Origin of the sequence: Pseudomonas sp. GD04058 (assembly GCF_029836855.1) — a bacterium.
Classification (GTDB): domain Bacteria; phylum Pseudomonadota; class Gammaproteobacteria; order Pseudomonadales; family Pseudomonadaceae; genus Aquipseudomonas; species Aquipseudomonas bharatica.
Genome location: NZ_JAOECN010000025.1, coordinates 1 through 57671 on the forward strand (window position 1 = coordinate 1; position 57671 = coordinate 57671).

Genomic DNA, 57671 nt, shown 5'->3' on the forward strand with positions numbered 1-57671 from the left:
TGCTGATCTTTCCCGCTTCTCGACATCACAGCAGTTTTGTTCATGGCTCGGCCTTGCTCCGCCCACACGAATATCGGGCGGGAGAGCCTTATCAGGCTCTGGGCCGAAGATTCACAACCACGCAGGTCAGGCCTTGAAGCAAGCCGCCTCAAATGCACGAAACGACAAAGGATTTATCGGTGCTTCGCACCGAGCGAGACTGACCCGTATGGACACGAGCTGTGCGATCAAGGCAACGGCACATCAGCTTGCGCGCTTGATCTACTCGATGCTTACCAAGAAGCAGGCTTATGTAGAGCAAGGGCTGGCTGAATTCGAGGCCAGAAGCCAGGATCGCCAGCTCCGAGCCCTGCAACGCAAAGCTCGGAAGCTGGGATTACAGCTGGTCGCGGCCTGATTTTTATGATTAAAAATCAATGGGTTGGGATTTGTTTGATGAGAGCTGGCTTGCCAGCGATGAGGTCCTGAAGAGCAACACAGAAATGAAAAGCCCCGCATTCGCGGGGCTTTTTGATGTTGCCAGGCAATCAGGCTTCGGAAGCCTTGGCCTTCGCGGCTGCGTCCTTGATCAGGGTCTGCAGCTCACCCTTCTGGAACATCTCGGTCATGATGTCACTGCCGCCGACCAGTTCACCCGCCACCCACAGTTGCGGGAAGGTCGGCCAGTTGGCGTACTTCGGCAGGTTGGCGCGGATTTCCGGGTTCTGCAGGATGTCGACATAGGCGAACTTCTCGCCGCAACCCATCACGGCTTGCGCCGCTTTTGCCGAGAAACCGCACTGCGGCGCATTCGGCGAGCCTTTCATGTACAGCAGAATGGTGTTGTTAGCGATCTGCTCTTTGATTGTTTCGATGATATCCATGAAGCACCTCGGCTGGACTTTCCGACCTGGTTTGTCGGCACGGTGGCGCATTGTATCGGAAAGCCGTGCACGACGCTCGGCATTGCCGACGATCAAGCGGCAACCACTTCCACCGGCACGCCGTTGAGCACCGCGTTGCCCGAAAGCGCATCGATCAATCGATCATCCGTCAGGTCGTTGGCACTGGCACCGAGCTGGGTGCTGGCGATGTCGAGCAGCACTCCCGGACGGGCATGACCGAAACCATGGGGAAGACTGACCACCCCGGGCATCATGTCGCTGCTGGCCATTACCTCCACCTCGATGCTGCCGACCCGCGAGGTTACCCGTACACGCTGACCATCCTGCAACTGACGTCCGGCGAGGTCCTGAGGGTGCATCAGCAATTGATGACGCGGCTTGCCTTTGACCAGACGATGGAAGTTGTGCATCCAGGAGTTGTTGCTGCGCACATGCCGACGTCCGATGAGCAGCAGTTGTGCAGCACTTGGCGGCTGTTGTGCGGCGAAGCGCTGAAGGTCGGCCAGCAGCGCAGCAGGCGCCGCTTCGATGGTCTTGCTCTCGGTCTTGAGCCGCGCCGCCAGGTTTGGCTGCAACGGCCCGAGATCGATGCCGTGGGGATGCTGGTCAAGGGTTTTCAACGACAGGTCGTATGGCGAGCCTTCACCATAACGCCCGCCACGCAGCCCCATGTCGATGATGTTCGCCGGGGGGATGGTCGGTTTCAGCGGCTTGCCGGCGATACGCGCAAACGCCTCGGCCAGGCCGACGAAGATTTCCCAATCGTGCAACGCACCTTGCGGCTTGGGCAGGATGGCCCGGTTGAAGCGGGTGACGTTGCGCACCGCGAACAGGTTGAAGGTGGTGTCGTAGTGATCGTTTTCCAGTGCCGAGGTGGAGGGCAGGATGAGATCGGCATAACGCGTGGTCTCGTTGATATAGAGATCGACGCTGAGCATGAACTCCAGCCCGTCCAGCGCCTGCTCCAGTTGTCGGCCATTGGGCGTCGACAGCACCGGGTTGCCGGCCACCGTGACCAGGGCACGTACCTGCCCCTCGCCTTCGGTGAGCATTTCCTCGGCCAACGCCGCAACGGGCAACTCGCCGCCATATTCCGGCAATCCGGATACCCGGCTCTGCCAGACATTGAAATGCCCGCCGCCAGTGGATGCCACCAGGTCCACCGCAGGCTCGGTGCACAGCGCGCCGCCGACCCTGTCGAGATTGCCACTGACCAGATTGATCAGTTGCACCAGCCATTGGCACAGCGTGCCGAAGGCCTGGGTAGACACGCCCATGCGTCCGTAGCAGACCGCCTTGTCGGCCGCTGCGAAATCCCGCGCGAGCTGGCGTATCAGGCTCGCATCGATACCGCACAGCAGGCTCATCACTTCCGGGGTGAACGGTTGCAACGCCGCCCGCACCTCATCCAGGCCACTGACCGGCAGATGACTGGCACGGGCAAGCCCCTCTTCGAACAGCGTATTGAGCAGCCCGCAAAGCAACGCCGCATCACCGCCCGGACGAACGAACAGGTGCTGGTCGGCCATGGCCGCCGTCTCGCTGCGCCGCGGGTCGACGACCACCAGCTTGCCGCCGCGCCCTTGCAAGGCCTTCAGGCGTTTCTCGACATCCGGCACGGTCATGATGCTGCCATTGGACGCCAGCGGGTTGCCGCCGAGGATCAGCATGAAGTCGGTGTGGTCGATATCCGGGATGGGCAGCAGCAGGCCGTGGCCGTACATCAGGTAGCTGCTCAGGTGATGGGGCAACTGGTCGACGGAGGTCGCGGAAAAGCGGTTGCGGGTCTTCAGCAGGCCGAGAAAATAGTTGCTGTGGGTCATCAGCCCATAGTTGTGCACGCTGGGATTGCCCTGGTACACCGCCACGGCGTTCTGTCCGTGGCGCTGCTGGATCTCGTGAAGCTTGCGCGCAGCCAGCTCGAAGGCTTCGTCCCAAGGAATTGGAAGCCATTGCTCGCCAACCCGCACGACCGGGCCGCGCAGGCGGTTGGGATCATTCTGGATATCCTGCAGGGCCACCGCCTTGGGGCAGATGTGCCCGCGGCTGAAACTGTCCTGGGGATCGCCCTTGATCGAGGCGATGCGCGGCGCGCCGCTGTCGTCGGTGTCGAGTTCGAAGGTCAGGCCGCAGATGGCCTCGCACAGGTGACAGGCTCGGTGGTGCACGGTCTTGGTCATGGCCGCCTCTTGTTCTGGATCGGGGGGGAGTGCCGTCCCCGACTATGGCCCCGGTCCTACCACGCCGCCAGCGATCTTCGCCCGGTGAATTCTCCGCCATCAGCCTGGACGATGGTCCCAGGAGGCCGACAAAGCCCCGTCCTTGCGTTGCAAAGTCCTTCCGGGGCAGTGTAAAAAGCTCCCTTGCTCTTGAAAAAGGAGCAGACAGACGGCACGCGTTGTATTCGACCAAGACCGTCGAGGCAGCCCCCACTTGGTAAGACGCGACATTTAATTATAGTATTGCGCCTTCCCCTATTTCGTCGCCCCGTGCGGCTTACGCCGCAGGTCTCATCCGTGTTTCCGAAAACCGGTATTGGCTGATCTGCGGTCTGTTGCAAAAAGGTAGTCAATGATGAGCGCTAGGCACTTTCTCTCCCTGATGGATTTCACCGCCGATGAACTGGTCAGTGTGATCCGCCGAGGGATCGAGCTGAAAGACCTGCGTAACCGCGGCGTACTCTTCGAGCCCCTGAAAAATCGCGTGCTGGGCATGATCTTCGAGAAGTCCTCGACGCGTACCCGGCTGTCCTTCGAGGCCGGCATGATCCAGCTTGGTGGCCAGGCGATCTTCCTCTCCCCGCGCGACACCCAGCTGGGCCGCGGCGAGCCGATCGGCGACTGCGCCATCGTCATGTCGCGCATGCTCGATGCCGTGATGATCCGCACCTTTGCCCACAGCACCTTGACCGAATTCGCCGCCAACTCCCGCGTGCCGGTGATCAACGGCCTGTCCGACGACCTGCACCCGTGCCAGTTGCTGGCCGACATGCAGACCTTCCTCGAGCATCGCGGCTCGATCCAGGGCAAGACCGTGGCCTGGATCGGCGACGGCAACAACATGTGCAACAGCTATATAGAAGCGGCCATCCAGTTCGACTTCCAACTGCGCGTCGCCTGCCCTGAAGGCTACGAGCCGGATCCGCGCTTCGTCGCCCAGGCCGGTGACCGCGTGCAGATCGTCCGCGATCCTAAAGACGCCGTGCGCGGCGCCCACCTGGTCAGCACCGACGTCTGGACCTCCATGGGCCAGGAAGACGAAACCGCCCGCCGCCTGGAGCATTTCGCGCCGTACCAGGTAACCCGCGAACTGCTCGACCTGGCCGCTGCCGACGTACTGTTCATGCACTGCCTGCCCGCCCACCGCGGCGAGGAGATCAGCATGGACGTACTCGACGATCCGCGTGCCGTTGCCTGGGACCAAGCGGAAAACCGCCTGCATGCCCAGAAGGCACTTCTCGAATTCCTTGTCGAACCGGCCTATCACCACGCATGAGTCAGCCTCTGTTGCTCAACCTGCGCAACCTCGCCTGCGGCTATGGCGAGGCGCGCATCGTCCAGAACCTCAACCTTCACCTCAATGCCGGCGACATCGGTTGCCTGCTGGGCTCCTCGGGGTGCGGCAAGACCACCACCCTGCGCGCCATCGCTGGCTTCGAGCCGGTGCATGACGGCGAGATCAGCCTGGCAGGCGAGGTAATTTCCAGGGCAGGGTTCACCCTGGCCCCGGAAAAGCGCCGGATCGGCATGGTATTCCAGGACTACGCCCTGTTTCCGCACCTGACCGTGGCGCAGAACGTCGCCTTCGGCATCGGCAAGCATCCGCGCCAGCAGGACGTGGTCAAGGAGATGCTGGAACTGGTCAAGCTCGGCGGCCTTGGCGGGCGCTACCCCCATGAACTGTCCGGCGGCCAGCAGCAACGGGTCGCCCTGGCTCGCGCCCTGGCGCCAGAGCCGCAGTTGCTGCTGCTCGACGAACCCTTCTCCAACCTCGACGTCGAACTGCGCCGGCGCCTCAGCCATGAAGTTCGCGACATCCTCAAGAGCCGTGGCACCAGCGCGATCCTGGTCACCCATGACCAGGAGGAGGCCTTTGCCGTCAGCGACCATGTCGGCGTGTTCAAGGAAGGCCGGCTGGAGCAATGGGATACGCCCTACAACCTTTATCACGAGCCGGCCACGCCGTTCGTGGCCAGCTTCATCGGCCAGGGTTACTTCATCCGCGGCCAGTTGCTCAGCCCGGAAACCGTACAGACCGAACTGGGTGAACTGCGTGGCAATCGCGCCTATACCCTGCCGGTGGGTAGCGCGGTGGATGTGCTGCTGCGGCCTGACGATATCGTGCATGCCCCAGGGAGCGCGCTGAACGCGCAGGTCATCGGCAAGAGTTTCCAGGGGGCTTCGACCCTGTACCGGCTGCAACTGGCTACCGGTACGCAACTGGAGGCGATTTTCCCGAGTCATCTGGACTATCAAATTAGCCAGGAGGTGGGGATCTCGGTGGCGGCGGATCACCTGGTGCTGTTTGCGGCGTCGGGCAGTGTCGAGGCCAGGCTGCCTGCCGGCGAGAACGGCGTTCGCCGGTACAGTTCAAGCTGACTCGGTCCCTGTGGGAGCTGGCTTGTCGGACCGCCGCACCGCAGCGATGAGGCCGGCCTGAGCAATGATGTTGTCAGGTCTAACCAAATCGCTGGCAAGCCAGCTCCCACAGGGATAGCACAACGCTCACGCTTCTATTCTTTCCCGATCGCCGCAAACTTCCCTTGGGTATGCTCCGCCAGCACCCCCGCCGCCAGTTCCACTTCCAACCCCCGACGCCCGGCACTGACGTGGATGGTCGGAAAATCCTCTGCGGATTTGTCGATAAAAGTCCTCAGACGTTTCTTCTGACCCAGTGGGCTGATTCCCCCAACCAGGTAGCCGGTTGAACGCTGCGCCGCCGCCGGATCCGCCATTTCGCACTTCTTCGCCCCGGCAGCCTGTGCCAGCGCCTTCAGGTCCAGCGTCCCCACCACCGGTACCACCGCTACCAGCAATTCGCCCTTCTCGGTTGCCGCCAGCAGCGTCTTGAACACCTGCTGCGGATTCAAATTCAGCTTTTCAGCCGCCTCGAGGCCGTAGGAAGCGGCCTTGGGGTCGTGTTCGTAACTGTGAATGCGATGTTCGGCGCGCACCTTCTTCAACAGATCGAGAGCAGGGGTCATGCAAGGCTCCAACAGCGATGTTCGGTTTCGATTCGCTGGCTACTGTAGGACAAATCCCGACATACAACCATCGGCTTGTAGGACAAGGCCCGGACGACATGTGGGCCGCCAGTCAGTTTATGAATCATGGTTCGCTTTCGACCTTTGACATCAGCGTTTCTTGTCTATATTTTTTCGTTTCTGAATATAGCTGCCCTTATAAGGTGCATGTCCACCCCCCGCCTGACCGGAAATGGGGATTTCCGCCGGGCTTTCCGTCGAGCGCTCACTGCGCCTCACAACAACAAGAACCGAGGTATCGAATGACGACTGCTCTACAACAACCGACGTTATCCAGCCAATGCCTGGCGGAATTCTTCGGCACCGCGCTGCTGATCTTCTTCGGCACCGGTTGCGTGGCCGCGCTCAAGGTCGCGGGTGCCAGCTTCGGCCTCTGGGAAATCAGCATCATCTGGGGGATCGGCGTAAGCATGGCGATCTACCTGACCGCCGGGATTTCCGGCGCGCACCTGAACCCGGCAGTGAGCATCGCCCTGTGCCTGTTCGCCGGTTTCGAAAAAGGCAAACTGCCCTTCTATATCCTCGCTCAGGTCGCCGGCGCCTTCTGCGGTGCGGCGCTCGTATACGCGCTTTACAGCAACCTGTTCTTCGATTACGAACAGACCCATGCCATGGTCCGTGGCAGCCAGGCCAGCCTCGAGCTGGCCTCGGTGTTTTCCACCTACCCGCATCCGGCCCTGTCCACCGGCCAGGCCTTCCTCGTCGAAGTGGTGATCACCGCCATCCTCATGGCCGTGATCATGGCCCTGACCGACGACAACAATGGCCTGCCCCGCGGCCCGCTGGCCCCGCTGCTGATCGGCTTGCTGATCGCCGTGATCGGTAGCGCCATGGGCCCGCTGACCGGCTTCGCGATGAACCCGGCTCGTGATTTCGGGCCCAAGCTGATGACCTTCCTCGCCGGTTGGGGCGAAGTCGCCTTTACCGGCGGTCGCGAGATTCCCTACTTCCTCGTTCCGGTTTTCGCGCCGATCATGGGAGCCAGTCTTGGCGCCGCGCTGTACCGCGGCGTGTTCTCCCGCAGCCTGCCGAGCCCCGCTGCGGCCACCGCCGCGAGCGACGACACCGCTCAAGGCAAGACCCAGGCGTCCTGATCAGCGACCCCTGACTCCAACCCTATTCACTGCAAGGCCAACGACATGACCGACCTTCAGAACAAGAACTACATCATTGCCCTCGACCAGGGCACGACCAGTTCGCGGGCCATCATCTTCGACCGTGACGCCAACGTCGTCGGGACCTCCCAGCGCGAGTTCGCCCAGCACTATCCGCAAGCCGGCTGGGTCGAGCACGATCCGATGGAAATCTTCGCCACCCAGAGTGCGACCATGGTCGAGGCCTTGGCCCAGGCCGGCATCAGCCATGACCAGGTGGCTGCCATCGGTATCACCAACCAGCGCGAAACCACCGTGGTCTGGGACAAGGAAACCGGGCGCCCGGTGTACAACGCCATCGTCTGGCAGTGCCGGCGCAGCACCGAGATCTGCGAGCAGCTCAAGCGCGACGGCCTGCAGGACTACATCCGCGAAACCACCGGCCTGGTCACCGACCCGTACTTCTCCGGAACCAAGCTGAAGTGGATCCTCGACAACGTCGAGGGCGTGCGCGAGCGTGCCGAGCGCGGCGAGCTGCTGTTTGGTACCGTCGATACCTGGCTGATCTGGAAATTCTCCGGCGGCAAGGTGCATGTCACCGACTACACCAACGCCTCGCGGACCATGCTGTTCAACATCCATACCCTGCAATGGGACGAAAGGATGCTCGAAGTGCTGGGCATCCCGAAACAGATGCTGCCGCCGGTACGTCCCTCTTCGGAAATCTACGGCTATACCAAGAGCAACATCGCCATCGCCGGTATCGCCGGTGACCAGCAGGCCGCGCTGTTCGGCCAGATGTGCGTGGAGCCCGGCCAGGCCAAGAACACCTACGGTACTGGCTGCTTCCTGCTGATGAACACCGGCGAGAAGGCCGTGCAGTCGTCCCACGGCCTGTTGACCACCATCGCCTGCGGCCCGCGCGGCGAAGTGGCCTACGCGCTGGAAGGTGCAGTGTTCAACGGCGGCTCCACCGTGCAATGGCTGCGCGACGAACTCAAGATCGTCAACGACGCCCATGACACCGAGTACTTCGCCAGCAAGGTCAAGGACAGCAACGGCGTGTACCTGGTGCCGGCCTTCACCGGCCTTGGCGCGCCCTACTGGGATCCGTATGCGCGCGGCGCGCTGTTCGGCCTGACCCGCGGGGTCAAGGTCGATCACATCATCCGCGCCGCCCTGGAATCCATCGCCTACCAGACCCGCGACGTTCTCGATGCCATGCAGCAAGACTGCGGCCAGCGCCTCAGCGCCCTGCGCGTGGACGGTGGCGCGGTGGCCAACAACTTCCTGATGCAGTTCCAGGCAGACATTCTCGGCACCTGCGTCGAGCGTCCGCAAATGCGCGAAACCACTGCCCTGGGCGCCGCCTACCTGGCAGGCCTGGCCTGCGGTTTCTGGAGCGGCCTGGACGAGTTGCGCGGCAAGGCGCTGATCGAGCGGGAGTTCACCCCGCAACTGGACGAAGCGGCGAAAGAAAAGCTCTACAGCGGCTGGCTCAAGGCAGTCGATCGTACCCGTGACTGGGAACCGCACGAGGAATAACGTTTCAGCACTGCGGCGCAGTTCCGACTGCGCTGCAAGCCACGCCGAGGCCGCCTTCAGGCTGGTCCCCGGCACCTTCCTCCGGCATCATTGCAGAATCTTTCGGCTGCCCCAAAGGACGCCCATGAATCTGCCTCCACGCCAACAGCAAATTCTCGAACTGGTCCGTGAACGCGGCTACGTCAGCATCGAGGAAATGGCGCAGTTGTTCGTCGTCACTCCGCAAACCATCCGCCGCGATATCAACCAGCTGGCGGAGGTCAATCTGCTACGCCGTTATCACGGTGGCGCGGCCTACGACTCCAGTATCGAGAACACCGCCTATGCCATGCGGGCCGACCAGATGCGCGACGAGAAGCAGCGCATCGCCGAAGCCGTGGCGCGGCAGATTCCCGACCATGCCTCGCTGTTCATCAATATCGGCACCACTACCGAATCCATCGCCCGTGCGCTGCTCAACCACAGCCACCTGAAGATCATCACCAACAACCTGCATGTAGCGTCGATCCTCAGCGCCAAGGACGATTTCGAGGTGCAACTGGCCGGCGGCAACGTGCGCCGCGACGGTGGCGTGGTCGGCCAGGCCAGTGTCGATTTCATCAATCAGTTCAAGGTGGACTTCGCCCTGGTCGGCATCAGCGGCATCGACGAGGACGGCAGCCTGCTGGACTTCGATTACCAGGAAGTACGCGTATCCCAGGCGATCATCGCCAACGCGCGCCAGGTAATCCTCGCTGCCGACTCCAGCAAGTTCGGGCGCAACGCCATGGTACGCCTGGGCCCGATCAGCCTGATCGACTGCCTGGTGACCGACCAGGCACCGGTCAGTGCCCTCACCCAATTGCTCAACCAGCACAAGATCCGCCTCGAAGTCGTCTGATCCCGCCTCGATCCGCCACTGCACCCGGTGGCGGCGTCAATGTTCGAAATTTTTCACTTGTTTGTCATCCGATCAGTATTTTCTATGAAAAGCCACTGGTGGCGGGCTTTTTGTTCGGCTAACATTTTCGAATGTGAACATTAATATTCAGAAAAGATATCAAACGACTTTCGAGAGGCCGTGCCGTGTCCCAGTCCAATGCTCCCACCCTTGCCGAAATCTATGATGTCGTCGTCATCGGTGGCGGCATTAATGGCGTCGGCATCGCCGCCGACGCGGCCGGACGCGGCCTGTCGGTGTTCCTTTGCGAAAAGGATGACCTTGCCAGCCACACCTCCTCGGCCAGCAGCAAGCTGATCCATGGTGGCTTGCGCTATCTCGAACATTACGAATTCCGCCTGGTCCGCGAAGCACTGGCCGAGCGCGAAGTGCTGCTGGCCAAGGCGCCGCATATCGTCAAGCCGATGCGCTTCGTTCTGCCGCACCGGCCGCACCTGCGCCCGGCCTGGATGATCCGCGCCGGCCTGTTCCTCTACGACAACCTCGGCAAGCGCAAGAAGCTTGGCGCTTCGCGCAGCCTGCGCTTCGGCCCCGAAAACCCGCTGAAGGCGGAGATCACCCGCGGTTTCGAATACGCCGACTGCGCCGTGGACGATGCCCGCCTGGTGACCCTCAACGCCATGGCCGCCCGCGAGCGCGGTGCGCATATCCTCACCCGCACCCGCTGCGTCAGCGCCAGCCGCCACGGCAAGCTGTGGAACGTGCAGATCGAACACGCCGATGGCAGCCTGCAAAGCATCCAGGCCCGTTCGCTGGTGAATGCCGCCGGCCCTTGGGTGGCGAAGTTCATCAAGGACGACCTGCAACTCGACGCTCCCTATGGCATCCGCCTGATCCAGGGCAGCCACTTGATCGTGCCGAAATTCTACGAGGGCGAGCACGCCTACATCCTGCAGAACGAAGACCAGCGCATCGTCTTCTGCATTCCCTACCTGGAGCGCTTCACCCTGATCGGCACCACCGATCGCGAGTACAGCGGCGATCCGGCCCAGGTGAACATCAGCGAAGAGGAAACCGGCTACCTGCTCAAGGTAGTCAACCAGCACTTCAAGCAGCGCCTCAGCCGCGACGACATCCTCCACACCTATTCCGGCGTACGCCCGCTGTGCAACGACGAATCGGACAACCCGTCGGCGGTGACCCGCGACTACACCCTGGCGCTGTCCTCCCAGGACGGCCAGGCGCCCCTGTTGTCGGTGTTCGGCGGCAAGCTGACCACCTACCGCAAGCTGGCCGAATCGGCCATGGCAGAACTGGCACCGTGGTTCCCCCGGATGACCGCAAGCTGGACCGCCACTGCACCGCTGCCAGGGGGCGAAGGCATGAGCACACCGCAGGCGCTGTGCGACGAGATCCTCGCCCGCTTCGGCTGGCTGCCGGCGGCACTGGCCCGGCGCTGGGCGCTGACCTATGGCAGCCGCACCTGGCAGTTGCTGGATGGCGCCAAGGGGCCGGAAGACCTCGGTGAAGCCATGGGTGGCGGGCTGTTCGCGCGGGAAGTGGATTATCTGTGCCGGGAAGAGTGGGCCGTCTCGGCCGAGGACATCCTGTGGCGGCGTAGCAAGCTGGGGCTGTTCATGACCGAGGCTGAGCAGCAGAACCTGGCGGGTTATCTGCAACGCCGGGAATTGAACCAAGCTGCCTGATTTTTCAGTGCTGCTGAGGGCCCTATCGCTGGCAAGCCAGCTCCCACAGGGTCCGCGGCGCTGCCGACTCTGTGGGAGCTGGCTTGCCAGCGATGAGGCCCGAAAGATCGGCACATGAAACAAGATGTTTATAAGCCGTTCGGTTTCCCGAACGCCCTGCCCCGCACTATTCGGCCCGCCGTACATTCCAGCCTGTAAAACCTCCGTCAAAAACCTCTGCTACCCCTGTAGGACGGGCTTTGATGATCGAAATCACGGCCTGGCACGACTCATGCTCTACACTCACAACCCGGATGCGCCGTTGTACAAACGCAGCGGTCGCTGAACGAACGGCCGGCCAACGGCCTCATAAGAAAAACAAGCACACTTCGAGGAAAATTCGATGCGTATCGTTCGTCATCTGTTGGGCGCTGCAATCGCAGCCGCCGTGATTTCTTCCCCGGTCATGGCCGAAGAGCTGACCGGCACCCTGAAGAAGATCAAGGACTCGGGCACCATCACCCTGGGCCACCGCGACTCCTCCATCCCGTTCTCCTACCTGGCCGGCAAGCCGGAGCCAGTGGGCTACTCCCACGACATCCAGGTAGCGGTGGTCGAACACCTGAAGAAAGAGCTGAACGCTCCAGACCTCAAGGCCCGCTATAACCTGGTCACCTCCCAGACCCGTATCCCGCTGGTGCAGAACGGCACCGTCGACCTGGAATGCGGCTCCACCACCAACAACGTCGAGCGCCAGCAGCAGGTAGCCTTCTCGGTCGGCATCTTCGAAGTCGGCACCCGCCTGCTGACCAAGGTCAAGGACGGTCAACCCGCCTACAAGGACTTCCCGGACCTGGCCGGCAAGAACGTGGTGACCACCGCCGGCACCACCTCCGAGCGCCTGCTCAAGGCAATGAACGCCGACAAGCAGATGAAGATGAACGTGATCTCCGCCAAGGACCACGGCGAAGCCTTCAACATGCTGGAAAGCGGCCGCGCCGTGGCCTTCATGATGGACGACGCCCTGCTCGCCGGCGAAATGGCCAAGGCCAAGAAACCGAGCGACTGGGTCATCACCGGTACTCCACAGTCGTACGAGATCTACGGTTGCATGGTGCGCAAGGACGACCCGGCCTTCAAGAAAGCCGTGGATGACGCCATCGTCGCCCTCTACAAGTCCGGCGAGATCAACAAGATCTACGACAAGTGGTTCCAGCAGCCAGTGCCGCCAAAAGGCCTGAACCTGCAGTTCCCGATGAGCGACGAACTGAAGAAGCTGATCGAGAACCCCACCGACAAAGCCGCGGACGAAAAACAGTCCTGATCCACGCCTGATGCCGGACGTGGCTGATTCGAGCGTACGAATCAGCCGCACGGCCAACACTTAGTGTCTAACCTTTCCTCCGGGGGTATCCGCGCCCCCGGAAGCTGGAAGGTGCCCGTGAAACGACTATCCGAGGGGAGACCCCGATGAATTACAACTGGGACTGGGGCGTATTCTTCAAGTCCACCGGCGTGGGCGACGAAACCTATCTGGACTGGTATATCACCGGCCTGGGCTGGACCATCGCCATCGCCATCGCCGCCTGGATCATTGCCTTGCTGCTGGGCTCGGTGCTCGGCGTGATGCGCACCGTGCCGAACCGCTTCGTATCGGGCATCGCCACCTGCTACGTGGAACTCTTCCGCAACGTACCGCTGCTGGTGCAACTGTTCATCTGGTACTTCCTGGTGCCAGACCTGCTGCCCGAAGGCCTGCAGGAGTGGTTCAAGCAGGACCTCAACCCGACCACCTCGGCGCTGATAAGCGTGGTCATCTGCCTCGGCCTGTTCACCGCCGCGCGGGTCTGCGAACAGGTACGCACCGGTATCCAGGCCCTGCCCCGCGGCCAGGAAGCCGCCGCCCGGGCCATGGGCTTCAGCCTGTCGCAGATCTACCGCAACGTGCTGCTGCCCCAGGCATTCCGGATCATCATTCCGCCGCTGACCTCGGAATTCCTCAACGTCTTCAAGAACTCGTCCGTGGCCTCGCTGATCGGCCTGATGGAACTGCTCGCGCAGACCAAGCAGACCGCCGAGTTCTCCGCCAACCTGTTCGAAGCCTTCACCCTGGCGACGCTGATCTACTTCACCCTGAACATGGGCCTGATGCTGCTCATGCGCATGGTCGAGAAGAAGGTCGCGGTCCCCGGCCTGATTTCCGTGGGAGGTAAATGATGGAACTGGACTTCAGCGAAATCATCCCGGCGCTGCCTGCCCTTTGGGACGGCATGCTGATGACCCTGAAACTCATGGTCATGGGCGTGGTCGGCGGCATCGCCCTGGGCACCATCCTCGCCCTCATGCGCCTGTCGTCGAGCAAGCTGCTGGCCAACCTGGCGGGAGCCTACGTCAACTACTTCCGCTCCATCCCGCTGCTGCTGGTGATCACCTGGTTCTACCTGGCGGTACCGTTCGTGCTGCGCTGGATCACCGGCGAGGACACCCCGATCGGTGCGTTCACCTCCTGCGTCGTGGCGTTCATGATGTTCGAGGCGGCCTACTTCTGCGAGATCGTCCGCGCCGGCGTGCAGTCGATCTCCAAGGGCCAGATGGGTGCGGCACAGGCCCTGGGCATGACCTACGGCCAGACCATGCGCCTGATCATCCTGCCCCAGGCCTTCCGCAAGATGACCCCGCTGCTGCTGCAGCAAAGCATCATCCTGTTCCAGGACACCTCGCTGGTATACACCGTCGGCCTGGTGGACTTCCTCAACTCGGCCCGTGCCAACGGCGATATCATCGGACGCTCCCATGAGTTCCTGTTGTTTGCCGGCGCCGTCTACTTCGTCATCAGCTTCTCCGCTTCCTTCCTGGTCAAGCGTCTGCAGAAAAGGATAACCGTATGATTTCCATCAAGAACGTCAACAAGTGGTACGGCGACTTCCAGGTGCTGACCAACTGCAATACCGAGGTCAAGAAAGGCGAAGTGGTGGTGGTCTGCGGGCCGTCCGGCTCCGGCAAGTCGACCCTGATCAAGTGCGTCAACGCCCTGGAGCCCTTCCAGAAGGGCGACATCGTCGTCGATGGCACCTCGATCGCCGATCCGAAGACCAACCTGCCCAAGCTGCGCTCCCGCGTCGGCATGGTGTTCCAGCACTTCGAGCTGTTCCCGCACCTGAGCATCACCGAGAACCTGACCATCGCCCAGCGCAAGGTACTGGGCCGCAGCGAGGCGGAAGCGACCAAGAAGGGCCTGGCCCTGCTCGACCGCGTCGGCCTCGGCGCCCATGCCAAGAAACACCCCGGCCAGCTTTCCGGCGGCCAGCAGCAGCGCGTGGCCATCGCCCGGGCGCTGTCCATGGACCCGATCGTCATGCTCTTCGACGAACCGACCTCGGCCCTGGACCCGGAAATGGTCAACGAGGTGCTCGACGTGATGGTCGAACTGGCCAACGAGGGCATGACCATGATGTGCGTAACCCATGAAATGGGCTTCGCCCGCAAGGTCGCCAACCGGGTGATCTTCATGGACAAGGGCAGCATCATCGAGGATTGCCAGAAAGAAGCGTTCTTCGGTGACCCGTCGGGCCGCCACGAGCGCACCCAGCACTTCCTCAGCAAGATCCTGCAGCACTAAGCGGGCAGCGCCCGTCGTTCGGTTTCACGGACGGCGGGCGCTGGTCGTTACAAGGCCTCTGTGATGAAATGCGACCCCACGCTCTTTCGCCCAGCCAAGCCTGCCCTTGCCGTGAAACCCCGTCTGATCCGCCATCTGCTGATTCCGCCGCTGATCCTCCTGCTGACGATCGGCCTGGGCGTCGCCGGTTACCTGATCAGCGAACACAACGGCATCCGCACCTTGAGCGACAACGGCGAGCGCCAGCTCGAGCTGCACGCGCGCACGGTCGAAAGCGAGATCAGCAAGTACACCTACCTGCCCAGCCTGCTGGAGCTGGAAGACAGCGTGTCGAAGCTGCTCACCGAACCGGACGGCGAGCACCGCCAGACCGTCAACGAATACCTCGAGGGCCTGAACCGCCGCAGCCGCAGCCGGGCGATCTTCGTCCTCGACACCACCGGCCGGGTCCAGGCCACCAGCAACTGGCGCGACGTCGACAGTTTCCTCGGTGAAGACCTGTCGTTCCGTGCCTATTTCCAGGATGCCGTGCGCGGTCAGCCGGGGCGGTTCTACGGCATCGGCAGCACCACCGGCGAACCCGGCTACTACCTGGCCCACGGCCTGGAGGAACACGGCAAGATCATCGGCGTCGCGGTGATCAAGGTGCGCCTGGAAACCCTCGAGGAACGCTGGCAGCGCGCGCGCCTGGAAGCGTTCGTCAGCGACGAGAACGGCATCATCATTCTCTCCAGCGATCCGGCCCGGCGCCTGAAGTCGGTGCGCCCGCTGCCTGCGGAAGTCAAGGAACGCCTGGCCCGCAGCCTGCAGTACTACTGGTTCTCGCTCGACGAGCTGCAACCGCTGGACCGCGAGAAACTCGGCGACGGCCTGGAGAAACTCACCTTCCCGGCCAATGCCCGGCTCGACGACGGCACCCATGAGGTCGCCTACCTGGCCCAGACCCGGCGCCTGGCCGATACGCCCTGGCACTTCACCCTGCTTACACCGCTGCAGGACCTGCGCCGCGAGTCGATCATCCAGGGCGTGCTGGTGGCCATCGCCTTCGCCCTGCTGACCATCCTCGCCATCGCCTGGAACGAGCGGCGCAAGGTGATCGCCACCCGCCTCGCCGCCCGCGAAGCCCTCGAAGAAGCCAACAACCAGCTGGAACGCAAGATCGCCGAGCGCACCGCCGACCTGCGTGCCAGCAACGACCGCCTCAAGGCGCAAATCCGCGAGCGGCGCCAGGCCGAGCAAACCCTGCGCCATGCTCAGGACGAGCTGGTCCAGGCCGGCAAGCTGGCGGCCATCGGGCAGATGTCCACCAGCATCGCCCATGAACTGAACCAGCCGCTGGCGGCGCTGCGTACCCTGTCCGGCAACACCGTGCGTTTCCTCCAGCGCGGCTCGCTGGAGATCGCCAGCGCCAACCTGCTGACCATGAACGACCTGATCGACCGCATGGGCCGCATCACCGCCAGCCTGCGTTCCTTTGCCCGGCGCGGCGACGATCACGGCCAGGCCTCGCTGGCCAAGGCGGTGGAGGCCACCCTGCAGGTGCTCGCCGCGCGCATCGAGGCGTGCCACCTGAAGCTGCACAGCAACTACAGCGAACAGCAATTGAAGATCGACCAGACCCGCCTGGAGCAGATTCTCGTGAACCTGATCGGCAACGCCCTCGATGCCATGGCCGCGGTCCCGCTGCCGGAGCTGTGGCTGGAAGGCGACGTGCAGGATGGCAAATATCGCCTGCGGGTACGCGACAACGGCCATGGCATCGACGACGAAACCCGCAAGCACCTGTTCGAACCCTTCTTCACCACCAAACCCGGCGAGCACGGCCTGGGCCTCGGCCTGACCCTGTCCGCCAGCCTGGCCGCCGCCGCCGGTGGCAGCCTGGGCGTCGAACATCCCGCCGGCGGCGGCACCGCATTCATCCTCAGCCTGCCGCTGCTCCAAGCCCCCACAGAATCCGCGGAACCCGCCGAGTCCCTATGAACACATCGCCCCTTACCGTCCTGATCGTCGAAGACGACCCGCATGTGCTGCTCGGCTGCCAGCAGGCGCTGGCCCTGGAAGATATCGTCAGCGAAGGCGTGGGCAGCGCAGAACAGGCCCTGGAGCGGATCGGCGACGACTTCGCCGGGATCGTCGTCAGCGATATCCGCCTGCCCGGCATCGATGGCCTGGAACTGCTGACCCGCCTCAAGGCCCGTGACAGCAGCCTGCCGGTGGTACTGATCACCGGTCATGGCGACATCGACATGGCCGTCGGTGCCATGCGCAACGGTGCCTACGATTTCATGGAGAAACCCTTCTCGCCGGAACGCCTGGTGGACGTGGTGCGCCGGGCCCTCGAACAACGCGGCCTGGCCCGGGAAGTCTTCGCCCTGCGCCGCCAGTTGGCCGAGCGCAGCACCCTCGAAGGCCGCATCATCGGCCGCTCGCCGGCGATGCAGAGCCTGCGCGAGCTGATCGCCAATGTCGCCGACACCTCGGCCAACGTGCTGATCGAAGGCGAGACCGGTACCGGCAAGGAGCTGGTGGCGCGCTGCCTGCACGACTTCAGTCGGCGCCAGGGCCAGCCCTTCGTTGCCCTGAACTGCGGCGGGTTGCCGGAGAACCTGTTCGAAAGCGAAATCTTCGGTCATGAAGCCAATGCCTTTACCGGCGCCGGCAAGCGCCGTATCGGTAAGATCGAGCACGCCAACGGCGGCACGCTGTTCCTCGATGAAATCGAGAGCATGCCGATCAATCTGCAGATCAAATTGCTGCGGGTCCTGCAGGAGCGCACCCTGGAGCGCCTCGGTTCGAACCAGAGCATCCCGGTGGACTGCCGGGTGATCGCGGCCACCAAGTCCGATCTGGAGTCCCTCGGCCAAAGCGGCCAGTTCCGCAGCGACCTGTATTACCGGCTCAACGTGGTCACGCTGGAACTGCCACCGCTGCGCGAGCGCAGGGAAGACATCCTGCAACTGTTCGAGCACTTCCTCCAGCAATCCTCCCTGCGCTTCGACCGCGAAGCCCCGCAACTGGACAGCCAGACCCTGTCGCGCCTGATGAGCCACGACTGGCCGGGCAACGTGCGCGAACTGCGCAATGTCGCCGAGCGCTTCGCCCTCGGCCTGCCGGCCTTCAAGAAGGCCGGCGCCGCCACGTCGCAGGGTGTCGGCTTTGCCGAGGCGGTGGAAGCCTTCGAACGCAACCTGCTCAGCGACGCCCTGCAACGCACCGGGGGCAATCTCAGCCAGGCCAGCCAGGAGCTGGGCATGGCCAAGACCACCCTGTTCGACAAAGTGAAGAAGTACGGCCTGGGCTGAACGGACAGGGGCCGCTGCCACTAACGCTGGGCGATATGACGGATATCGTCAGCACGGTGTGATTGCAGGTACGGCAGCACCGCCGCCAGCAGCGCCGCCTTGAACGGCTCCTGGAAACGGTGGGCCAGGCCGGGGATCAGGGCCAGCTGGCTGCCCTGGATATGCGCCGCCAGGTGCACGCCATGCATCACCGGCAGCAGCGGGTCGGCGGTGCCGTGCACGACCAGCGTCGGCACCCGCAGGCGATTGAGCAGCTCGACCCGGCTCGGCTCGGCGAGGATCGCCATGATCTGGCGTTTCACCCCGTCCGGATTGAAGGCACGGTCATAGGACTGCGCCGCCTGTTGCAACAGCACCCGACGATCATCCTGTACCTGCGGGCTGCCCAGCGCCGCCAGCAGATCGGCCTGCTGCTCGATGGCCACCTCGCGGTTCGGAGCGCTGCGCCGGGCCAACTGGCTTATCAGCGCCGGGCTTGGTGCCGGCAGGCCCTGGGCGCCGGAACTGGACATGATCAGGGTCAGGCTCTCGACCTTGTCCGAGGCCATGGCCGCCACGTGCTGGGCGATCATTCCGCCCATGCTCACGCCCAGGACATGGAAACGCTCCTGGCCCAGGTACGCCATCAGTTCCAGGCTGTCCTCGGCCATGTCTTCCAGGGTATAGGGCGCGCTCACCGACAGACCGAGACGGTAGCGCAACAGTTCATAGGCCAGGCTGGCGTCAGCCGGTGGCTGGTTCCAGCGCGACAGGCCGACATCACGGTTGTCGTAGCGAATCACCCGGAAACCCTGCTTGCACAGCGCCTCCACCACCTCGTCGGGCCAATGGATCAATTGTCCGCCCAGGCCCATGATCAGCAACAAGGCCGGATCAGTGGCGCGACCAACGCTTTGGTAAGCCAGGCTGACCTGCTTCAGTTGCGCCTGCTGGACAGGCGCATGCACATCGCAGCGCGGCGCCGCCCACGAAAAACAGGCGCATGACAGCGCCAGTAGAAATAAACAAACCCGCATGGAAGAAACACCGAAAACGAAATCCCCAGTAGAACGCGAGTGTGATGATGTTCGTGCCGGCGCGCTGCCACAGTTCGGTGACAATTTCGTGAACCCTGCCCAATGGCCTTGTGTTGCCTTTGCGGGCCCTATCGCTGGCAAGCCAGCTCCCACAGGGACCGCAGGCGCCGCAAAACCCTGTGGGAGCTGGCTTGCCAGCGATAGGGCCGGGAAGAACAACACATAACTACCGCCCTGCCCCTGATGGCTTGCCCTCAAATCCGCCTTCCCTGGCCCTCATAAGGACAAGCCCATGCTCGACACCCCGGACCACCCCCTCATGGACGTAGTTGATTTCGACCTGGCCCGCCATCTCGATACGCCCCGGCAACTGGACGAAAACCTGTTTCTCGATGCCAGCCGCACCCTGCAGCGCAGCCACCGGCGCCTGCTGGAGCTGCTGCGCGACGTTCCTACCATCGATACCGCGAAGACTCGCGACGAACGCGACCGCCAGTGGCAGGACTACTGGAGCGGTCGTGCCCCGCACACCGCCATCAGTCGCCTGGCCGACGCCGCCCGGCACTTCCGCCAGCATTTCCAGGCCGCTTGCATCCACGCCTTCGCCGAGGGCTGCCTGACGGTCGATCAGCTGTCGGACCTGCAGCACACCCGCCACGCCACGATTCCCCATGGCCGCCAGGTCTCCGGCAGCCAGCGTTCGCTGCCCGGCGCGCTGGTCATCGCCGGGCAGCTGCTCTACCTGCCCAGCCATAACCCCACGTTGCAGGCCTTCGACAGCGCTGACGCGCTGGAGCGGCATCTGCTACAACACCCCGGGCTGCTCGGCGACTGCCTCGGTATCGATCACGAAAGCGTTGCCGCGCCGCTGGACAGCGCCTTCAAGCGCCTGCTCGGCGCGGTGCGCTTGCGTCGTCTCGACGCCGATACCGCAGAAGCCGCCCTCGCGTTCGATAGCTGGCGCCTGAATACGCCCCTGCTGGCCGACGCCCCGCCGCGGCCTGCCTTTGACGATGCCGGGTCATCGCTGGCCGACAGCTTCGGCACCCTGTACCAGGACCTGCCCTTCAGCGCCCGGGTGGCCAAGGTCGAGCAACAGCTCGTCGCTTTCGAAAACCTGGCCGATGCCAATGCCGGGCAATTGCCCGCCAGCCTGCTCGATGCCCTCGACACCCTGGCCAGCGCCGAAACCGCCAGCTTCGCCGCCGCCTCGGCCCTGCTCGCACCGCAGGTGCCCGATCGCACCAGCAGCCACTACCTGGCCCTGAAACAGGCGCGTATCAGCGGCCTGCGCGCCGAAGCGGATATTCAGCAGGCAATGAACTTGCTGGATGCCGGCCAGCGCGCCCTGCTCGAAGCTGTACTGCTGGCGCCCCAGGCCGTACAGCGCCTGGACCCGGTGATCGTCGCCACGCTGTACCTGCAACGCCACGACCAGCCCGGCGTGCATGAGCTGGAAGGCGTTTTGCTGATCGGTCCTAGCGATGACCAAGGGCAGCTGTCGGCCGCCCAGCCGCTATTGCTCTACTGGCCGGGCGCAGGCGGCGGCCTGCAAGGCTTCGCCTCACGCCAGGCGCTGGAACGGGAATTCTTCAGGATCGTGCCCGGCGAACACAGCCTTGGCATCCTGCCGCTGGCCGAAGATGCCTTCGATTACAGCCTCGCCCGGCAACTGTCCAGGTACGAAGCGGCACTGCGCGAGCTGCAGGCTGTCAGCACGGATGAAACCCTGGAGCCCGTCCTGCATGCCCTGCGCGAGGACACCCTGGAAAAACTGCGGGTGCCCACCCATGCCGCCCGCGACATGGCACGCCAGCATCTGCTGGAACAGCACCGCACGCTGGCCCTGGCGCGCCAGGCCCCGGGCTGGCTCGATCGTCTGGATGCCAGCGAGCGCCAGCAGCTCAAGCAGCTCATCGAGGACTATCTGGCCGCCGTGCAACGTTCGCGCAATTACCTGTCCGGTGCCCTGCCCCTGCGCGGCGAGTTCGCCCGGCGGCAGGTTGCGGCGCGCCTGCGCGAGGCCTTCGCCCTGAGCAGCGACGTGCAGGTGCAGCTCGATCTGCCGGACACCGTCACCTACAGCCGCGACCCGGTGCCCGGCTCCGGCGCGCCGGGGACGCCGTCGAAACTGATTACCGTCCCAAGCAGCGAGCGCAGCCGGCTGTACCTGGAAGACCTGGCCCTGCAGAACATCGATCTGCCCATGCAACAGCGCCTGCTGTTCATGCGCGTGCTGGTCAGTGGCGGTACCGGCGCCGAGCATCCCCGGGTTCTTGCCGGCATCACCCAGGACTGGCTGGAAACCCTGGTCAGCGACCTTGATGTGGCCGGGCGCTATGAACAGAAGATCCTCGCGGCCTTCATGGGCAGTAGCAGCGAGTCGCCGTTCGCCGCCGAGTATCGCCAGCAATGCCTGCTCGACCCGCTGCGCCTGATGTTGCGCATCCAGGGCGAGGCGGCCCTGCGCCAGCAACGCATCGACCAGCAGGGCAAGGCGTTGCTCGATGCCGCCATCGACATGGGCAGCCCGCAGGTAAGCCTGGTGCCAGTGCTCCTGGCCAGCGGTGGTGACGATACCGAAGGCCATGCGGCCGGCCTGTCCGGCATCACCCTGATCCACGACGCCGACACTACCCTGCTGTATCTTCCGGACAGCCCGGACGGCCAGTTCCTGCGCCAGTTCGACAGCCTGGAGAGCGCGCGCCGGGCAGTGTTCCGCCTGTGTTTCGATACCTCCATGGCCCGGTATCTGGCCGGCCGTGCGCTGGCCGGTGATGTCGCGGCACATCTCGCCCGGATCGATGCGGCCTGCGTTCGCCAGTTCGACGGCATCATCGCCATCGGCCTGGCATGGCCTGCGACCACCTCCCTGGCCGCCCACCTGTGCGACGCGCACAAGGGCCGGCTGATCGTCGCCCACCGCTCCTCGTCACGCTCGCGCCATGACCTGTTCATGGAGCGCCATGCCCTGGAAAGCGGCATGGTCTTCAATTACATCAAGATGGCCTTAGGTGCGGTGCCCTTCGTCGGCACCCTGGTTGCCGCCTTCGACGGCTGGCTGGCGGCCAACGAGGCGGCGGCGGCCTTCCAGCGTGGCGACAACGGGGAAGCCCTGCAGCAGCTGGAATGGGTATTGATGTGCCTGCTCGACGGAGTGATGGACCTGCTGCCGGGCATCAGCGTCAACCCGGCCGCCCTGCGCCAGGTCACCCGCCAGCGCCGCCTCAACGGGCTCGACCGTCTCTCCTCCGGGCGCATCGCCGGGCGCACGGCGGTGCAGCGCTTCAGTGGCTACGAATATGCCGGCGAGCTGTCCCTGGCCGATGTCGCCCCGGCCAGCGAGGGTATCTACCGCAACATCTACCGGCACGAGCAGGGCGACTTCATCCTCAACCACGGTCGCCTGTACCAGGTGACGTTCGACGAAAGCCGGCATACCTGGCGCCTGCTCGGCAAGGACAAGGGTTACCGCCAGCCGATCGCCCTGGACGACAACGGCCAGTGGGACACCCATGGCGCGCTCTACGGCGTCAATGTGGTCAGCCCGGTCAATGGCGGCGGCAACGTGATCGGCCATATCGCCGATGGCCTCGATCCGCTGTGGCCGACGGTAATCCGCGATCGCCTGCCGCGCTGGTGGGTGGATGCCGGGCTGCGCCGCCTGCGTACCCTGCAAAGCAGCACCGACTACCAGTTGCGCGAGCTGCACCGCCTGAATCTGCAAACGGCCGATGCCCAGCGCCTGTTCAACCGCCTGACCGACGACGGCCAGCGCTATCGCCAGGCGGAGAAACTGGCCAACCACTTCGCCTACGAGCGGCAGATTGCCGAAAAGGTCTATCCGGAGCTGGAGGAGCTGGCGCAGCTCAGTGCCGGCAATAACCGCACCCGCGCCCGCGACCTGATGAGCCGGGTCGCCTGGCTGCAGGTCAATCGCTTGGCCAACGAACTCAACGGGGTCAAGCGCAGCGCCACGGAGATCCTCGACCAGGTCGACCGGCTCGTTGAACAGACCGCCAGCACACCTGCCACCGAGGTTTCCAGGCACCTGGAGATCATGAAGCGGCGCAAGGTCCTGCGGATCCAGGTGCTGGGCAAGCTCCAGGCCGTGGCCAACTACACCCATGCCATCGAGACCTGGAGCAAGCGCATCACCAATGCCACGCAAAAAGCCAAGGTTGCCGAGGATATCGCCTACGCACGCAACAACTTCAACCAGGCGACCTGCGACATCCTCAAGGTGCGCAACTACCTGGAAGTGATCAACCGCTATGAAACCGCCACCGACGAATCCTGGTTCTACCTGCAGATCCCCGTGGCGCAGGCGCGAACCGAGGTGGATCGCAGCCTCAACAACCTTTTCCATCTGCCGGCGGTACGCAGCAGCGGCGAGCAGCGCAAGCGCATGCTGGAAGCCTGCATCGATACCTTCGAGCGCTACAGCTATAACCTGCGGGCTTGGTCCACCAGCTACTCGCACTGCTTCGACCATGATTTCGTCGAGCCGCTGCTGGAGCATCTGCAATCGATCAGCGAAGTGGCCGAACGCTGGAAACAGAAGATCCCCGAGCCTGTCACGAAGCCAGCACCCGGACCGGGACGCGGCCCGTCGGTAGCACGCAAGCTGTTCGAGACCGAGGACAACCAGTTCTTCATCGGCGTGGAGGAAGACGCTGGCGGCCCGCAACGGCGCATGACCATCAATCGGGTCAACAACGCTACCGAGGTCTATGTGCCTGGAAAAGCCGGACGCTGGCGTCGGCTCGATGAGCCGAACAACGCGAAGCCAGGCACGCCGGTGGACCTCGAGCGCCTGCTGCGCGAAGCCCGCGAGCGCCTGGACAAGCTGCCCGCCTATCAGGAAAAGATCGAAAGCTATGCTCGCAGCAACATGCTGCCACGCAACCTGGAGCACCTGTTCCTCAGCGAAGCCAACGAGCTGCGGATACGCGCCGAGCGTATTGCCGAGCAGGCTCCACAAGCCGAACTGCTCGACATGCTGCGGCGCAAGGCCGACGAGCTGGTCAGCACCGGGCGCGCCCTGCGCATCCGTCAGTCGCTGACGAGCAAGACACCCAACGAAGGCGTCCTCGATTACCTGCTCGAACAAAAAGCCGTGGATATTCGCAAGATCGGCACCCTGACCAAGCTGCCCAAGCGCATCGATGGGCAAGCGGATTTCCTTCTGGAGTACGAGATCCGCGACCTGACCCAGGGCCAGCCCTACAGCCTGTGGTATGCACATTTCCACTACCAGAGCCAGACCCCGGGCTTCGAGCGTTTCACCAAGGCCCACCTGAAGACTGCCGAGCAGCGCCGTCTCGGCCTGCAATGGCAACTGGCCCAGGGCGAGGGCGCCGAGCGCATCTGGCGCGGTGATCTCGGTCGGCCGATGGCGAAAAAGCACTTCGCCGAGCTGTTCCGTCAGCCGGCCTCGCAGTAACCGTTCGGGCAGCGCCGGTCGACAGCCGGCGCTGCATGAGACAAACTCACCGCCATTCTGTTTTCCTTAAAAATTTCTCATGGAGAATGCCGGGTGCTGGAAATCCGCCATCTGAAAACCCTGCACGCCCTGCGCGAAGCCGACAGCCTGGTTGAAGCCGCCGAGCGCCTGCACCTGACCCAATCGGCGCTGTCGCACCAGTTCAAGGAACTGGAAGAACGCCTGGGCATGCAGTTGTTCGTGCGCAAGACCAAACCGATCCGCTTCACCAGCGCCGGCCTGCGCCTGTTGCAACTGGCCGACGCCACCCTGCCGTTGCTGCGCGGCGCCGAACGGGATATCGCCCGCCTGGCCGGCGGTACGGCTGGGCGCCTGCACATGGCTATCGAATGCCACAGTTGTTTCCAGTGGCTGATGCCGACCATCGACCAGTTCCGCGATGCCTGGCACGAAGTCGAACTCGACCTGGCCTCGGGCTTCGCCTTCGCCCCGCTACCGGCCCTGGCCCGCGGCGACCTCGACCTGGTAGTGACTTCCGACCCGCTGGACCTGGCCGGCATCACCTACGTGCCGCTGTTCACCTACGAGGCCATGCTTGCCGTGGCCAACCAGCACCCCCTGGCCAGCAAACCCTACGTGGTACCGGAAGACCTGGCCAAGGAAACCCTGATCACCTACCCGGTGGAGCGTGATCGCCTGGATATCTTCACCCGCTTCCTCGAACCTGCGGACGTCGAGCCGGCGCAGGTGCGCACCGCGGAACTGTCAGTGATGATGATGCAACTGGTGGCCAGCGGCCGGGGTGTCTGCGGCATGCCACACTGGGCGCTGCATGAATACAGCTCGCGAGGCTATGTGAAGGCCAAGCGCCTGGGTGAGAAAGGGCTGTTCGCCACGCTCTATGCGGCGGTGCGCACCGATATGCTCGATGCGCCGTATATGCGCGACTTCCTGCTGACCGCCAAGGACACTTCGTTCTCCACCCTCGACGGCGTCAGCGCCGTACGCTGAGGATCACGCCAGCTTGCGCTGCTCCTGCACCAGGCGCAGCGCCAGGGCGGCGAGGACGAAGCCCATCACATAGCGCTGCAGCATCAGCCACAGCGGATAGCGCATGAACCAGGCGGAAATGCCGGCGGCGAACAGCGCGATCAGCAGGTTGACGGTAAAGCTCACGCTGATCTGGGTGATGCCGAGGATCAGGCTCTGCGCCAGCACCGAGCCGTGTTCCGGGGTGATGAACTGCGGCAGGATCGACAGGTAGAACATCGCCACCTTGGGATTAAGCAGGCTGGTCAGGAAGCCCATCAACACCAGCTTGCGCGGTGAGTCCGGGGCCAGTTCGCGGGGTTCGAAGGGCGAACGGGCACCGGGTTTCACGGCCTGCCAGGCCATCCACAACAGATAGGCTGCGCCGCCCCAGCGCAGCAGGTCGTAGCCCAGGGGCACGGCCATGAACAACGCGGTCAGGCCGATGGCTGCGGCGGTCATATGGATCAGGAAGCCGGCGACCACACCGAGCAAGGACGTCACCCCGGCCATGCGCCCCTGGCAGATGGAACGGGAGATCAGGTAGATCATGTTCGGCCCCGGGGTCAGGACCATAAGCAGGGCGGCGCCGGTGAACAGCAGCCAGTCGTTGAGGGGGATCATCGGGTGCACTCCTTTGCAGTGGGTTCTTTGTTGTTCTTCAGGGCCTCATCGCTGGCAAGCCAGCTCCCACAGGGATCGCATGTGGCTTGCCAGCGATGGTGGTTTAGTCACCACAATACAGCGGCAGGATCAAATCCCGGGTCAACGGCGCCAGTTCCAACGCCCCGGCACTCACGCCATCCACCCACACCGCCTCTTCGATTTCCGCAGCCGGCACTACCTCGGCGCTGGTTTCCACCCGAAACAGCTCGCACACCACCTCGAACCCCGGCTCGTTCGCCGCCGGCGCGCTGAAGTTGCCCAAGTAACGGGCCTGCGCCTCATCGATGCGCAACCCCAGTTCCTCGAACAGTTCCCGCGCCAGCGCTGTCACCGGCGCTTCGTCCGCCTCGATCTTGCCGCCGGGCTGCATGAACGCCAGGGTGCCGCGCTTGCGCACCAGCAGGGTCTGCCCGCGCGGATCGATCAACAGGGCGGCGGCGATTCGGATGGTCTTGCTCATGGAAACAGCTCACAACGATAGAAAGACGCGCAAGGATCCCATGCCCCTGCCACAGCTGACCAGTGGCACCTTGCAAGCACCGGACAAAGGCCGCATAAACAGCGAATGAATCTTCCTGCCCTCGATCATCCGGTACTGGACGCCTTTCACCCGGCCGTGCGCAGCTGGTTCCGCCGCAGCTTTGCCACGGTCACCGCCGCCCAGGCCCGCGCCTGGCCGCTGATCCAGGCTGGCCGGTCGCTGCTGGTGGCGGCGCCCACCGGCTCCGGCAAGACCCTCACCGCCTTCCTTGCCGTGCTCGACGAACTGTTCGAACAGGGCCTGGACAACCACGGCCAGTTGCCGGACGAAACCCTGGTGGTCTACGTTTCGCCGCTCAAGGCGCTGTCCAACGATATCCAGATCAACCTGCAGAACCCGCTGGCAGGGATCAGCGCCGAACTGGAACGCGACGGCCTGCCGCTGCCGCACATCCGTACCGCCGTGCGCACCGGCGACACGCCGCAAAAAGAGCGCACGGCGATGCGTCGGCAGGCCCCGCATATCCTGGTGACCACCCCCGAGTCCTTGTATGTGCTGCTGGGTTCCGAATCCGGGCGCAAGGGCTTGCAGACCGTGCACACAGTCATCGTCGATGAAATCCACGCCATCGCCGGCAACAAGCGCGGCAGCCACCTGAGCCTGACCCTGGAACGCCTGGAAGCCCTGTGCCAACGGCCCTTGCGGCGCATCGGCCTGTCGGCCACACAACGTCCGCTGGAGCGTGTCGCGCAGTTCCTGGCCGGCGCCGGGCGCCCCTGTGCCATCGTCGATATCGGCCATGCCCGCAAGCGCGACCTGGCCATCGAAGTGCCGCCGCAACCGCTGGGCGCGGTGATGGCCAACGATGTCTGGGACAGTGTCTACGACCGCCTCGCCGTACTCGCCCGCGAGCATCGCACCACGCTGGTTTTCGTCAATACCCGGCGCCTGGCCGAGCGCTTGGCCCGCCATCTGAGCGACCGCCTCGGTCGCGAAGCCGTGGCCGCGCACCATGGCAGCCTGGCCAAGGAAGCCCGCCTGGAGGCGGAGCAACGCCTCAAGCGCGGCGAGCTGCAGGTGCTGGTGGCGACCGCCTCGCTGGAACTGGGCATCGATATCGGCGAGGTCGAACTGGTCTGCCAGATTGCTTCGCCGGGCTCCATCGCCGCCTTCCTGCAAAGGGTCGGGCGCTCCGGGCACCATGTGGAAGGCACGCCCAAGGGCCGTCTGTTTGCCACCAGCCGCGACGACCTGATCGAATGCGTGGCCCTGCTCGACTGCGTGCGCCGTGGCGAGCTGGACGAGGTGGTGATCCCACGCGCGCCGCTGGACGTGCTGGCCCAGCAGATCATTGCCGAGGTCAGCTGCCAGCCCTGGCCGGAACAGGCGCTGCTCGACTGTTTCCGTCGCGCCCAGCCCTACGCCGCGCTGGATGAAAAACACTACGTGGCCTTGCTGCGCATGCTTGCCGAGGGCTACAGCGGCCGCCAGGGCGTGCGCGGCGCCTATCTCCATCGCGATGCGGTCAGCGGCGAATTGCGTGGCCGCCGCGGCAGCCAGCTGACCGCCTTGACCAGCGGCGGCACCATCCCCGACAACGCCGACTATGCCGTGCTCCTGGAACCCCAGGCGCTGAACATCGGCAGCGTCAACGAGGACTTCGCCGTGGAAAGCATCGCCGGCGATATCTTCCAGCTCGGCAACGCCTCGTACCGCATCCTGCGGGTCGAGCCGGGCAAGGTGCGGGTCGAGGACGCCCGGGGCCTGCCACCGAACATCCCGTTCTGGCTTGGCGAAGCGCCGGGGCGCAGCGACGACCTGTCGCGTGCCGTGGCCCGCCTGCAGGCGGAAATCGACCAGCGCCTGCAGGACAGCGGCGGCCGTGAACAACCGTTGCTCGACTGGCTCGCCGCCACGCTCGGCCTCGGCCCCGACAGCGCCGGGCAATTGCTGGATTACCTGGGCCGCACCCGCCAGGTGCTCGGCGCCCTGCCGTCCCAGGACACCCTGGTGATGGAGCGCTTCTTCGACGAGTCCGGCGGAACCCAGCTGATCATCCACTCGCCGTTCGGCAGCCGTATCAACCGCGCCTGGGGCCTGGCCCTGCGCAAGCGCTTCTGCCGCACCTTCAACTTCGAATTGCAGGCCGCGGCCAGCGAGGACGCGATCATCCTGTCGCTATCGGCCGGCCATAGCTTTCCCCTCGAAGAGGTCTGGCATTACCTGCCCAGTGCCACGGCCGAGCACATCCTGATCCAGGCGCTGCTCGATGCGCCGCTGTTCGGCGTGCGCTGGCGCTGGAACGCCGGGGTTGCCCTGGCCCTGCCGCGCTTTGCCGGCGGCAAGCGCATCGCCCCGCAGATCCAGCGCATGCGCAGTGAAGACCTGACCGCGGCGGTGTTCCCGGACCAACTCGCCTGCCTGGAAAATATCGCCGGCGAACGCGAGGTGCCGGATCACCCGCTGGTGGAGCAGACCCTCGACGACTGCCTGCACGACGCCATGGACGCAGAAGGCTGGCTGGCCCTGCTGCGGCGTATCGAAAGCGGCGGTATCCGCCTGGTGTGCCGCGACCTGCCGGCGCCCTCGCCGCTGGCCGCGGCGATTCTCAATGCCCGGCCCTATGCCTTTCTCGACGACGCGCCGCTGGAAGAACGGCGCACCCAGGCCGTGCTCAACCGGCGCTGGAGCGAGCCGCAAAGCGGCGATGAACTGGGCGCGCTGGACCGCGATGCGATTGCCGCCGTGGCGACGGAGGCCTGGCCGACGCCGAACGGCAACGACGAGATGCATGAAGCGTTGATGACCCTGGGGGCGATCAGCGCCGAAGAAGTGGCGGCCAACCCGGGCTGGGCAGAGTGGCTGGACGCGCTCGCCAGGGCGGGGCGTGCCTGCCGGGTTGCCGGGCTGTGGCTGGCGCGGGAGCGACTGAACCTGTTGCTGGCTGTCTATCCCGGGTCTGGCGTCGAACCCACCGTGCCCCTGCTGCCGGGCTTCGATGAGGTCATCGACCCGGACAGCGCCGCCCTCGAACTGATCCGCGCCCGCCTCGGCGCCTTCGGCCCGCTGACAGCGCCGCAGATCGCCGCGCCGCTGCATCTGCCGCTGTCTGCGGTGAACCAGGCCCTGGCCCGGCTGGAAGGCGAAGGCTATGTGCTGCGCGGCCGGTTCCACCCCGACCAACCCGATGAACAATGGTGCGAACGCCATCTGCTGGCGCGCATCCATCGCTACACCATCAAGCGCCTGCGCCGCGAGATCGAACCGGTCAGCCTGCAGGACTTCATGCGTTTTCTCTTCGACTGGCAGCACCTGTCCACGAGCGCACGCCTGCAAGGCAACGCGGCGCTGGGCGAAGTGCTGGAACAGTTCGAAGGCTACGCGGCGGCAGCCGGCTCCTGGGAAAGCGACTTGCTGCCGGCACGGCTGAGCGACTACAACCCGCGCTGGCTGGACGAAGCCTGCCGCGCCGGCAAGTTCGCCTGGGCCCGGCTCGGGCCTTCGGCCAAAGTGGCGGCCAGCACCTTGCGCAGCACGCCGCTGGTATTGCTGCCGCGCAGTCGCCTGGGGCTTTGGCAGGGGCTCGGGCCAGCGTTCGACTTCGACGCCCTGTCGCCTCGCGCGCAGAAGGTGCATGCCGCGCTGAGCCAGTATGGCGCGCTGTTCTTCGACGAACTGCGCGACGAGGCCCGGCTGCTTCCCACCGAACTGGAGAACGCCTTGCAGGAGCTGGTTGCCGCCGGGCTGGTCAGTGCCGACAGCTTTGCCGGATTGCGCGCGCTGATCACGCCGGCCAGCAAGCGCCAGGCCCACGGCAGCCGGCGCGGACGCGGGCCACTGTTCGGCGGCATGGATGATGCCGGGCGCTGGGCCCTGTTGCGTCGGGGCAGCGCCGAGCGCGAGGACACCCATGAACATGTCGCCCGCGTGCTGCTGCGCCGCTACGGCGTGGTGTTCTGGCGCCTGCTGGAGCGCGAGGCCGACTGGTTGCCGAGCTGGCGCGAACTGCTGCGCACGTTCCACCGTCTCGAAGCCCGTGGAGAGATCCGCGGCGGGCGCTTCGTCAGCGGACTGGCCGGGGAGCAGTTCGCCTTGCCGGAGGCCATTGCGGTGCTGCGCGGGGTTCGGCGGAGGCCGCTGGATGGCAGCCTGGTGGTGGTCAGCGGCAGCGACCCGCTGAACCTCAGCGGCAGCCTGCTGCCCGGCAGCAAGGTCCCGGCGCTGGCGGGCAACCGCTTGCTGTATCGGGATGGCGTGCCGCTGGCGGCGCTGGTGGCGGGGGCGGTGCAATTGTGGCCGGAGGTGGATGGGCAAGATGAAAACCTGCTGCGGGAGCGTCTGATCCGGGGCATGTGACTGGATACAATTCCACATCCGCTATATGGTTTACGGCTTGCCTGACGTGCCCCACAAGGAAACCGTATGAGCCTGTCACTCCTGAGCCGCTACGCCTTCTTCGTCGCCTGCGTCATCTTCACCCTCGCCTGCCTGCCTTTCCTCCGGCACGACTGGCTCTGGCCGTTCGCCCTGGCCACCGGGGTGCTGAGCCTGATCGGTGTGTTCGACCTGCTGCAGAAGCGCCACGCGGTGCGGCGCAATTACCCGATCCTCGGCAATATCCGCTATCTCGTCGAGGGCATCCGCCCGGAGATCCGCCAATACCTGCTGGAGGCCGACAGCGACGCCCTGCCGTTTTCCCGGGCGCAGCGCTCGCTGGTGTATGCCCGGGCCAAGAACGAGCAGTCGGACAAGCCGTTCGGCACGCTGATCGATGTGTATCAGTCCGGCTTCGAGTTCATCGGCCACTCCATGCGCCCGGCGCCGCTGGCCGACCCCACCGCGTTCCGCGTGATCGTCGGCGGGCCGCAGTGCACCCAGCCGTACTCGGCCTCGGTATTCAACATCTCGGCGATGAGCTTCGGCTCCTTGAGCGCCAATGCCATTCGCGCCCTCAGCCTCGGTGCCAAGCTGGGCAATTTCGCCCATGACACCGGCGAGGGCAGTATCAGCCCCTATCACCGCGAACATGGCGGCGACCTGACCTGGGAACTGGGTAGCGGCTACTTCGGTTGCCGCACCGCCGACGGTCGTTTCGACCCCGAGCGCTTCGCCGCCCAGGCCCGGGACCCGCAGGTGCGCATGATCGAAATCAAGATGAGCCAGGGCGCCAAGCCCGGCCACGGCGGCATCCTGCCCAAGCACAAGGTGACCAGGGAGATCGCCGAGACCCGCGGCATCATGATGGGCGAGGACTGCATTTCGCCGTCACGGCACAGCGCGTTTTCCACGCCGATCGAGATGATGCAGTTCATCGCGCAATTACGTGAGCTGTCCGGCGGCAAGCCGGTGGGCTTCAAGTTCTGCCTGGGCCATCCCTGGGAATTCATGGGCATCGCCAAGGCCATGCTGGAAACCGGCATCCTCCCGGACTTCATCGTGGTCGACGGCAAGGAAGGGGGTACCGGCGCGGCGCCGGTGGAGTTCACCGACCATATCGGCGTACCGCTGCGCGAGGGCCTGCTGTTCGTACACAACACCCTGGTCGGGCTGAACCTGCGCGACAAGATCAAGCTCGGCGCCAGCGGCAAGATCGTCAGCGCCTTCGATATCGCCAGCGTCCTGGCCATCGGTGCCGACTGGGCCAACTCGGCACGGGGCTTCATGTTCGCCATCGGCTGCATCCAGTCGCAAAGCTGCCACACCAACAAATGTCCGACCGGGGTCGCCACCCAGGATGGCCTGCGCCAGCGCGCCCTGGTGGTGCCGGACAAGGCCGAGCGGGTATTCAATTTCCACCGCAACACCCTCAAGGCCCTGGCGGAAATGCTTGCCGCCGCTGGCCTCGATCATCCGTCGCAACTGGAGGCCAAGCACCTGGTGCGGCGCATGTCGGCTACCGAGATCAAGCTGTTCTCCCAGTTGCATGTGTTCCTCAAACCGGGAGAACTGCTGGGCGGCGAGGTCAGCGGCGAGTTCTACCAGCGCATGTGGCGCATGGCGCGGGCAGACAGCTTCGAGCCGCACAGCGAAGCGGCGGCCTGAGAGACATTCAGTAACATCCCTCCGTTGCAATCGCCGTCGAAACTGCCCACCCTCCGCGCCGTCGATCGGTTATGACCGACGGCGCGGAACCGGGGATCACTGCGCTCGATCCTCTACTGAAATACCCTTCGCACGAGCCTTCAGCATGACCAATGCCCGCGATCATCGAATCGACTTCTTCCGGGGCCTGGCGCTGGTCTTCATTTTCTGGGACCACATTCCCGGCAACCCGCTGGCCAACCTGACCGTACGCAATTTCGGCTTCAGCGACGCCGCGGAGATCTTCGTCTTCCTCGCCGGCTACGCGGCGGTGCTGGCCTACGGCAAGGTGGCGCTGCGCGACGGCTGGGTAGTGGCCTGCGTGCGTATCCTGCGCCGGGCGTGGGTGCTTTACGTGGTGCATATCTTCCTGCTGGTGTTGTTGATGGGCATCGTCTTCGTCGCCAACAACCATGTGGAAACCCGCGACATGATCCAGGAAATGGGCCTCTACTATTTCCTCGGCAATCCGCAGCAGGCACTGGTGGACGAACTGCTGCTGCGCTTCAAGCCCAACCTGATGGACCCGCTGCCGCTGTACATCCTGCTGCTGCTCGGGCTGCCGCTGGTGCTGCCGTTGCTGATGAGGAAGGCAGAGTATGTGGTCGGGGTGTCGGTCGCGCTGTACCTGATGGCGCCGATGTTCCAGTGGAACCTGGCGGCGCAGGAAGGCGGGGTATGGTTCTTCAACCCGCTGGCCTGGCAGTTGCTGTTCATTCTTGGCGGCGCGGTGGCGATCAATGGGCAGCGCGAGCAGGCGCCGGAGCTGCGACCATTGCTTCGGCAGCCGTTGTTCGTTGTCTCGGCGATCTACCTGGTGCTGTGTGCCGCGATTGCCCTGTCGTGGCGCTGGCCCGAGGTGCATGACGCGGTGATGCCGAAGTGGCTGGCGGAGTGGTTGTATCCGATCAGCAAGACCAACCTGTCGCCGGCGCGCTTGCTGCATTTCCTGGCGCTGGCCTATTGCACGGCGAAGCTGCTGCCGGCCGGGCCGTGGGTGGAAACCTGGCTGGCGCGGCAGAGTTGCCGGATGGGCAGGTATTCGCTGGAGGTGTTCTGCCTTGGCGTGCTGCTGGCGCCGTTGGCCGACATGGGCAATGCGCTGGCGGGGGATCATTGGGCGATGCAGGTGGTAACCGCATTGCTGGGGCTCGGGTTGATGATGGGGCTGGCGTTGTGGCTGGACTGGAACAAGCAGTTGACCCGCGTTGTGCCAGTCAGGGCTGCGTGAGCGTTTTGGGGCCGCTTTGCGGCCCTTCGCGGGCAAGCCACGCTCCTACCTTGGAACGCGATCTCCTGTAGGAGCGTGGCTTGCCCGCGAAGGACCGCAAAGCGGTCCCCATCAATTCTTCAGCCAGTAATAGACTCCCGCCAGCCCCAGCAGAAACCCCGGCCCCACATACAAAGCCATCCGCAACTCCCCGAAATATCCCATCACCCCCAGCACCAGCCCGAGAAACGCCAGGGCCAGGTACGAACTCCACGGCCACAGCCACATCGGATAGCCCAGCCGCCCATGCTCTTCAGGGCTCAACCCGGCCCGAAACCTGAGCTGCGCCAGCAGGATCACCGCCCAGGTCCAGATCGCACCGAAGGTGACGATGGCCGTGGCCCAGAGAAACACCTGCTGCGGTACCAGGTAATTGCCCAGCACACCCAGCAGCAACACGGCGAGCGACAGCAGCAGCGCATTGCGCGGCACCCCGCTCGCCGTGGTACGCCCGAACAACGCCGGCGCCTGGCCCTTTTCCGCCAGGGCACAGAGCATCCGCCCGGTACTGAAGATCGCTGCGTTGCAGGCCGACAAGGCCGCCGTGATCACCACGAAATTGATCAGCCCCGCCGCCGTGCGAATCCCCAGGCGCTCGAAGGTGAGCACGAAGGGGCTGCCGCCGCTGCCGATCCCGTGCCACGGATAGATCGACAGGATCACGAACAACGCACCGACATAGAACAGCATCACCCGCCAGAACATCGAACCGATGGCACGGGGAATGGTAGTTTCCGGGCGCCTGGTTTCGCCTGCGGTGAGGCCGATAAGCTCGGTGCCGAAGTAGGCGAACATCACCAGTTGCAGCGACATCAGCACGCCTTCCAGGCCCTTGGGCATGAAACCGTCATGGCGCCAGAGGTTGGCGATGCCGGTTGCAACGCCGTCGTTGCCCAGGCCGAAGGCGATGATGCCGGCCCCGCCCAGGATCAGGCCGAGGATGGTGATCACCTTGACCAAGGCGAACCAGAACTCGAATTCACCGAAGGCCCTCACCGCCAGCAGATTGATCGCGCCCATGCTGGCCAGCGCCGCGAGCGCCCACAGCCAGCGCGGTGTGTCGGGAAACCAGACGCCCATGTAGATGGCCACCGCGCTGATTTCCGCGACGCAGATCACCATCAGGGCGAACCAGTAGTTCCAGCCGGTAAGAAAGCCCGCCAGCGGGCCAAGGTAGTCGTGGGCATAGCGGCTGAACGAGCCGGCTACCGGGTTGTGCACGGCCAGCTCGCCGAGCGCACGCATGATCACCAGGGTCACCAGGCCGCCGGCGAGGTAGGCCAGGAGAATCGCCGGCCCGGCCATCTCGATGGCCCTGGCCGAGCCGAGGAACAGGCCGACGCCGATACAGGCGCCCAGGGCGATCAGGCGCACGTGGCGTTCGCCAAGCTCGCGTTTCAGGGTAGGCATGGGTTCGATCCCCGTTCGAGGTGAGAGACAGGCCATCACCCTAGTCCGACACGTCGCAGCCCAACTGCCAAAGCGGCATAACGGGATATTTCCTACTGCCACTTAGGAAATAACCGACGACACTCAACAATTTCCGCTCCGCCTGCGACCAGCGTCTAAGCTTCAGACAAAGCAAGAGAAATAACGAAATCAGGCTTAAGACTATGGGCGCACAGTGGCACTCCGATAACGGCAGTAACCTCGCAGCCGCCGAGCAATCGGAAGTACCGCCGTCCCCACCGCCGCCTCCGCGTCGTTCCCGGCTGCGCCTGCTGTGGTGGCTGCTGTTCCTGATCGTGCTGGTTACCCTGGCCCTGCTGGCCTATGCGGCAGCCAAGGAAATGCAGACCTCGGCCATCCAGTCCCGGGAATTCAGCCGCTTCGCCGCCACCCTCAGCTACTCGATGCACAAGGGGCCAAGCGATGCGATCGTCTATCCGGGTGAAGGCCCGTTCGACAAGCGCCTTGGCTACAGCGCCCTCGGCGAGTTCATCCCGCGTCTGCTGAAGCGGGACTACGTGGTAGTGGAACAGACGCGCTTCTCCCCGGCACTGATGGACTACGTCAACCACGGCTTCTTCGTACCTTATACCGAGAAGATCCAGAGCGGCCTGAGCATCACCGACTGCAAGGGCAGCGTGCTTTACCAGTATCAGTATCCCCAGCATCTCTACCCCGACTTCGCCTCGATCCCGCCGGTGATGGTGCACAGCCTGCTGTTCATCGAAAACCGCGACCTGCTCGACCCCAATGACCCCAATGCCAACCCGGCCGTGGACTGGCCGCGCTTCGCCAAGGCAGCCTACACCCAGGTCGCCAAGTACCTGGCCTTGCCCGGCCAGTCGGCGGGCGGCAGTACCCTGGCCACGCAATTGGAGAAATACCGCCATTCGCCGGATGGCCTGACCGTGTCCGGCGCCGAGAAGATTCGCCAGATGATTTCCGCCAGCGTGCGCGCCTACCAGGACGGCCCGCAAACCCTTGAAGCACGCCAACGCATCGTTCGCGACTATCTCAACAGCGTGCCGCTGTCGGCAGTGCCCGGGCATGGCGAAGTGCACGGCATGGCCGAAGGCCTGCGGGTCTGGTATGGCGCCGACTTCGCCGAGGTCAACCGCCTGCTGTCGTCCACCGCCACCGACCCCGACACCCTTGCCGCCCGTGGCCTGGCCCTGCGCCAGGTGCTGTCGCTGATGATCGCCCAGCGCCGGCCTTCGCATTTTTTGTCCAAGGGCCGCAACGAACTGGCGACCCTGACCGACAGCCATGTCCGCCTGCTCGCCGCCAACAACATCATCGACAAGCCGCTGGCCGACGCGGCTCTGGCGAGCAAGGCCATCTACCGCGACTGGGTGGCCCAGCCGACCATCGTGCCGATCGTCACCAACAAGGGCATCAGCGTGGCCCGCAGCCGCTTGTCGAGCATGCTCAACCGACCGCTGTACGACCTCGACCGCCTCGATCTGTCGGCCACCAGTACCCTGCAATCGGACCTGCAGGAGCAGATCAGCCAATACCTGCGCGACCTCGCCAATCCGGAGTTCGCGGCGAAGATGGGTTTGTTCGGCGAGCGCCTGCTGACACCCACCAGTACCACCCAGGTGCGCTACAGCTTCACCCTCATGGAGCGCACCGCCGACGGCTCGCGGGTGCGGGTGCAGACCGACAGCACCGACCAGCCCTTCGATATCAACGAAGGCAGCAAGCTGGAACTGGGCTCCACTGCCAAGCTGCGGGTGCTGACCAGCTACCTGGAGATCATTTCCGAGCTGCATGACCGCTACGGCAAGATGTCGGTCGCGGAACTGAAGAAAGTCGAAGTGGCCGATGTCGATTTCATCACTCGCTGGTCCATCGACTGGCTGATCCAGAACAAGGACCGCGACATCAACGCAATGCTCGACGCAGCGCTTGAGCGCAAATACTCGGCCAGTCCTGGCGAGGCTTTCTTCACCGGCGGCGGGCTGCATGTGTTCAACAACTTCCGCAAGGAAGACAACGGGCGCATCCCGACCCTCAAGGACTCCCTGCGCGAGTCGATCAACCTGCCGTTCATTCGCCTGATGCGCGACCTGGTGCGCTACAGCACCTACCAGGCGCCGGGCAACAGCGCGGCCCTGCTCAAGGACGATGCCGAACCACGGCGCCAGGAATACCTGGCGCGCTTCGCCGACCGCGAAGGCACCGATTTCCTGCGCCGGTTCTGGAAAAAATACCAGCGCAAGACCTCCCAGGAACGGCTCGACACCTTCCTTGACGGGCTGAGGGTCACGCCGATCCGCTTGGCCGCAGTGCACCGCTACCTGTTCCCGGAGGCCGACCAGGCCACCTTCAACGCCTTCGTCCGCGCCCATATGAAGAAGGAAGGCGTGGTCGCCAAGCCGGCCGGTGGCAAAAAGGACCCGCTCAGCGACGAGCGCCTGGAAATCCTCTACGCCGCCTACGGCCCCGGCAAGTACGACCTGCCCGACCAGGGCTTCATCGCCAAGTCGCACCCGCTGGACCTGTGGCTGGTCGGCTACCTGCTCAAGCACCCCAGCGCCAGCTTCCAGGAAGCGACCCTGGCCAGCCATTTCGAGCGCCAGGAAGTCTATGGCTGGCTGTTCAAGAGCAAGCACAAGGGCGCACGCGACAGCCGCATCCGCACCCTGGTGGAGGTCGAAGCCTTCCTCGATATCCACCAGCGCTGGAAGCGGGTCGGCTACCCCTTCGACCACCTGGTGCCCTCGCTTGCCACCGCCATCGGCAGCTCCGGCGACCGCCCGGCGGCATTGGCCGAGTTGATCGGGATCATCCAGAACGATGGCGTGCGTTTGCCGGTGTTGCGCATCGATACCCTGCATTTCGCTGCAGGAACGCCTTATGAAGTGAGCCTGGCCGGGGATCCGGACCGCGGCGAGCGGGTGCTGTCCGTCGAAGTGGCCCGGGCCTTGCGCGGGGCGCTGTCGCAGGTGGTGGATGCCGGTACGGCGCGGCGGGTCTCGGGGACCTTCAAGCTGGATGACGGCACCGTACTGACCATGGGCGGCAAGACCGGGACCGGTGACAACCGGATCGAAAGCTTCGGTGCCGGTGGCCGGCTGATCGGCTCGCGTTCGCTCAATCGCACCGCGACCTTCGTGTTCTACCTGGGCGACAACCATTTCGGCACGCTGACGGCGTTCGTGCCGGGGCGCGCCGCAGAATCGTTCAAATTCACCTCGGCGCTGCCGGTGCAGGTGCTCAAGGGCATGGCGCCAATGCTGCTGCCGTATCTCAAGCCGGGTGGCAATACGCAGTGCGCGGTGCCGTTGACGGCGGAGCCTGGGGCGAGTGTTACCCAGGCACATTAGATCTTTGTTGCTCTTAAGGGCCCTATCGCTGGCAAGCCAGCTCCCACAGGTACTGCACAAGACTGAAGGTTTGTGCTGACCCTGTGGGAGCTGGCTTGCCAGCGATGAGGCCCTTTGCTTCAACACACCTTTCAGCACCTGGGCTTGCAATAAGATATATCTTGAGTAATATCTTGAGACATATCGCAAGCAACCAGGAGCCCCTCCCATGCGCGATCACCACTCTTCCCACCGCGAGCCCGAAGGCTTCGAGCGTCGTCGCGAGCGCGGCGACCGGGGCCCGCGGGTCTTCGCCCCGGGCGATCTGAAACTGCTGCTTTTGGCCATGCTGGCCGAGCAGCCCTGCCACGGCTACGACCTGATCCGCCAGATCGAAGCCCTGTTCGACGGCAACTACAGCCCGAGCCCCGGCGTCATCTACCCGACCCTGACCTTCCTTGAAGAGAGCGAGCTGATCATTGGCGAAGTCCATGGCAGCAAGAAGCGCTACCAGGCCACCGAGGCCGGGCGCGAATCACTGAAGGAACAGGCTGTGGCCCTGGATGGCGTGCGCACCCGCATCGAAGTGAGCAAGCGCTCGTTGCGCGGCCATGACCGGCCGCCGGAGATCCACGAAGCCGTACACAACCTGCGCCATGCCCTGCAGATGCACAGCGGGCGCTGGAACCCACAAGAAATAGAGCGGGTACGCCACCTGCTCAATGAAACCGCGAAAGCCATCGTTGCCGGACCTCTCACCTCCCCTTCCCAGGAGCCATCCGAATGACTTCGAGCGAAAACACCATCCACCGCGTCATGCACCCGATCAAGCACCGTCAACTGACGGTACTCAAGGTGGTCGACCTGACCCCGCGCATGCGCCGCGTCACCCTTGGCGGCGAGCAATTGCAGGGCTTTGTCAGCCTGGGCAGCGACGACCACATCAAGCTGCTGTTCGCCAACAACGCCGAAGAGCAGGCGGCCATGGATGCCCTCGACCTGCCGAAGGACGGCATCAAGCCGACCATGCGCGAGTACACCCCGCGCCGTATCGACCTGGTCAACAACGAACTGGACCTGGACTTCGTTCTCCACGGCGATGGCCCTGCATCGACCTGGGCGGCCCAAGCCAAACCCGGCCACAGGCTGAATATCGCCGGCCCACGGGGCTCGCTGGTGGTGCCGGATATCTTCGACAGCTACCTGCTGGTGGGCGATGAGACCGCGATTCCGGCCATTGGCCGGCGCCTCGAAGAACTCGGCGCCGGACGCAAGGTGCTGGTGGTGGTGGAAATCGAGGACAAGCATGAGCGCCAGGCGCTGCCGAGCAAGGCCGATGTCGAGGTGATCTGGGTCGAACGGCACAAGCAGTCGGTGCTGGACGTGCTGGCCGGCCTGCAATTGCCGGGCGGCGACCTGTACGCCTGGGTTGCCCTGGAAAAGGCCCTGACCCGCAAGGCCAAGGCGCTGCTGCTTGAAGAGAAAGGCATAGCCGACGATCGCCTCAAGGCCGCCGCCTACTGGCGCCTCGATCCGCACGACGAGGAGTAATAGCGCTCAGGCCTGGCCCCGGCACTTTCCCTGCCAGCGGTCCAGGCCGACGACGCACAGGCCCAGGAGCATGAACGCCGCGAGCATCACCAGCGCATTGAGCAGCACCTGCTCGTAGCCGAGCGCGGCGACATCGATGAACGGATACGGGTAGAACCCGATCATCTGCCCGCGCAGCAGGACATAGCCGAAATACACCAGCGGATACCCCGACCAGGCCAGCACATGGCCAATGCGCAAGGCGCCCTTGTGCGTCCGCCGCCACCAATACAGCGCGAACAACAGCGGCATCACGTCATGCAATAGGCCATCGGCGATCCATTGCCAGCCCCGGGGCTGCCAAAGATGACGCAACAGCAGGCTATAGGCGATCGCCACGAACAGAATGCTCGCCAACACACCGGACACCACCGAAGGCGCCAGCCAGAAACGCCGTGCCGAAGCGTCACGCCCGAAGGCATCAGCCGTCAGTACGGTGGCAACCAGGATGTTGCTGAGCACGGTGAAGAAACCGAAGAAATTCACCAGCCCGCCCAGCAGGCTGGCGTCGCCCTGCCAGCGGGCGATCAGGATCAGGTACAACTGCACCGTCAGCCCGCACCAGCCGAGCACCGCCGCGGCACCGGTCCAGCCCTTTGCACTCATGCGCCTACTGCTCGCGCTTGATGTCACGCAGCATCTTCAGATAGAGGCTTTCCACCTTTTCCCGTGCCCACGGCGTCTTGCGCAGGAAGGTCAGGCTCGACTTGATGCTCGGATCGCTCTTGAAGCAGCGGATGTCGATGCGCTGCGCCAGCCCGGGCCATTCGTAACGGGCCACCAGGGCGTTGAGGATCTGTTCCAGGGTCACGCCATGCAGCGGGTTCTTGTCAGTGGCGGTCATGCCAGTGCTCCAGCCAAACGAAGGTGCGCACCTTAGGCCCCTTTGTGCAGCGGGGCAATGCTCCAGACAGTCTAGTTCGCGGGGTGGTCTTCCAGGTGGATTGCAAATGGATGTTATTGCAATGTTATAGTGTAACTATTCATAACCTGCCAAGGACCCTCCATGCGTTACCTGCCCCACCCGCTCTCTCCTCTCGCTGTCGCGCTCTGGCTGGCGTCGTCGCCCAGCCAGGCCCTGGAACTGGAGCCCCAGGTGATCACTGCCAATCCGCTGGGCAACGCCCAACTGGCGACGCCGAGCAGCGTGCTCGAAGGCGACCGGCTGCTGCTGCAACAAAAAGGCAGCCTCGGCGAAACCCTCAATGGCGAGCCGGGCGTGTCCTCCACCTGGTTCGGACCGGGCGCCAGCCGCCCGATCATTCGCGGCCTGGATGGCGACCGGATTCGTATCCTGCGCAATGGCGTCGGTGCCCTCGATGCATCGTCACTGTCTTACGACCATGCCGTGCCGCTGGATCCGGTGAACATCGACCGGGTGGAAATCGTTCGTGGTCCGGCCGCGCTGCTCTATGGCGGCAACGCCATCGGCGGCGTAGTCAACACCTTCGACAATCGCATCCCGACCGAGGCCATCGAAGGTATCCAGGGTGCCGGCGAACTGCGCTACGGCGGCGCCGATACCACACGCAGCGCGGCAGGAAGACTGGAGGCCGGCAACGGGCAGTTCGCCCTGCACCTGGACGCCAACAGCCGGCAGTTCAACGACCTGCGCATTCCCGGCTACGCCCGCAGTTCGAAGGTGCGTGACGCCGACGAGCCCGGCAGCCGCCATCGCCTGGAAAACAGCGACGGTCGCCAGGACGGTGGCGCGGTCGGCGGTTCCTATACCTGGGAGCATGGCTACACCGGCGTGTCCTACAGCCGCTACGACGGCAACTACGGCTCGGTGGCCGAGCCCGGCGTGCGCCTGGCGATGGAGCAGGACCACTACGGCTTCGCTTCGGAAATCCGTGACCTGGAAGGCCCGTTCAGTTCGCTGAAGGTCGATCTCGGCTACACCGACTACAAGCACAGCGAACTCGAAGAAGGCGAAGTCCACACCACCTTCAAGAACAAGGGCTACGAGGCCCGGGTCGAAGCCCGTCACCAGCCGCTGGGGCCGCTGGAAGGGGTGATCGGCGCGCAGGTCAACCGCAACGAATTCTCCGCCCTGGGCGAAGAAGCCTTCGTCCCGCAGACCGATACCGACAGCGTCGCCCTGTTCGTCCTGGAGCAGTGGCAGGCCACCGAGCGCCTGGCCTTGAGCCTGGGCGGACGCCTGGAGCACACCCGGGTCGATCCGGACGCCAAGGGCAACGAGCGCTTCGCTGCAGCCGACAGCGCCAGCAGCTTCACGGCTGCCAGCCTGTCCTCGGGCGCGGTCTATCGACTGACACCGATCTGGTCCCTGGCCGCCAGCCTCGGCTATACCGAACGCGCTCCGACCTTCTACGAGCTGTATGCCAACGGCGCCCACGTCGCCACCGGCGCCTACGAAGTGGGCGACCCCAACCTGTCCAAGGAAAAAGCCATCTCCGGCGATCTTGCCCTGCGTTTCGACAACGGTACCCACAAAGGCAGCGTCGGCGTGTTCTATAGCCACTTCCGCAACTACATCGGCCTGCTGGCCAGTGGCGAATTGCGCGAAGGCCACGACCATGGCGATGACGATCATGACCATGACCACGACGACGGTGATATCCCCGAGTACCTGTACAGCGGCGTACGGGCGCGCTTCTACGGCATCGAGGCGCAGGACCGCTGGCAATTGCTGGAAAACCGTTACGGCAGCTTCGCCCTGGAACTGTCCGGCGACTACACCCGGGCCAGGAACCTCGACACTGGCGAAGACCTTCCGCGCATCGCGCCGCTGCGCCTGAACAGCGGGCTGGTGTGGAATCTGGATCGCTGGCAGGCACGGATCGATGTGCAGCACGCCGCATCACAGCATCGCAAGCCGGCCAACGAGACCAGTACCGATGGCTACACCACCTTGGGCGCCAGCGTCGGGTATCGCTTCAATGTGGGTGAAAGCGAATGGCTGGCGTTCGTCCGCGGTGAAAACCTGACTGACCAGACCGTGCGCTATGCCAGCTCGATCCTGCGGGACGTGGCGCCGGCTGCGGGGCGGAGTGTGGAGGTGGGGCTGCGGACGACCTTCTGATCAGAGGAGTCCCCAATCGCTGGCAAGCCAGCTCCCACAGTGTCCGCAGCGCTGCTGAACCCTGTGGGAGCTGGCTTGCCAGCGATGAGGCCCGAAAAATCGACACAGGATTATTACCAATCCCACAAAACACCCTGACAACCTCCAGCCTTTCCAACCCCAACAATCCTCTATATCCTCCCCGCCCCAAGCTGAAACGCTTAATCACCCCGAATTTACCGAAGAATCCCGGCGAACTCCCAGCGCCGGGATATCTGCCGTTTTTTTCAACAATCAAAAGATAGCGCTATCTCATGCCCTGCCCCCCTGCTTTCCGACTCCTCGCCGCACCGCTGTTGTGCGCCCTCGCCGCCTCTGTCCAGGCCACGCCGATGTTCAGCGCCGACTCCCCATGGATGCTCGGCGACTGGAACGGCACCCGCAGCGCGCTGGCCGAGCGCGGCTATGACTTCAGCCTGGACTACACCGGGGAAATGGGCAGCAACCTGCACGGCGGCTACGACCACGACCGCAGCGCGCGCTACAGCGATCAGTTCGCCTTCGGCAGCCATCTGGACCTGGACAGGATCCTCGGCTGGAACGCCACCGAGTTCCAGTTGACCATCACCGAACGCCACGGCAACAACATCAGCAACGACCGCATCAACGATCCCCGCGTTGGTGGTTTCACTTCGGCCCAGGAAGTCTGGGGCCGTGGCCAGACCTGGCGGCTGACGCAGCTGTGGATCAGACAGAGGTACTTCGACGGTGCCCTGGACGTAAAGGCCGGGCGCTTCGGCGAAGGCGAGGACTTCAACAGTTTCCCCTGCGACTTCCAGAACCTGGCGTTCTGCGGCTCCCAGGTCGGCAACTGGGTCGGCGACAGCTGGTACAACTGGCCCGTCAGCCAATGGGCCGCGCGGGTGCGCTACAACTTCAGCCCGGAGCTGTACGCCCAGGTGGGCGCCTTCGAGCAAAACCCGTCGAACCTCGAACGCAACAACGGCTTCAAGCTCAGCGGCAGCGGCACCCGGGGCGCGATGTTCCCGGTTGAACTGGTCTGGAGCCCGGCAATCAGAGGCCTTAAAGGGGAATATCGGGCGGGCTACTACTACAGTAATGCCAATGCCAAGGATGTTTACCGCGACGACAACGACCAGTCCGCTGCATTGAGCGGCCAGAACTACCGCAGCCGTTCGAGCAAGCACGGGTTCTGGCTTGGAGCACAGCAGCAGGTGACGTCGCTGGCCAGCGACCATTCCCGTGGCCTGAGCGTTTTCGCCAATGCCACGCTGCACGACAAGAAGACCAATGCCATCGACAACTACGTTCAGGCAGGTGTGGTGTACAAGGGGCCGTTCGACGCCAGGGCCCAGGACGATATCGGCTTCGCCCTGGCCCGCGTGCACGTCAACCCGGCCTACCGCAAGAACGCCGCGGCGCACAACCGCGTCGCCGGCGTCGATGATTTCGACGAACCGGCCTTCCTGCCGGTCCAGGACACCGAATACAGCGCCGAGCTGTACTACGGCATCCACCTGGCCAACTGGCTGACCCTGCGCCCGAACCTGCAATACATCCGCCATCCGGGCGGGGTACAGGCAGTGGACGATGCGCTGGTCGGCGGTTTGAAGATCCAGAGCCACTTTTAACCGGCCCGCGGGCCTGACGATTCAACATTGATGGAGAACCTTCCAATGAGCGCAGACGGAACCCGCTGGCTACCGAGACTGCTCGGTGTGCTGCTATTGCTGATGGGCATGGCCCTGGTGGCCGGCGGCATCAAGCTGATGCAACTGGGCGGCTCGCTGTATTACCTGATCGCCGGCATCGGCTTCGCCGTGTCCGGGATCATGCTGCTGGCCTTGCGCAAGCACGCCCTTGGCCTCTACGGGCTGGTGCTGCTGGGCAGCACCGCCTGGGCCCTGTGGGAAGTGGGCCTGGACTGGTGGCAACTGGTGCCGCGCCTGTCCCTGTGGTTTGCCCTTGGCGTGGTCTTGCTGCTGCCCTGGGCGCGGCGGCCACTGCGGGGCCTGGCCGGCCAGCCGGCGCGGGTCAACCTGGCGGTGCTTGGCGTAGCCGTGGTCGCTTCCGGCGCCACCGCGATTGCCAGCCAATTCACCCATCCGGGCGAGATCAAGGGCGAGCTGGGGCGTGACACCACCACCCTGTTCAGTACCGCACCGGACATGCCCGACGGCGATTGGCAGGCCTATGGCCGCACCGAATATGGCGATCGCTACTCGCCGCTGCGGCAGATCACCCCGAGCAACATCTATCAGCTGGAAGAAGCCTGGCGCATCCGCACCGGCGATCTGCCCAGTGCGGACGACCCGGTCGAGCTGACCAACCAGAACACTCCGCTCAAGGTCAACGGCATGCTCTACGCCTGCACGGCGCACAGCAAGGTGCTGGCCCTGGACCCGGATACCGGCGCGGAAATCTGGCGCTTCGACCCACAGATCAAGAGCCCGTCCGGCAGCTTCAAGGGCTTTGCCCACATGACCTGCCGAGGCGTGTCCTATTACGACGAGAACAACTACGTCAACGCCGACGGCAGCCCGGCACCGAAGATCAGCGAAGCCGGCCAGGCCGTGGCCCGCGCCTGCCCGCGGCGTCTCTACCTGCCGACCGCCGACGCCCGGCTGATCGTGCTCAACGCCGACAACGGCAAGGTCTGCGAAGGCTTCGCCAACAACGGCACCATCGACCTGACCCAGGGCATCGGCCCGTTCACCGCCGGTGGCTACTATTCCACCTCGCCGGCAGCCATCACCCGCAGCCTGGTGATCATCGGCGGCCACGTCACCGATAACGAATCGACCAACGAACCGTCCGGCGTGATCCGCGCCTATGACGTGCACGACGGCCGTCTGGTGTGGAACTGGGACAGCAACAACCCGGACGACACCAAGCCGCTGGCCCCGGGCAAGACCTACAGCCGCAACTCGGCGAACATGTGGTCGCTGGCCAGCGTCGATGAAAACCTCGGCATGGTCTACCTGCCCCTTGGCAACCAGACCCCGGACCAATGGGGCGCGGACCGCACGCCGGGCGCCGAGAAATTCAGTGCCGGCATCGTTGCCCTCGACCTGGCGACCGGCAAGGTGCGCTGGAACTACCAGTTCACTCACCATGACCTGTGGGACATGGACGTCGGCAGCCAGCCGACCCTGCTCGACCTGAAGACTGCCGATGGCGTCAAGCCGGCGCTGATCGCCCCGACCAAGCAGGGCAGCCTGTATGTCCTCGACCGTCGCGACGGCACGGCTATCGTGCCGATCCGTGAGATCCCCGTGCCGCAGGGCGCGGTACCGGGCGACCACACTTCGCCGACCCAGGCCCGCTCCGACCTCAACCTGCTCGGCCCGGACCTGACCGAACAGGCCATGTGGGGCGCCAGCCCGTTCGACCAGATGCTCTGCCGCATCCAGTTCCGCGAGCTGCGCTACGAAGGCCAGTACACCCCGCCGTCGGTGCAGGGTTCGCTGGTGTATCCGGGTAACGTCGGGGTGTTCAACTGGGGCAGCGTATCGGTGGACCCGGTGCGTCAACTGCTGTTCACCAGCCCGAACTACATGGCCTTCGTCTCGAAAATGGTGCCGCGTGCCGAGGTGGCCGAGGGCAGCAAGCGCGAAAGCGAGACCAGCGGCGTGCAGCCCAACACCGGTGCACCTTATGCGGTAACCATGCACCCGTTCATGTCGCCACTGGGCGTGCCGTGCCAGGCACCGGCCTGGGGCTATGTGGCGGGGATCGACCTGCTCAGCAACAAGGTGGTGTGGAAGCACAAGAACGGCACCAGCCGCGACAGCTCGCCGATTCCGATCGGCCTGCCGATCGGTGTGCCAAGCATGGGTGGTTCGATCGTCACCGCCAGTGGCCTGGGCTTCCTCAGCGGCACCCTGGACCAGTACCTGCGCGCCTATGACGTCAATACCGGCAAGGAACTGTGGAAATCGCGCCTGCCGGCGGGTGGGCAGGCGACACCGATGACCTACACCGGCAAGGATGGCAAGCAGTATGTGCTGGTGACTGCGGGCGGGCATGGCTCGCTGGGGACCAGGATGGGCGACTACATCATCGCTTACAAACTGCCTAACTGATTGCCCTTGAGGGTCTCATCGCTGGCAAGCCAGCTCCCACAAGTCCTGTGGGAGCTGGCTTGCCAGCGATGAGGTCCTCAAATTCACCGCAAATCACATGGCGTACGTCTGCGTCCACTCCCGCGCCGTCCTGTCGAACTGAGCCCGCACCCGCTGATACTCCGCCGCCGCTTCCAGGTTCAACGCCCCACGCGGCTCCGGATCCGCCAGCAGCGCCTGCACGCTCAACAGCACCTTGGACAACGTCAGCGCCGGGCTCCAGTTTTCGTCGAGAATCTCCAGCCCGATCTCGCCATCCTCGTCGATATTCGGATGCCAGACCCGCGTCTTGAACACCAGTTTCAGCGGCTTTGCCGGATACTCCCGGGGAAACTGCACATCCAGGAAAAACACCCCGCCCTCATAGGGCGTATCCCTCGGCCCCATCACCGTGGCCTGCCAGTGATAGAAATCATCACCCACCGGCCCGGCCGAACAATTGGCCGGCGGATCCTTGCTGATGTCCTGCAACTCACGGTGGATGCGCTTCAGTGCGTCCATTGACGACTCCTTTGACCCGATCAGGCGACAGGCAGCAACAGTAGCACTTCGCAATCAGTTTTCCCTACATGCACTAAGCTGCATTTTCACCGGGCCTTCCCGACAAAAGCCGTCCGGTATTGAAACCACCCTCGGACCGCCCCATCTAAGCACCATAGTCATTCACGCAGGTGCCCCATGAGCGACCAGCAGGATCTCCCGGAACATCCCGACGAATACGCCGAAGTCGAACATCTCGATACCACCGACCCCACTGGCCGGACCCTTGCCCTGCCCGGCCAGCAACTGCCGGACAAGGTCTACGTGATCCCGATCCACAACCGCCCGTTCTTCCCCGCGCAGGTGCTGCCGGTGATCGTCAACGAAGAGCCCTGGGCGGAAACCCTCGACCTGGTAGCCAAGACCCCGCACCACAGCCTGGCCCTGTTCTTCATGGACGAGCCGCTGCAGGACCATCGTCATTTCGACACCTCGGCCCTGCCGTTGTACGGCACCCTGGTCAAGGTGCACCACGCCAGCCGCGAGAACGGCAAGCTGCAGTTCGTCGCCCAGGGCCTGACCCGGGTGCGTATCCGCACCTGGCTCAAGCATCATCGCCCGCCCTACCTGGTGGAAGTCGAATACCCGCACCAGAGCCCCGAGCCCACCGACGAGGTGAAGGCCTACGGCATGGCCTTGATCAATGCGATCAAGGAACTGCTGCCGCTCAACCCGCTGTACAGCGAAGAACTGAAGAACTACCTCAACCGCTTCAGCCCCAACGACCCGTCGCCACTGAGCGACTTCGCCGCCGCCCTGACCTCGGCCACCGGCCAGCAGCTACAGGAAGTGCTGGACTGCGTGCCGATCCTCAAGCGCATGGAGAAAGTCCTGCCGATGCTGCGCAAGGAAGTGGAGGTCGCGCGCCTGCAGAACGAGATCTCCGCCGAGGTGAACCGGCAGATCGGCGAGCACCAGCGCGAGTTCTTCCTCAAGGAACAGCTCAAGGTCATCCAGCAGGAGCTGGGCCTGACCAAGGACGACCGCAGCGCCGACCTCGAACAGTTCAAGCAGCGCCTCGACGGCAAGACCCTGCCCGCCGCCGCGCAGAAGCGCATCGACGAAGAGATGGGCAAGCTGGCGATCCTCGAGACCGGGTCACCGGAGTACGCGGTGACCCGCAATTACCTGGAATGGGCCACCGCCCTGCCCTGGGGCGTGTATGGCGAAGACAAGCTGAGCCTCAAGCACGCACGCAAGGTCCTCGACCAGCATCATTCCGGGCTGGAGGACGTCAAGGACCGTATCCTCGAATTCCTCGCGGTCGGCGCCTACAAGGGCGAGATCAGCGGCTCCATCGTGTTGCTGGTGGGCCCGCCGGGCGTGGGCAAGACCAGCATCGGCAAGTCCATCGCCGAATCCCTGGGCCGGCCGTTCTATCGCTTCAGCGTCGGTGGCATGCGCGACGAGGCCGAGATCAAGGGGCATCGCCGCACCTATATCGGCGCCCAGCCGGGCAAGCTGGTGCAGGCGCTCAAGGATGTCGAGGTGATGAACCCGGTGATCATGCTCGACGAGATCGACAAGATGGGCCAGAGCTACCAGGGTGATCCGGCCTCGGCACTGCTGGAAACCCTCGATCCGGAGCAGAACGTAGATTTCCTCGATCACTACCTGGACCTGCGCCTGGACCTGTCCAAGGTGCTGTTCGTGTGCACTGCCAATACCCTGGATTCCATCCCCGGCCCGCTGCTCGACCGTATGGAAGTGATCCGCCTGTCTGGCTACATCACCGAGGAAAAACTGGCGATCGCCAAGCGCCATCTCTGGCCCAAGCAGTTGCAGAAGGCCGGGGTCGCCAAGGCCAGCCTGAGCATCAGCGATGCCGCGCTGCGTACGGTCATCGAAGGCTATGCCCGCGAGGCGGGTGTGCGCCAACTGGAGAAACAACTGGGCAAGCTGGTACGCAAGGCGGTGGTACGGCTGCTGGATGAGCCGGACGCGGTGATCAAGATCGGTCCGAAGGACCTCGAGGCGGCGCTGGGCATGCCGGTGTTCCGCAGCGAGCAGGTACTGGCCGGCAAGGGCGTGATCACCGGGCTGGCCTGGACCAGCATGGGCGGCGCCACCCTGCCGATCGAAGCGACACGGATCCATACGCTCAATCGCGGCTTCAAGCTCACCGGGCAACTGGGTGACGTGATGAAGGAATCGGCAGAAATTGCCTACAGCTATGTCAGTTCGCACCTGAAACAGTTTGGCGGCGATCCGACCTTCTTCAACGAAGCCTTCGTTCACCTGCACGTGCCGGAAGGCGCAACGCCGAAAGATGGCCCGAGCGCCGGCATCACCATGGCCAGCGCCCTGCTATCGCTGGCGCGTGACCAGGCGCCGAAGAAAGGCGTGGCGATGACGGGAGAGATGACCCTGACGGGAGCGGTCCTGCCAATTGGTGGGGTACGCGAGAAGGTGATCGCGGCGCGCCGGCAGAAGATCTTCGAACTGATCCTGCCAGAGGCGAACCGGGGTGATTTCCTGGAACTGCCGGAGTACCTGAAACAAGGGCTGACGGTGCATTTCGCCAAGCGCTTCGGGGATGTGGCCAAGGTTCTGTTCAACTGAGTTTTTGAGGGCCTCATCGCTGCGGTGCGGCGGTCCGACAAGCCAGCTCCCACAGGTCCAGCGGAGCACGCGGACCCTGTGGGAGCTGGCTTGCCAGCGATGAGGCCCTCAAAATCACCAGGTAGAACCCGACAACCCATCCGGTTTAAGCTCCGAGGCCGATACCCAAAGCCCACCCGCGTTCCGGAGTGCTGCATGACGATCCGCCGTACCGCCCTGCTGTCGGGCCTCACCTTGTTGGCTGCCTGCTCCCACGACACCACCCGCACCGAGCCTGTGGTGGTGGAAAAGCAGAGCCAATGCCCGATCGACCTGAGTATCGGCCAGGCGCTGACCCTCACCCTGCCGAGCAATCCCAGCACCGGCTATCGCTGGCAGGTGCAGGATGCCGCAAGCAGCGTCCTCGGCGCCTTGGGCCCCGAGGTCTATCGCAGCAACGACAACACCGGCATGGTCGGTAGCGACGGCCAGTCCACCTGGCGCTTCCGGGCCAAGGGTGCTGGAGAAGGCCATCTGGTTCTGGTCTACCAGCAGCCCTGGGCTCCGGAAGAGTCGCCAGTGCAACGCTTCGACTGTACCGTCAAGGTGCGCTAGAGCTCCTCGTAGCGACGCCGCACGGCCAGTAGCCAGGCTTCCATTGCGCACAGGGCGTCGGCCATGGCCTGCAATTCGGTCTGTACGCTTACCGCTTCGACCCGCTCTGTCCAGCCCCGGGCCAGCATTCCTGCGTTTTCCAGCCACTGGTCCCGCACCCCGCCGAGGGCGGCAACGCCGGGCAACTCCGCCAGTTCGCTTTCCACGGCTGCGCGCCGGGCCTTCCAATTGCAGACTTCATCGAGCAGTACTCCGCGCTCGATGACCAAGCTCATGCGCAACTTGATGACACCACTCAGCTTGCGTCCCTCGAGCAACCCGGCGACCTTGTCCACGAAGATCCGTGCAGCAGCCATCAGGCTGTCCGGGTCCACCCCTTTCACGAGCATTTTCTGTATCAAGGCGATTTCAGCTTCGGTCGGAACCATACCTTTGAAGACCCGTTGCAGGTCCGGCACCTCGAAAGCGTTGATCACTTCGCTCATGGCTTCGATCTGGGCATTGAAGCCCTCGATGCGGGCTTCCTGACTGGCGATAGACGCGTTCAGGGTATCCCGTTGATCCGCAAGCGCGTCGACGCGCTCCTGTACTGCAGGAAGCCTGGCCTTTCCCAACTGCGCCAGGGCATCGACGATTTCCTGGCCTTTGGCCTGCAAACGCTGCCTATCGCGCAGGGCGTCCTGCTCCAGCACCTGAACCTGGCCCGGGTTCTGGGCAAGAACAGGCGCCAGGTCGCCCCATTTATGATTGCCCACCAGCACCAAGGCGCTGAGGACGCGCTCGGAAAGCAGGCGATCGGTATCCAGCAGGCGTTCGGACAGGCCGGTCAACTGCTCGCGAAGGGCCGGCAGCAGGGCTCCCGTGGTGCGATAAAGCTGCTTGAGGAAATCCTCCTTCAGGTCGTTCATCCGGCTGATATCCGGCAACGTCTGCGGGTTGAGCTGGTTCATGAAAAGGTTCCTTCCTTGCTGATCTCGTCCACGGTTTCGTTGAAGATCTTCGACAATTGCGAAGAGATGTCACGGATGCTGTGCCACGGGCGCAGAACCCGTTCGAAGCGCAGCATGAAGGTTGCCAGCTCGATGTCGGTGCCAATGAGTTCCAACTCCTCGCCAGACTGCTCGACATAGACGCCCAGCATGTTCCAGACATCCTCGAGGTTCTTGGCGGCGGTCTGTACTTCGGTCAGGCGGAACTTCAGGTCGGCGATCTGCAGGGTGGTGGTTTCGAACACCCCGACCATGGGGCTTATCGCCTCGATCTGCTGCACCAGGGTCTCGCGCTTGCGGCGCAGGAGGTTGTTGGCCGCACGTACGCCCTCGGCCTGGGCACCGTAGATGCCGCCGGTTATCGCCACGCCAATGGGCCCGAACACCAATCCGGTGAAGGCCAGGCCAACCAGCTTCTGGTAGGAGGCATCCATCTTCTCGATTTCCTCGTCCAGCGGGGTGAGCTGCTGGCGCAAGTCATCGACGAGTTTTTCCGGGCTTATATCCTTGATCTGACGGTTCAGTGCATCGGTTTCCGGCCGCAACTGGCGAACCACCGCATCGGCGAACCACTGGGCACGCTCTTTGATTGCCGTGATCTGCTGGCGTACCTCGGCGATGTCCTCGGCGATGATGCCCAGATGGCTACGTAGGTCGGCCACCTGCTTACGCTCTCCTTTACCGAGCACCCTGAAGCCCGAACGGGCCAGCGAAACTTCATCGACCACGTCGCGCAGGCGGGCCTTGAGCGTGCGAAACGCCTCGGTCGCCTCGAGCTTCTCGATCAATGTCCTGCCATCGGTGATGAAGGAACTGGCGAATATCTCAAGACGGGTGCCGAGGCTCTTGGTTTCCCGTTCCAGTACATCCCAGGTCTCTACATGGGTACGCAGGTTGGTATACAGCCGGTCAACCTGGGCGGCATCGATACCAATCAGGGACAGGTCGTGGGTACCGTTGATCTCGTCGATGCTCTTGGGCAGACGCAGGACATAATGGACGTAGCGCTTGATACTTCGCAGGTTGTCGGCCGTGAAGATCAACGCAGGCTGCATGCGGTTGTTGTCGGCGCGCCTGGAAATGACGTCGAAATACTGCTGGGGCACGAATTCGGCACGCTGTTGGGCATCCATGGCCTGCAACGAATCGTTTTCTTTGGTGGTCATGATCTTATCCTTGGCAAATAGCTGCCCTGTCTCCCAAGGCAGTGGAGTCACCCTAGGCCCCGAGGGACTTGCCCGAAATCGCCGGACTTCGCCGCACAATGCGGGAAACCTCCGGCAACCCCTGGCGAAGTCGGGCATCCGTCCGGCAACGCATAGGCATGGCTTCCCCACTTGGCTAGAATGGCGCCCCGTTTCGACCATCCCGTGTACAGACCGTGAGCCAAGAACCCGACCGTCTATTTTCCGCCGCGCTGGACCAGGTGCCCGACTTCACCTTCAACGAAGATGTAGTGCGGGTGTTCCCCGACATGATCAAGCGCTCGGTGCCCGGCTACCCGACCATCGTCGAGAACATCGGCGTGCTCGCCGCGCAGTTCGCCCGGCCGGATACCCTGCTCTACGACCTCGGCAGTTCCCTCGGCGCGGTGACCCAGGCCCTGCGCCGGCATGTACGCAGCGATGGCTGCCGGGTGCTGGCGGTGGACAATTCCGCGGCCATGGTCGAACGCTGCGCCGAGTACCTGAAGGCCCAGGACGCCATGTACCAGGAGCTGCTCCCCGTGCAGGTGCTCGAAGCCGATATCACTGCGCTGGAACTGCAACCGGCCTCGGTGGTGGCGATGAACTTCACCCTGCAGTTCATCGAGCCGGCGGTGCGCCTGGCCTTGCTCGGCAAGATCCGCCAGGCCCTGGTGCCGGGTGGCGCCCTGATCCTCTCGGAAAAACTGCGCTTCGAAGACGCAGGCGAACATGCCCTGCTCACCGACCTGCATATCGCCTTCAAACGCGCCAACGGCTACAGCGAACTGGAAATCGCCCAGAAACGCAGTGCCATCGAAAACGTAATGAAGCCCGACAGCCTCGAAGAACACCGCACGCGCCTTGAGGCCGCCGGTTTCTCCAAGGTGGTGCCGTGGTTCCAATGCCTGAACTTCGCCTCCCTGATTGCCCTGCCATGATCGATCTTTCTCCTCTGGTCCGCCGCCTGGCGGGTACGCCCCTGGCGCACTGGTCGCAAGGCCTGCAAGCACAACTCGATGCCAAGCTGGAAAAAGGCCATGGCGACCTGGAGCGCTGGCAAAGCGCGCTGGACCGGCTGCCAACGCTGATGCCGAGCGAGGTCGATCTGGTCAACGGCCTGCGCCTGGACTTCGCCTGCGACGAGGCCACCCGCGAACAGGCCCGCGCTGCCTTGATGGGCCTTTCGCCATGGCGCAAGGGACCGTTCGACCTGTTCGGCGTGCATGTGGATACCGAATGGCGTTCGGACTGGAAATGGGCGCGGGTCGCTCCGCACCTGGACCTGCGTGGCAAGCGGGTGCTGGATGTTGGCTGCGGCAACGGCTATTACCAGTGGCGCATGCTCGGCGCCGGTGCCGACAGCGTGATCGGCGTCGACCCCAACTGGCTGTTCTTCTGCCAGTTCCAGGCGGTGCAGCGCTACCTGCCGGACCTGCCGGCCTGGCACCTGCCCTTCGCCCTGGAAGACCTGCCGGCGGCGCTGGAAGGCTTCGACACCGTGTTTTCGATGGGCGTGTTCTATCACCGGCGCTCGCCGATCGAGCATCTGCTGGCGCTGAAGGATTGCCTGGTCAAGGGCGGCGAGCTGGTCCTGGAAACCCTGGTGATCGAAGGTGACGAGAACCAGGTGCTGGTGCCCGAGGACCGTTATGCTCAGATGCGCAACGTCTGGTTCCTGCCGTCGGTGCCGGCGTTGGAACGCTGGCTGCGACGGGCCGGTTTCAGCGACGTGCGCTGTGTGGATGTGAGCACCACCAGCGTGGAAGAGCAGCGCAGTACCGAGTGGATGAAATATCAATCCCTGAGTGATTTCCTCGACCCGCAGGATCACGGTCGCACCATCGAAGGATTGCCTGCGCCTCGGCGGGCTGTGCTGGTAGCCCGAAAGTAAGGTTGGCAGTTCGGGCCTCATCGCTGGCAAGCCAGCTCCCACACTGTGGGAGCTGGCTTGCCAGCGATGAGGCCGGGAAGAACACCTAACTTTCAAATGGCTGAAACATTACAAATCAGTAAACTTCCCCACCCCCGCAATCCCCTGTCATACCATCCCCTCCGCCCTTCTTGACCCTGAAGCTGCTTCAGGCCCGAGACTCGCCGCCTTTCCCATGCCAGAGCCTGCCATGCGCCTACTGATCATCGAGGACGAAGTCCGCACCGCCGATTACCTGCAACAAGGCCTGAGTGAAAACGGCTACGTGGTGGACTGCGCGCGGACCGGCACCGACGGCCTGCACCTGGCCCGGCAACAGCCATACGACCTGGTGATCCTCGACGTCAACCTGCCGGAGCTGGACGGCTGGACCGTGCTGCAACGCCTGCGCGCGCAGTCGGCGACGCGGATCATGATGCTCACTGCCCACGGCCGCCTGGCCGATCGGGTCAAGGGCCTCGACCTGGGTGCCGACGATTATCTGCTCAAGCCCTTCGAGTTCCCCGAACTGCTGGCCCGGGTACGCAGCCTGCTGCGCCGCAGCGAACAGCCGTTGCAGCCGGCCACCCTGAAAGTCGCCGACCTGGAACTCGATCCCGGCCGTCATCGCGCCTGGCGCGGGGGCCAGCGCATCGACCTGACCGCCAAGGAGTTCTCCCTCCTGCATCTGCTGATGCGCCAGAGCGGCGAAGTGCTGTCGCGAACCCAGATCATCTCGCTGGTCTGGGACATGAACTTCGACTGCGACACCAACGTGGTGGAAGTATCGATTCGCCGCCTGCGGGCAAAGATCGACGATCCGTTCGAAAGCAAGCTGATCCACACCCTGCGTGGCGTCGGCTACGTGCTGGAAGCCCGCGAATGAAGCCAGCGCGCCTGTCACTGCGCCTGGGCCTGAGCGTGATCCTGATGGGCGCGGCGCTGGTCCTGCTGCTGGCGGCGCTGGCGGTATTCGCCCTCGACCGGGAACTGGACCAGCGCGCCCGCGAGCATCTGCAACGCAAGATGGATCAGATCGAACATAGCCTTAACGTCGACCTCAAGGTCAGCGACCTCGGCGCCCGCGCCCATCCGCTGCTGGATGTAGTGATGGGGCATGACAACCTGAGTCTCAGTGTGGTCGAGCACAGCGCCCGGCACCCTGCGCGCTTGAGCCTGGGGCCCTTGCTGGAGGCGCCCAGCGAGCCGATTCCGGTCGGTCCGCGCCTGGGCTTCAGCGAATGGGTCGACAGCGACAAGAAACAACTGCTCACCGCGTCCCGCACCATGCGCCTGCAGGACGGCACGGCGGTGCAGGTGCTGCTGACGGTCAATCGCAGCGAAGACCTCGACCTGCTCCACGCCTACCTGCGCTCCACCTTGCTGGCCTTGCCCTTGCTGCTCGTGCTTATCGGGGTCTGCGCCTGGCGCCTGGTGCAGGGCGGGCTCGCACCGCTGCGGCGGTTCCGGCGAATCGCCGAGCAGGTCTCGGCCCAGGAGCTGAACCATCGCCTACCGGAAGACGGGCTACCGCTGGAGCTGCACACCCTGGCGCAGAGCATCAACGTCATGCTCGACCGACTCGAGAACGGCGTCGGTCAACTCGCGCAGTTCTCCGATGATCTCGCCCATGAATTGCGCACGCCGATCAGCAACCTGATGGGCAAGGCCCAGGTGACACTCAGCCGCGAGCGGCCGCCGCAGGACTACAAGCTGGCGCTGGAGGACAGCATCGAGGAACTGACCCGGCTGACCCGGATCATCACCGACATGCTGTTCCTGGCCCAGGTGGAGCAGCCCTCCACCAAGGTGCCGTTGAACCCCGTAGCGCTGGGCGAGGAGGTCCGCCGGGTGGTGGAGTTGTTCGAGCTGAGCGCGGAAAGCAAAGGGATAGAGCTGAAGGTACGCGGCTGGGGCACGGTGCGCGGGGATCGGTTGATGATCCAGCGGGCGTTGTCGAACCTGCTGAGCAATGCCATCCGGCATGGCGCCGAGGGACAAGCGGTGCGGATAGGGATAGAGCCGCAGGAAGCCGGGCTGAGCTGCTGGGTCGAGAACGAGGGGCCGGGTATTGCGGCGGAGCATGTACCGCATCTGTTCGAGCGGTTT

At 64.1% G+C, this 57671-nt stretch carries 42 protein-coding genes (1 of these 42 running past the window's edge); 30 read left to right on the forward strand and 12 right to left on the reverse strand.

The annotated features are described in order from the left end of the window. A partial coding sequence (locus N7650_RS19160) for a transposase (RefSeq protein ID WP_279899597.1) occupies positions 1 to 397 on the forward strand: 397 nt, incomplete at its 5' end. 130 nt (positions 398 to 527) lie between these two features. On the opposite strand, the gene grxD is transcribed toward N7650_RS19160, so the two are convergent. Together grxD and N7650_RS19170 are read right to left on the reverse strand one after the other, a co-directional pair. Continuing rightward, complete coding sequence (gene grxD, locus N7650_RS19165) at positions 528 to 863, reverse strand: Grx4 family monothiol glutaredoxin (protein WP_279899598.1); 336 nt, start codon at positions 861 to 863, stop codon at positions 528 to 530. Between the two features lie 92 nt (positions 864 to 955). After that, a complete protein-coding gene (locus N7650_RS19170; protein WP_009399753.1) occupies positions 956 to 3064 on the reverse strand; it encodes a molybdopterin oxidoreductase family protein in 2109 nt (702 codons plus the stop codon). A 394-nt stretch (positions 3065 to 3458) separates the two neighbouring features. On the opposite strand from N7650_RS19170, the gene argF reads away from it, so the two are divergent. Together argF and N7650_RS19180 are read left to right on the forward strand one after the other, a co-directional pair. Beyond that, entirely contained in the window at positions 3459 to 4379 is a 921-nt protein-coding gene (argF, locus tag N7650_RS19175; RefSeq protein WP_009399755.1) for an ornithine carbamoyltransferase, read from the forward strand. After that, positions 4376 to 5482, forward strand: a complete 1107-nt coding sequence (locus tag N7650_RS19180; RefSeq protein WP_009399757.1) for an ABC transporter ATP-binding protein — start codon at positions 4376 to 4378, stop codon at positions 5480 to 5482. Before argF ends, N7650_RS19180 begins: the two co-directional genes overlap by 4 nt. 134 nt (positions 5483 to 5616) lie before the next feature. On the opposite strand, the gene ybaK is transcribed toward N7650_RS19180, so the two are convergent. Further along, on the reverse strand, positions 5617 to 6087 hold the full coding sequence (ybaK, locus tag N7650_RS19185; protein WP_009399764.1) for a Cys-tRNA(Pro) deacylase: 471 nt from the start codon (positions 6085 to 6087) through the stop codon (positions 5617 to 5619). A gap of 302 nt (positions 6088 to 6389) precedes the next feature. On the opposite strand from ybaK, the gene N7650_RS19190 reads away from it, so the two are divergent. The 10 genes from N7650_RS19190 to N7650_RS19235 all read left to right on the forward strand — a co-directional run bounded on the left by N7650_RS19190 (position 6390) and on the right by N7650_RS19235 (position 18272). Next, entirely contained in the window at positions 6390 to 7241 is an 852-nt protein-coding gene (locus N7650_RS19190) for an aquaporin (protein WP_279899604.1), read from the forward strand. Positions 7242 to 7286: 45 nt separating this feature from the next. After that, complete coding sequence (gene glpK, locus N7650_RS19195) at positions 7287 to 8786, forward strand: glycerol kinase GlpK (protein WP_064303652.1); 1500 nt, start codon at positions 7287 to 7289, stop codon at positions 8784 to 8786. A 124-nt stretch (positions 8787 to 8910) separates the two neighbouring features. Next, the gene (locus N7650_RS19200) at positions 8911 to 9666 is read left to right on the forward strand and encodes a DeoR/GlpR family transcriptional regulator (protein WP_009399774.1); all 756 of its coding nucleotides are present in this window, start codon (positions 8911 to 8913) and stop codon (positions 9664 to 9666) included. Positions 9667 to 9851: 185 nt separating this feature from the next. Continuing rightward, positions 9852 to 11372, forward strand: coding sequence for a glycerol-3-phosphate dehydrogenase (gene glpD, locus N7650_RS19205; protein WP_279899606.1), 1521 nt, complete (start codon positions 9852 to 9854; stop codon positions 11370 to 11372). A 382-nt stretch (positions 11373 to 11754) separates the two neighbouring features. Next, positions 11755 to 12675 (forward strand): glutamate/aspartate ABC transporter substrate-binding protein, encoded by a 921-nt coding sequence (locus N7650_RS19210; protein WP_009399777.1) that lies wholly within the window; start codon positions 11755 to 11757, stop codon positions 12673 to 12675. Between the two features lie 146 nt (positions 12676 to 12821). Further along, positions 12822 to 13568: an amino acid ABC transporter permease gene (locus N7650_RS19215; protein WP_009399778.1), complete on the forward strand. Its 747-nt coding sequence runs from the start codon at positions 12822 to 12824 to the stop codon at positions 13566 to 13568. Continuing rightward, entirely contained in the window at positions 13568 to 14239 is a 672-nt protein-coding gene (locus N7650_RS19220) for an ABC transporter permease subunit (protein ID WP_009399779.1), read from the forward strand. Before N7650_RS19215 ends, N7650_RS19220 begins: the two co-directional genes overlap by 1 nt. After that, positions 14236 to 14970, forward strand: coding sequence for an amino acid ABC transporter ATP-binding protein (locus N7650_RS19225; RefSeq protein ID WP_009399781.1), 735 nt, complete (start codon positions 14236 to 14238; stop codon positions 14968 to 14970). Before N7650_RS19220 ends, N7650_RS19225 begins: the two co-directional genes overlap by 4 nt. A 63-nt stretch (positions 14971 to 15033) precedes the next feature. Next, the gene (locus N7650_RS19230) at positions 15034 to 16950 is read left to right on the forward strand and encodes an ATP-binding protein (protein WP_279899607.1); all 1917 of its coding nucleotides are present in this window, start codon (positions 15034 to 15036) and stop codon (positions 16948 to 16950) included. Continuing rightward, entirely contained in the window at positions 16947 to 18272 is a 1326-nt protein-coding gene (locus tag N7650_RS19235) for a sigma-54 dependent transcriptional regulator (protein WP_009399787.1), read from the forward strand. Before N7650_RS19230 ends, N7650_RS19235 begins: the two co-directional genes overlap by 4 nt. A gap of 20 nt (positions 18273 to 18292) precedes the next feature. Here N7650_RS19235 and N7650_RS19240 read toward each other — a convergent pair whose 3' ends face one another. Further along, the gene (locus N7650_RS19240) at positions 18293 to 19288 is read right to left on the reverse strand and encodes an alpha/beta hydrolase (protein ID WP_279899608.1); all 996 of its coding nucleotides are present in this window, start codon (positions 19286 to 19288) and stop codon (positions 18293 to 18295) included. Positions 19289 to 19580: 292 nt separating this feature from the next. On the opposite strand from N7650_RS19240, the gene N7650_RS19245 reads away from it, so the two are divergent. Then, entirely contained in the window at positions 19581 to 24734 is a 5154-nt protein-coding gene (locus tag N7650_RS19245) for a DUF6543 domain-containing protein (protein ID WP_279899609.1), read from the forward strand. A 93-nt stretch (positions 24735 to 24827) separates the two neighbouring features. Further along, a complete protein-coding gene (gene metR, locus N7650_RS19250) occupies positions 24828 to 25745 on the forward strand; it encodes a transcriptional regulator MetR (protein ID WP_009399801.1) in 918 nt (305 codons plus the stop codon). A gap of 3 nt (positions 25746 to 25748) precedes the next feature. Here the strand turns inward: metR and N7650_RS19255 are convergent, their stop codons facing one another. Further along, positions 25749 to 26387 carry a LysE family translocator gene (locus N7650_RS19255; RefSeq protein WP_279899610.1) on the reverse strand — a complete coding sequence of 213 codons (639 nt, stop codon included), beginning with the start codon at positions 26385 to 26387 and terminating at the stop codon, positions 25749 to 25751. 103 nt (positions 26388 to 26490) lie between these two features. Continuing rightward, positions 26491 to 26889, reverse strand: coding sequence for an NUDIX domain-containing protein (locus N7650_RS19260; protein WP_279899612.1), 399 nt, complete (start codon positions 26887 to 26889; stop codon positions 26491 to 26493). A gap of 105 nt (positions 26890 to 26994) precedes the next feature. On the opposite strand from N7650_RS19260, the gene N7650_RS19265 reads away from it, so the two are divergent. The 3 genes from N7650_RS19265 to N7650_RS19275 all read left to right on the forward strand — a co-directional run bounded on the left by N7650_RS19265 (position 26995) and on the right by N7650_RS19275 (position 34222). Next, on the forward strand, positions 26995 to 31266 hold the full coding sequence (locus N7650_RS19265; RefSeq protein WP_279899613.1) for a DEAD/DEAH box helicase: 4272 nt from the start codon (positions 26995 to 26997) through the stop codon (positions 31264 to 31266). A gap of 66 nt (positions 31267 to 31332) precedes the next feature. Beyond that, positions 31333 to 32952, forward strand: coding sequence for an FMN-binding glutamate synthase family protein (locus tag N7650_RS19270; protein ID WP_279899614.1), 1620 nt, complete (start codon positions 31333 to 31335; stop codon positions 32950 to 32952). A gap of 145 nt (positions 32953 to 33097) precedes the next feature. Further along, complete coding sequence (locus tag N7650_RS19275) at positions 33098 to 34222, forward strand: OpgC domain-containing protein (protein WP_009399811.1); 1125 nt, start codon at positions 33098 to 33100, stop codon at positions 34220 to 34222. A 111-nt stretch (positions 34223 to 34333) separates the two neighbouring features. Here the strand turns inward: N7650_RS19275 and N7650_RS19280 are convergent, their stop codons facing one another. Next, entirely contained in the window at positions 34334 to 35671 is a 1338-nt protein-coding gene (locus N7650_RS19280) for an amino acid permease (RefSeq protein ID WP_279899615.1), read from the reverse strand. A 203-nt stretch (positions 35672 to 35874) separates the two neighbouring features. Between N7650_RS19280 and N7650_RS19285 the strand changes: the two genes are divergently transcribed. The 3 genes from N7650_RS19285 (at position 35875) to N7650_RS19295 (ending at position 40572) form a co-directional block, all read left to right on the forward strand. Then, on the forward strand, positions 35875 to 39042 hold the full coding sequence (locus tag N7650_RS19285) for a transglycosylase domain-containing protein (protein ID WP_279899616.1): 3168 nt from the start codon (positions 35875 to 35877) through the stop codon (positions 39040 to 39042). A 208-nt stretch (positions 39043 to 39250) separates the two neighbouring features. Next, complete coding sequence (locus tag N7650_RS19290; protein WP_009399816.1) at positions 39251 to 39808, forward strand: PadR family transcriptional regulator; 558 nt, start codon at positions 39251 to 39253, stop codon at positions 39806 to 39808. Continuing rightward, entirely contained in the window at positions 39805 to 40572 is a 768-nt protein-coding gene (locus N7650_RS19295) for a siderophore-interacting protein (protein WP_279899617.1), read from the forward strand. The genes N7650_RS19290 and N7650_RS19295 overlap by 4 nt, the downstream gene beginning before the upstream one ends. 6 nt (positions 40573 to 40578) lie before the next feature. On the opposite strand, the gene N7650_RS19300 is transcribed toward N7650_RS19295, so the two are convergent. Both N7650_RS19300 and N7650_RS19305 read right to left on the reverse strand, forming a co-directional pair. Then, positions 40579 to 41217 carry a Pr6Pr family membrane protein gene (locus N7650_RS19300; RefSeq protein WP_279899619.1) on the reverse strand — a complete coding sequence of 213 codons (639 nt, stop codon included), beginning with the start codon at positions 41215 to 41217 and terminating at the stop codon, positions 40579 to 40581. A gap of 4 nt (positions 41218 to 41221) precedes the next feature. Next, positions 41222 to 41455: a VF530 family protein gene (locus tag N7650_RS19305; protein WP_279899621.1), complete on the reverse strand. Its 234-nt coding sequence runs from the start codon at positions 41453 to 41455 to the stop codon at positions 41222 to 41224. Positions 41456 to 41617: 162 nt separating this feature from the next. On the opposite strand from N7650_RS19305, the gene N7650_RS19310 reads away from it, so the two are divergent. The 3 genes from N7650_RS19310 to N7650_RS19320 all read left to right on the forward strand — a co-directional run bounded on the left by N7650_RS19310 (position 41618) and on the right by N7650_RS19320 (position 47742). Further along, a complete protein-coding gene (locus N7650_RS19310; RefSeq protein ID WP_279899622.1) occupies positions 41618 to 43657 on the forward strand; it encodes a TonB-dependent receptor in 2040 nt (679 codons plus the stop codon). Positions 43658 to 43950: 293 nt separating this feature from the next. After that, entirely contained in the window at positions 43951 to 45288 is a 1338-nt protein-coding gene (locus tag N7650_RS19315) for a carbohydrate porin (RefSeq protein WP_051032702.1), read from the forward strand. 45 nt (positions 45289 to 45333) lie between these two features. Beyond that, complete coding sequence (locus tag N7650_RS19320; protein ID WP_009399826.1) at positions 45334 to 47742, forward strand: glucose/quinate/shikimate family membrane-bound PQQ-dependent dehydrogenase; 2409 nt, start codon at positions 45334 to 45336, stop codon at positions 47740 to 47742. Between the two features lie 93 nt (positions 47743 to 47835). On the opposite strand, the gene N7650_RS19325 is transcribed toward N7650_RS19320, so the two are convergent. Continuing rightward, positions 47836 to 48282, reverse strand: a complete 447-nt coding sequence (locus N7650_RS19325; protein ID WP_009399827.1) for a ubiquitin-conjugating enzyme family protein — start codon at positions 48280 to 48282, stop codon at positions 47836 to 47838. A gap of 177 nt (positions 48283 to 48459) precedes the next feature. On the opposite strand from N7650_RS19325, the gene lon reads away from it, so the two are divergent. Then, positions 48460 to 50883, forward strand: coding sequence for an endopeptidase La (lon, locus tag N7650_RS19330; RefSeq protein ID WP_009399828.1), 2424 nt, complete (start codon positions 48460 to 48462; stop codon positions 50881 to 50883). Between the two features lie 195 nt (positions 50884 to 51078). Further along, entirely contained in the window at positions 51079 to 51477 is a 399-nt protein-coding gene (locus N7650_RS19335; protein WP_279899623.1) for a protease inhibitor I42 family protein, read from the forward strand. On the opposite strand, the gene N7650_RS19340 is transcribed toward N7650_RS19335, so the two are convergent. After that, a complete protein-coding gene (locus N7650_RS19340; protein WP_279899624.1) occupies positions 51474 to 52427 on the reverse strand; it encodes an alpha-xenorhabdolysin family binary toxin subunit B in 954 nt (317 codons plus the stop codon). The two genes, N7650_RS19335 and N7650_RS19340, sit on opposite strands and share 4 nt — an antisense overlap. Continuing rightward, complete coding sequence (locus N7650_RS19345) at positions 52424 to 53632, reverse strand: alpha-xenorhabdolysin family binary toxin subunit A (protein WP_279899625.1); 1209 nt, start codon at positions 53630 to 53632, stop codon at positions 52424 to 52426. The genes N7650_RS19340 and N7650_RS19345 overlap by 4 nt, the downstream gene beginning before the upstream one ends. A 215-nt stretch (positions 53633 to 53847) precedes the next feature. Here N7650_RS19345 and cmoA point away from each other — a divergent pair, with 215 nt between their 5' ends. The 4 genes from cmoA to N7650_RS19365 all read left to right on the forward strand — a co-directional run. Continuing rightward, positions 53848 to 54591 carry a carboxy-S-adenosyl-L-methionine synthase CmoA gene (gene cmoA / locus N7650_RS19350; protein ID WP_009399835.1) on the forward strand — a complete coding sequence of 248 codons (744 nt, stop codon included), beginning with the start codon at positions 53848 to 53850 and terminating at the stop codon, positions 54589 to 54591. Next, the gene (gene cmoB / locus N7650_RS19355) at positions 54588 to 55544 is read left to right on the forward strand and encodes a tRNA 5-methoxyuridine(34)/uridine 5-oxyacetic acid(34) synthase CmoB (RefSeq protein ID WP_279899626.1); all 957 of its coding nucleotides are present in this window, start codon (positions 54588 to 54590) and stop codon (positions 55542 to 55544) included. Before cmoA ends, cmoB begins: the two co-directional genes overlap by 4 nt. Positions 55545 to 55773: 229 nt before the next feature. After that, a complete protein-coding gene (locus tag N7650_RS19360; protein WP_009399840.1) occupies positions 55774 to 56448 on the forward strand; it encodes a heavy metal response regulator transcription factor in 675 nt (224 codons plus the stop codon). Next, a protein-coding gene (locus N7650_RS19365) for a heavy metal sensor histidine kinase (RefSeq protein WP_279899627.1) crosses the window boundary here: on the forward strand, positions 56445 to 57671 show its 5' portion. The gene runs 153 nt beyond the window's last position; the window shows 1227 of its 1380 coding nt (coding positions 1–1227); the start codon lies at positions 56445 to 56447; its stop codon lies off the right edge, out of view. The genes N7650_RS19360 and N7650_RS19365 overlap by 4 nt, the downstream gene beginning before the upstream one ends.

What these genes read in the sequence shown, in the direction of transcription:
- grxD (WP_279899598.1), bottom strand. Translation starts at nt 863, where the DNA reads ATGGATATCATCGAAACAATCAAAGAGCAGATCGCTAACAACACCATT.
- N7650_RS19170 (WP_009399753.1), bottom strand. Translation starts at nt 3,064, where the DNA reads ATGACCAAGACCGTGCACCACCGAGCCTGTCACCTGTGCGAGGCCATC.
- argF (WP_009399755.1), top strand. Translation starts at nt 3,459, where the DNA reads ATGAGCGCTAGGCACTTTCTCTCCCTGATGGATTTCACCGCCGATGAA.
- N7650_RS19180 (WP_009399757.1), top strand. Translation starts at nt 4,376, where the DNA reads ATGAGTCAGCCTCTGTTGCTCAACCTGCGCAACCTCGCCTGCGGCTAT.
- ybaK (WP_009399764.1), bottom strand. Translation starts at nt 6,087, where the DNA reads ATGACCCCTGCTCTCGATCTGTTGAAGAAGGTGCGCGCCGAACATCGC.
- N7650_RS19190 (WP_279899604.1), top strand. Translation starts at nt 6,390, where the DNA reads ATGACGACTGCTCTACAACAACCGACGTTATCCAGCCAATGCCTGGCG.
- glpK (WP_064303652.1), top strand. Translation starts at nt 7,287, where the DNA reads ATGACCGACCTTCAGAACAAGAACTACATCATTGCCCTCGACCAGGGC.
- N7650_RS19200 (WP_009399774.1), top strand. Translation starts at nt 8,911, where the DNA reads ATGAATCTGCCTCCACGCCAACAGCAAATTCTCGAACTGGTCCGTGAA.
- N7650_RS19210 (WP_009399777.1), top strand. Translation starts at nt 11,755, where the DNA reads ATGCGTATCGTTCGTCATCTGTTGGGCGCTGCAATCGCAGCCGCCGTG.
- N7650_RS19215 (WP_009399778.1), top strand. Translation starts at nt 12,822, where the DNA reads ATGAATTACAACTGGGACTGGGGCGTATTCTTCAAGTCCACCGGCGTG.
- N7650_RS19220 (WP_009399779.1), top strand. Translation starts at nt 13,568, where the DNA reads ATGGAACTGGACTTCAGCGAAATCATCCCGGCGCTGCCTGCCCTTTGG.
- N7650_RS19225 (WP_009399781.1), top strand. Translation starts at nt 14,236, where the DNA reads ATGATTTCCATCAAGAACGTCAACAAGTGGTACGGCGACTTCCAGGTG.
- N7650_RS19230 (WP_279899607.1), top strand. Translation starts at nt 15,034, where the DNA reads ATGAAATGCGACCCCACGCTCTTTCGCCCAGCCAAGCCTGCCCTTGCC.
- N7650_RS19235 (WP_009399787.1), top strand. Translation starts at nt 16,947, where the DNA reads ATGAACACATCGCCCCTTACCGTCCTGATCGTCGAAGACGACCCGCAT.
- N7650_RS19240 (WP_279899608.1), bottom strand. Translation starts at nt 19,288, where the DNA reads ATGCGGGTTTGTTTATTTCTACTGGCGCTGTCATGCGCCTGTTTTTCG.
- N7650_RS19245 (WP_279899609.1), top strand. Translation starts at nt 19,581, where the DNA reads ATGCTCGACACCCCGGACCACCCCCTCATGGACGTAGTTGATTTCGAC.
- N7650_RS19255 (WP_279899610.1), bottom strand. Translation starts at nt 26,387, where the DNA reads ATGATCCCCCTCAACGACTGGCTGCTGTTCACCGGCGCCGCCCTGCTT.
- N7650_RS19260 (WP_279899612.1), bottom strand. Translation starts at nt 26,889, where the DNA reads ATGAGCAAGACCATCCGAATCGCCGCCGCCCTGTTGATCGATCCGCGC.
- N7650_RS19265 (WP_279899613.1), top strand. Translation starts at nt 26,995, where the DNA reads ATGAATCTTCCTGCCCTCGATCATCCGGTACTGGACGCCTTTCACCCG.
- N7650_RS19270 (WP_279899614.1), top strand. Translation starts at nt 31,333, where the DNA reads ATGAGCCTGTCACTCCTGAGCCGCTACGCCTTCTTCGTCGCCTGCGTC.
- N7650_RS19275 (WP_009399811.1), top strand. Translation starts at nt 33,098, where the DNA reads ATGACCAATGCCCGCGATCATCGAATCGACTTCTTCCGGGGCCTGGCG.
- N7650_RS19280 (WP_279899615.1), bottom strand. Translation starts at nt 35,671, where the DNA reads ATGCCTACCCTGAAACGCGAGCTTGGCGAACGCCACGTGCGCCTGATC.
- N7650_RS19285 (WP_279899616.1), top strand. Translation starts at nt 35,875, where the DNA reads ATGGGCGCACAGTGGCACTCCGATAACGGCAGTAACCTCGCAGCCGCC.
- N7650_RS19290 (WP_009399816.1), top strand. Translation starts at nt 39,251, where the DNA reads ATGCGCGATCACCACTCTTCCCACCGCGAGCCCGAAGGCTTCGAGCGT.
- N7650_RS19295 (WP_279899617.1), top strand. Translation starts at nt 39,805, where the DNA reads ATGACTTCGAGCGAAAACACCATCCACCGCGTCATGCACCCGATCAAG.
- N7650_RS19300 (WP_279899619.1), bottom strand. Translation starts at nt 41,217, where the DNA reads ATGAGTGCAAAGGGCTGGACCGGTGCCGCGGCGGTGCTCGGCTGGTGC.
- N7650_RS19305 (WP_279899621.1), bottom strand. Translation starts at nt 41,455, where the DNA reads ATGACCGCCACTGACAAGAACCCGCTGCATGGCGTGACCCTGGAACAG.
- N7650_RS19310 (WP_279899622.1), top strand. Translation starts at nt 41,618, where the DNA reads ATGCGTTACCTGCCCCACCCGCTCTCTCCTCTCGCTGTCGCGCTCTGG.
- N7650_RS19315 (WP_051032702.1), top strand. Translation starts at nt 43,951, where the DNA reads ATGCCCTGCCCCCCTGCTTTCCGACTCCTCGCCGCACCGCTGTTGTGC.
- N7650_RS19320 (WP_009399826.1), top strand. Translation starts at nt 45,334, where the DNA reads ATGAGCGCAGACGGAACCCGCTGGCTACCGAGACTGCTCGGTGTGCTG.
- N7650_RS19325 (WP_009399827.1), bottom strand. Translation starts at nt 48,282, where the DNA reads ATGGACGCACTGAAGCGCATCCACCGTGAGTTGCAGGACATCAGCAAG.
- lon (WP_009399828.1), top strand. Translation starts at nt 48,460, where the DNA reads ATGAGCGACCAGCAGGATCTCCCGGAACATCCCGACGAATACGCCGAA.
- N7650_RS19335 (WP_279899623.1), top strand. Translation starts at nt 51,079, where the DNA reads ATGACGATCCGCCGTACCGCCCTGCTGTCGGGCCTCACCTTGTTGGCT.
- N7650_RS19340 (WP_279899624.1), bottom strand. Translation starts at nt 52,427, where the DNA reads ATGAACCAGCTCAACCCGCAGACGTTGCCGGATATCAGCCGGATGAAC.
- N7650_RS19345 (WP_279899625.1), bottom strand. Translation starts at nt 53,632, where the DNA reads ATGACCACCAAAGAAAACGATTCGTTGCAGGCCATGGATGCCCAACAG.
- cmoB (WP_279899626.1), top strand. Translation starts at nt 54,588, where the DNA reads ATGATCGATCTTTCTCCTCTGGTCCGCCGCCTGGCGGGTACGCCCCTG.
- N7650_RS19360 (WP_009399840.1), top strand. Translation starts at nt 55,774, where the DNA reads ATGCGCCTACTGATCATCGAGGACGAAGTCCGCACCGCCGATTACCTG.